Annotated in this window: 34 protein-coding genes and 2 pseudogenes; 19 read left to right on the top strand and 17 right to left on the bottom strand. The window is 50.2% G+C overall.

Annotated elements, in window-relative coordinates; genetic code table 11:
• Window positions 1-99 precede the first annotated feature (99 nt).
• The 5 genes and pseudogenes from HMPREF3052_RS03185 to tal form a co-directional block, all read right to left on the bottom strand.
• On the bottom strand, window positions 100-834 hold the full coding sequence (locus tag HMPREF3052_RS03185; protein ID WP_049348785.1) for a LytR/AlgR family response regulator transcription factor: 735 nt from the start codon (window positions 832-834) through the stop codon (window positions 100-102).
• Window positions 835-1073: 239 nt separating this feature from the next.
• Window positions 1074-1961, bottom strand: coding sequence for a tRNA glutamyl-Q(34) synthetase GluQRS (gene gluQRS, locus HMPREF3052_RS03180; RefSeq protein WP_070748473.1), 888 nt, complete (start codon window positions 1959-1961; stop codon window positions 1074-1076).
• A 16-nt stretch (window positions 1962-1977) separates the two neighbouring features.
• Window positions 1978-2184: pseudogene (locus HMPREF3052_RS03175) on the bottom strand (hypothetical protein); the annotation flags it as partial.
• A 64-nt stretch (window positions 2185-2248) separates the two neighbouring features.
• Window positions 2249-2608, bottom strand: a complete 360-nt coding sequence (locus tag HMPREF3052_RS03170) for an immunity 8 family protein (protein ID WP_002221979.1) — start codon at window positions 2606-2608, stop codon at window positions 2249-2251.
• 246 nt (window positions 2609-2854) lie between these two features.
• Window positions 2855-3910 carry a transaldolase gene (gene tal, locus HMPREF3052_RS03165; RefSeq protein WP_070748469.1) on the bottom strand — a complete coding sequence of 352 codons (1056 nt, stop codon included), beginning with the start codon at window positions 3908-3910 and terminating at the stop codon, window positions 2855-2857.
• A 134-nt stretch (window positions 3911-4044) separates the two neighbouring features.
• On the opposite strand from tal, the gene HMPREF3052_RS03160 reads away from it, so the two are divergent.
• The 7 genes from HMPREF3052_RS03160 (at window position 4045) to raiA (ending at window position 9418) form a co-directional block, all read left to right on the top strand.
• The gene (locus HMPREF3052_RS03160; protein ID WP_070748468.1) at window positions 4045-5019 is read left to right on the top strand and encodes a KpsF/GutQ family sugar-phosphate isomerase; all 975 of its coding nucleotides are present in this window, start codon (window positions 4045-4047) and stop codon (window positions 5017-5019) included.
• A 66-nt stretch (window positions 5020-5085) separates the two neighbouring features.
• On the top strand, window positions 5086-5622 hold the full coding sequence (locus tag HMPREF3052_RS03155; protein WP_003686818.1) for a KdsC family phosphatase: 537 nt from the start codon (window positions 5086-5088) through the stop codon (window positions 5620-5622).
• On the top strand, window positions 5619-6200 hold the full coding sequence (lptC, locus tag HMPREF3052_RS03150) for an LPS export ABC transporter periplasmic protein LptC (protein WP_070748467.1): 582 nt from the start codon (window positions 5619-5621) through the stop codon (window positions 6198-6200). The genes HMPREF3052_RS03155 and lptC overlap by 4 nt, the downstream gene beginning before the upstream one ends.
• Window positions 6181-6711 (top strand): lipopolysaccharide transport periplasmic protein LptA, encoded by a 531-nt coding sequence (gene lptA, locus HMPREF3052_RS03145; protein WP_070748465.1) that lies wholly within the window; start codon window positions 6181-6183, stop codon window positions 6709-6711. Before lptC ends, lptA begins: the two co-directional genes overlap by 20 nt.
• A gap of 70 nt (window positions 6712-6781) precedes the next feature.
• Window positions 6782-7516: an LPS export ABC transporter ATP-binding protein gene (gene lptB, locus HMPREF3052_RS03140; protein ID WP_070748463.1), complete on the top strand. Its 735-nt coding sequence runs from the start codon at window positions 6782-6784 to the stop codon at window positions 7514-7516.
• A gap of 182 nt (window positions 7517-7698) precedes the next feature.
• Window positions 7699-9054: an RNA polymerase factor sigma-54 gene (gene rpoN, locus HMPREF3052_RS03135; protein ID WP_070748461.1), complete on the top strand. Its 1356-nt coding sequence runs from the start codon at window positions 7699-7701 to the stop codon at window positions 9052-9054.
• Window positions 9055-9103: 49 nt separating this feature from the next.
• The gene (gene raiA, locus HMPREF3052_RS03130; RefSeq protein ID WP_070748459.1) at window positions 9104-9418 is read left to right on the top strand and encodes a ribosome hibernation-promoting factor, HPF/YfiA family; all 315 of its coding nucleotides are present in this window, start codon (window positions 9104-9106) and stop codon (window positions 9416-9418) included.
• Window positions 9419-9491: 73 nt separating this feature from the next.
• Here the strand turns inward: raiA and HMPREF3052_RS03125 are convergent, their stop codons facing one another.
• Together HMPREF3052_RS03125 and HMPREF3052_RS12025 are read right to left on the bottom strand one after the other, a co-directional pair.
• On the bottom strand, window positions 9492-10769 hold the full coding sequence (locus tag HMPREF3052_RS03125) for an AmpG family muropeptide MFS transporter (protein ID WP_283126946.1): 1278 nt from the start codon (window positions 10767-10769) through the stop codon (window positions 9492-9494).
• A gap of 257 nt (window positions 10770-11026) precedes the next feature.
• Entirely contained in the window at window positions 11027-11200 is a 174-nt protein-coding gene (locus HMPREF3052_RS12025) for a hypothetical protein (protein ID WP_224783520.1), read from the bottom strand.
• Window positions 11201-12111: 911 nt separating this feature from the next.
• On the opposite strand from HMPREF3052_RS12025, the gene ftnA (HMPREF3052_RS03110) reads away from it, so the two are divergent.
• Window positions 12112-12597 (top strand): non-heme ferritin, encoded by a 486-nt coding sequence (gene ftnA / locus HMPREF3052_RS03110; RefSeq protein WP_003686837.1) that lies wholly within the window; start codon window positions 12112-12114, stop codon window positions 12595-12597.
• Window positions 12598-12613: 16 nt separating this feature from the next.
• Entirely contained in the window at window positions 12614-13111 is a 498-nt protein-coding gene (gene ftnA / locus HMPREF3052_RS03105) for a non-heme ferritin (protein ID WP_003686798.1), read from the top strand.
• Between the two features lie 171 nt (window positions 13112-13282).
• Here ftnA (HMPREF3052_RS03105) and pgi read toward each other — a convergent pair whose 3' ends face one another.
• Window positions 13283-14923 carry a glucose-6-phosphate isomerase gene (gene pgi, locus HMPREF3052_RS03100; RefSeq protein WP_070748457.1) on the bottom strand — a complete coding sequence of 547 codons (1641 nt, stop codon included), beginning with the start codon at window positions 14921-14923 and terminating at the stop codon, window positions 13283-13285.
• 251 nt (window positions 14924-15174) lie between these two features.
• On the opposite strand from pgi, the gene HMPREF3052_RS03095 reads away from it, so the two are divergent.
• The 7 genes and pseudogenes from HMPREF3052_RS03095 (at window position 15175) to HMPREF3052_RS03065 (ending at window position 25115) form a co-directional block, all read left to right on the top strand.
• Window positions 15175-16218 carry a LacI family DNA-binding transcriptional regulator gene (locus HMPREF3052_RS03095; protein ID WP_070748455.1) on the top strand — a complete coding sequence of 348 codons (1044 nt, stop codon included), beginning with the start codon at window positions 15175-15177 and terminating at the stop codon, window positions 16216-16218.
• Window positions 16219-16415: 197 nt separating this feature from the next.
• Window positions 16416-17739 (top strand): annotated as a pseudogene (locus HMPREF3052_RS03090) (MFS transporter).
• A gap of 208 nt (window positions 17740-17947) precedes the next feature.
• Entirely contained in the window at window positions 17948-20251 is a 2304-nt protein-coding gene (gene parC / locus HMPREF3052_RS03085; RefSeq protein ID WP_070748453.1) for a DNA topoisomerase IV subunit A, read from the top strand.
• Between the two features lie 69 nt (window positions 20252-20320).
• Window positions 20321-21907, top strand: a complete 1587-nt coding sequence (locus HMPREF3052_RS03080; RefSeq protein ID WP_070748451.1) for a two-component system sensor histidine kinase NtrB — start codon at window positions 20321-20323, stop codon at window positions 21905-21907.
• Window positions 21900-23528, top strand: a complete 1629-nt coding sequence (locus HMPREF3052_RS03075) for a sigma-54-dependent transcriptional regulator (protein ID WP_070748449.1) — start codon at window positions 21900-21902, stop codon at window positions 23526-23528. Before HMPREF3052_RS03080 ends, HMPREF3052_RS03075 begins: the two co-directional genes overlap by 8 nt.
• Window positions 23529-23576: 48 nt before the next feature.
• Window positions 23577-24329, top strand: coding sequence for a class I SAM-dependent methyltransferase (locus HMPREF3052_RS03070; RefSeq protein ID WP_070748447.1), 753 nt, complete (start codon window positions 23577-23579; stop codon window positions 24327-24329).
• Window positions 24330-24431: 102 nt separating this feature from the next.
• Window positions 24432-25115, top strand: a complete 684-nt coding sequence (locus tag HMPREF3052_RS03065) for a 2,3-diphosphoglycerate-dependent phosphoglycerate mutase (RefSeq protein WP_003679823.1) — start codon at window positions 24432-24434, stop codon at window positions 25113-25115.
• Between the two features lie 135 nt (window positions 25116-25250).
• Here HMPREF3052_RS03065 and HMPREF3052_RS03060 read toward each other — a convergent pair whose 3' ends face one another.
• Window positions 25251-26042, bottom strand: a complete 792-nt coding sequence (locus HMPREF3052_RS03060) for a DsbC family protein (protein WP_036473591.1) — start codon at window positions 26040-26042, stop codon at window positions 25251-25253.
• Between the two features lie 135 nt (window positions 26043-26177).
• Between HMPREF3052_RS03060 and HMPREF3052_RS03055 the strand changes: the two genes are divergently transcribed.
• A complete protein-coding gene (locus HMPREF3052_RS03055) occupies window positions 26178-28346 on the top strand; it encodes a primosomal protein N' (RefSeq protein WP_070748445.1) in 2169 nt (722 codons plus the stop codon).
• Between the two features lie 80 nt (window positions 28347-28426).
• On the opposite strand, the gene HMPREF3052_RS03050 is transcribed toward HMPREF3052_RS03055, so the two are convergent.
• The 3 genes from HMPREF3052_RS03050 to HMPREF3052_RS03040 all read right to left on the bottom strand — a co-directional run bounded on the left by HMPREF3052_RS03050 (window position 28427) and on the right by HMPREF3052_RS03040 (window position 30592).
• The gene (locus HMPREF3052_RS03050; protein WP_049328840.1) at window positions 28427-29101 is read right to left on the bottom strand and encodes a hypothetical protein; all 675 of its coding nucleotides are present in this window, start codon (window positions 29099-29101) and stop codon (window positions 28427-28429) included.
• 333 nt (window positions 29102-29434) lie between these two features.
• A complete protein-coding gene (gene erpA / locus HMPREF3052_RS03045; protein ID WP_003680162.1) occupies window positions 29435-29773 on the bottom strand; it encodes an iron-sulfur cluster insertion protein ErpA in 339 nt (112 codons plus the stop codon).
• A 132-nt stretch (window positions 29774-29905) separates the two neighbouring features.
• Entirely contained in the window at window positions 29906-30592 is a 687-nt protein-coding gene (locus HMPREF3052_RS03040; RefSeq protein ID WP_070748443.1) for a S24 family peptidase, read from the bottom strand.
• A gap of 261 nt (window positions 30593-30853) precedes the next feature.
• On the opposite strand from HMPREF3052_RS03040, the gene HMPREF3052_RS03035 reads away from it, so the two are divergent.
• Window positions 30854-31129 carry a hypothetical protein gene (locus HMPREF3052_RS03035; RefSeq protein WP_070630573.1) on the top strand — a complete coding sequence of 92 codons (276 nt, stop codon included), beginning with the start codon at window positions 30854-30856 and terminating at the stop codon, window positions 31127-31129.
• 76 nt (window positions 31130-31205) lie between these two features.
• On the opposite strand, the gene argC is transcribed toward HMPREF3052_RS03035, so the two are convergent.
• The 4 genes from argC to HMPREF3052_RS03015 all read right to left on the bottom strand — a co-directional run bounded on the left by argC (window position 31206) and on the right by HMPREF3052_RS03015 (window position 39252).
• A complete protein-coding gene (gene argC / locus HMPREF3052_RS03030; RefSeq protein WP_070748440.1) occupies window positions 31206-32252 on the bottom strand; it encodes an N-acetyl-gamma-glutamyl-phosphate reductase in 1047 nt (348 codons plus the stop codon).
• A 431-nt stretch (window positions 32253-32683) separates the two neighbouring features.
• The gene (locus tag HMPREF3052_RS03025) at window positions 32684-34396 is read right to left on the bottom strand and encodes an ABC transporter ATP-binding protein/permease (RefSeq protein ID WP_070748438.1); all 1713 of its coding nucleotides are present in this window, start codon (window positions 34394-34396) and stop codon (window positions 32684-32686) included.
• Window positions 34397-34633: 237 nt separating this feature from the next.
• Window positions 34634-36853 carry a TonB-dependent siderophore receptor gene (locus HMPREF3052_RS03020; protein WP_070748436.1) on the bottom strand — a complete coding sequence of 740 codons (2220 nt, stop codon included), beginning with the start codon at window positions 36851-36853 and terminating at the stop codon, window positions 34634-34636.
• Between the two features lie 191 nt (window positions 36854-37044).
• Window positions 37045-39252, bottom strand: coding sequence for a TonB-dependent siderophore receptor (locus HMPREF3052_RS03015; RefSeq protein ID WP_070748434.1), 2208 nt, complete (start codon window positions 39250-39252; stop codon window positions 37045-37047).
• Between the two features lie 550 nt (window positions 39253-39802).
• Here HMPREF3052_RS03015 and serB point away from each other — a divergent pair.
• Window positions 39803-40633: a phosphoserine phosphatase SerB gene (serB, locus tag HMPREF3052_RS03010; protein ID WP_070748479.1), complete on the top strand. Its 831-nt coding sequence runs from the start codon at window positions 39803-39805 to the stop codon at window positions 40631-40633.
• A 71-nt stretch (window positions 40634-40704) separates the two neighbouring features.
• Here the strand turns inward: serB and lpxH are convergent, their stop codons facing one another.
• Window positions 40705-41415, bottom strand: coding sequence for a UDP-2,3-diacylglucosamine diphosphatase (gene lpxH, locus HMPREF3052_RS03005; RefSeq protein WP_210399502.1), 711 nt, complete (start codon window positions 41413-41415; stop codon window positions 40705-40707).
• Window positions 41416-41558: the final 143 nt, after the last annotated feature.

Raw genomic sequence — 41558 nt, 5'->3', positions numbered from 1 at the left:
TTAGGGGATTTTGGGGAATTTTGCAAAGGTGTCAGGCCGTCTGAAAATATCTTTTCAGACGGCCTTTGATTTAAAGAGAGCCAATCAAGGAGCGCATTGTTAGATGCTGTTTTTAATGATTTTCCTCAGGGTGGACAGTTGTCGGCGGCTGACGGGCAACGGGGTCGGAATATCGAGAATTTTTGCGCCCCATGTGGATGCGTATTCGTCGTTTTCGTCATCGTCCAATCGAATCAGGCTGTCGAGGGTGTGGCGGAAGACGAGGGCGTTGCGGTGGATGCGGATGACTTTGTCGCCCAGCAATTCTTCCCAGTAAACCAATGTTTTCGGTAATTCGAAGCTTTGACCATCGCCGGTAAACAGATAGACGGTTTTGTGTTCCGCCATCAGATAACGCGCCTGTTGCCAGGGGATTTCAACCATGCGCTCGCGGTTGTACACTTTGAAATGGGTGAAACTGTCTGCTTTTTCGCGGTTTTTCTCGATGATGCGGTCAAGCGCGGTTTGCAGGCGGGTCATTTTGATCGGTTTGAGCAGATAGTCTGCGGCAGCCAGCTCGAATGCGCGCAGGGCGTGTTCTTCGTAGGCTGTGGTGAATACAATTTCCGGCTGGCGTTTGGCGGTACGCTTGATGCGTTCGACAAACTCGAGACCGTCGATTTCCGGCATGCCGATGTCGGCAAAGACGATGTCGACTTCGTGGACACTCAGCCACTCCAATGCTGGCATGGCATGGTGAAAGACGTTAAGCAGTACGACATTGCATTCTTCCAATAATACACGCAAGCGTTCTGCTGCTAATACTTCGTCTTCTACAATAATGGCACTTGGCATAGCGGTATTTCTTTTTGTTGTATCGTGGGAGATCTGCCGCGCTTTGTCATCCTCAATAACGCGTCAGCCGTATGTTGTTACAACCTTGAAATTATCAGTTTGTGACAATTTTAGGAAATTTTTGAAATATACATGATTTTTCGCTTCTTGGGCATGGTTTGGAATGAATCGGAAGATTACTTACATAATTTTATGAAATATTGTAATACCTAGAGTAATTTTGTTGTAATCGTGCTAATTCATTTCGTGATAATGGACGATTTTGGGATTTTGCCCATTTGCCAGTGCGCTACCGCCCAATCGAGTAAATCTTGCGGACGGTTTACGGCGGGGGCATCGGGTAGGTTGAGGTAGGTTAGGACTTGGCGGAGAAGCTGTTCTTTTTGATTCAAATCCAAAGCCGGGGCAAGGGTTTGTTTCGACCACTTTTGCCCTTGGCTGTTGGTCAATAGCGGCAGGTGGGCGTAGGACGGCGTGGGAACGCCGAGGCATTGTTGCAGATAGATTTGGCGCGGCGTGGAAACGAGTAAGTCCTGACCGCGGACAATATGCGTTATGCCTTGATCGGCATCGTCGGCAACCACGGCAAGTTGATAGGCCCAATAGCCGTCGGCACGAAGCAGGACGAAATCGCCGATGTCGTGTGCCAGATTTTGTGCGTATTGTCCGATAATGCCGTCTGAAAAACCGATTATGCGATCGGGAACTTGAATACGCCATGCCGGCGTTTTGTTTTGCGTGTCGGGTCTTTGCTGAGGATTGCGGCAACGGCCGTTATACACAAATCCGTCTGCGCCCTGAGTTGCCGCCGCCTGCCAGTCTTTGCGGCTGCAATAGCAGGGATACACCAGCCTGGCTGCTTTGAGGCGGTCGAGTGTGTCTTGATACAGGTCGTAACGACGGCTTTGATAGGCGACTTCGCCGTCCCACTCAAAACCGAAAGCCTCAAGCGTGCGCAAAATGTCGGCAGCGGCGCCGGGCATTTCGCGAGGGGGGTCAAGGTCTTCAATGCGGACCAGCCATTTGCCCTGATGAGCGCGCGCGTCGGCATAGGAAGCGACGGCGGTCAGCAGCGAGCCGATGTGGAGCAGCCCGGTCGGGCTGGGGGCAAAACGTCCTGTGTACATATCTGGTACAGCCCCTTTATTTAAGACTATTAATCAAAGCCATTATCTCATCTTTATTCAGTTCCATCCCGAGCTCTTCAAGCAAGGTTAAATCATATAGGGCATTATATTGCTCTTCGGTAGCTGAATCATCCATAAGAGCAGGCGAGAAAAAATCAAAGGCTCTATCTGCAATTCTCTCATTACTTGCATTTCTACTAACCAGTTTCGTCAATTCTGTATATTTTGAAAAGTTTATGGAAAAATAAAACAGCGAAAAAGTTTTGGTTTCGCTGTTTTTGATTTAATTAGCACTGATAATCTTCAAATTCCCACGAAAAAAAACGAAGTAAATAAGTCAATGACTTTTCCCAAGTTTCTTTTGAACATTCTTTAAGAATTTTCTCAATTTCCGATTTAATAACAGAATGATTAAATTCATTCATAATCATCATACCCGCTCCCCATTTAACCCTTTGATTTTGGAAACAATTATGCAAAATCCATTTAGGAGAGCATATGCGAACAGAAAATATATCTGCAGCATCACTATCATCAGTTCCTATGTCTAAATCAATTCCCACACAAAAATTGTCTTTGATTTCGGGAACGAAATCTTCAAAGGCACAATCGTAAAGATTGATGGCTTTCAATTCTAGGTTAATCATTTTATATTCAATAGTATGGGGAGATACCGGATCCTTAAAAATCAGATCTGAATAAATTTCATTGGGTGAAATGATTTCGAGTGCTTTTGCCATGATTCTATTTCCTTTTGTGTTGGTGGGTAAAGTCGTGCATTAACTTCTTGTTGATTAATATTTTTAGGGCGAATCCTTGATATGCCGCACTGTGTCCGGTCAAAAGGGCGATGCCGTCTGAAAGCCTTTCAGACGGCATCGGGGATGAAAAGTTTAAACCAACGGTGCGAGCAGTTTTTCAAACGCTTCTTCAAACTGTTTCAAACCGTCTTCCTGCAAACGCGCCGCCAAGGTTTCGACATCTATGCCGAGCGCGGCAATTTCGGCGAGCCGCGCCCGTGCTTCGTCCGCGCCTTCGGTCAGCGTGGCTTTGGCCGTGCCGTGGTCGATAAAGGCTTTGAGCGTGGCGTCGGGGACGGTGTTGACGGTGTGCGCGCCGATCAGGCTGTCAACGTAGAGCGTGTCGGGATAGGCCGGGTTTTTCACGCCGGTAGATGCCCATAAAAGCTGCACGCGGTTTGCGCCTTTGGTTTCCAGCGCGGCAAATTCCGGGCTGCCGAAGTATTGCGCCCAGTCTTGGTAGGCGGCTTTGGCAAGGGCGATGGCGATTTTGCCTTTGAGGTGGTCGGGCAGTGTTGTGTCCAGCGCGCCGTCCACACGGGAGATGAAGAAGCTAGCGACGACGTGGATATGGGCAACGCTTTGTCCGGCTGCCAAGCGTTTGGCAATGCCGCGCGTGTAGGCTGCATAGGCTTTGAGGGTTTGGGTGCGGGAGAAGAGCAGGGTTAGGTTAACGCTGATGCCGTCTGAAACAAGGGTTTCAAGCGCTTCGATGCCTTCGTCGGTTGTCGGTACTTTAATCATGACATTTTTACGGCCGATGGCGGCGTGCAGGCGGCGCGCTTCTTCAACCGTGCCTTGTGCGTCTTTGGATAGTTCAGGCGAAACTTCGAGGCTGACGAAGCCTGTTTTGCCGCCGGTGGATTCGTGTTCGGCAAGGCACACGTCGCAAGCGGCTTGCACATCGGCAACCGCCATGGTTTCGTAGCGTTGTTTCGGGGTTAGGTCTTGTTGTTTGAGCGCGGCTACTTCATCGGCGTACAGCGCGTCTCCGGCAAAGGCTTTTTGGAAAATGGCAGGATTGGAAGTTACGCCACACACACCTTGTTTCAGCATTTCTGCCAACTCGCCGCTTTGTACCAGCGAACGGGAGAGATTGTCCAACCAGATTTGTTGTCCTAATGCTTTAACGTCCGATAAAATAGTCATCTCAGATTCCTTTTACATAATAGGTTTGTTTGTGAAGTGGCGGTAATGCTACGCCGATTCGATGAATTTGAACAGTTTACAGCCGATTAATTTGGGCAAAACAAACCTAAATTCAAGCACGAAAGGTGGCTTTGATGGCGGAAAACACACTTTATCTCGACTGGGCGCGTGATGTATTGGATACGGAAGCCGAAGGTTTGCATGAAATTGCGGCGGCTTTGGACCATGATTTTGTCCGTGCGGCGGAAGCGTTGTTGCACTGCAAGGGCAGGGTTGTCATTACCGGCATGGGCAAGTCCGGACACATCGGCCGCAAAATGGCGGCAACCATGGCTTCGACGGGCACGCCTGCGTTTTTCGTCCATCCTGCCGAAGCGGCACACGGCGATTTGGGCATGATTGTGGACCACGATGTCGTGGTTGCCATTTCCAATTCAGGCGAAAGCGATGAAATTGCGGCGATTATTCCGGCGTTGAAACGCAAAAACATCACGCTTATTTGTATCACTGCCCATCCGACTTCCACCATGGCTCGTCATGCCGATATCCATATTACCGCGGCGGTTTCCAAAGAAGCCTGTCCGCTCGGCCTTGCACCGACTTCCAGTACGACCGCCGTGATGGCGTTGGGTGATGCGCTGGCGGTGGTATTGCTGCAGGCGCGAGCGTTTACGCCCGACGATTTCGCATTGAGCCATCCGGCCGGTAGTTTGGGCAAACGCCTGCTGATGCGTGTGGCGGATATTATGCACAAAGACGAAGCCCTGCCTGCCGTTTTGTTGGGTACACCGTTGAAAGAAGCCATTGTCCGCATGAGTGAAAAAGGTTTGGGCATGTTGGCGGTAACCGATGCCGAAGGCCGTCTGAAAGGCGTGTTTACCGATGGCGACTTGCGCCGTCTGTTTCAAGAACGTGACAGCTTTGCCGGTTTGAAAGTGGACGACATCATGCATGCTTCGCCGAAAACCATCTCTGCCGACCGCCTTGCCACCGAAGCTTTGAAAGCCATGCAAAGCGGCCATGTGAACGGTTTGCTGGTGGTCGAAGAAAACGGCGTATTGATTGGTGCGCTGAATATGCACGATTTATTGATGGCACGGATTGTCTGAATCGATGGCAAAAACGTTTTCAGACGGCCTTATGCTAGAATAGGCCGTCTGAAATAAGGAAACCTTATGCAAAACCTCTCTTCCGACCTGCAACAACGCGCTTTAGGTATCAAACTGCTGATACTGGATGTGGACGGTGTTTTGACCGACGGCCGTATTTTTATCCGAGACAACGGCGAAGAAATCAAATCGTTCCATACTTTAGACGGACACGGATTGAAAATGCTTCAGGCCAGCGGTGTGCAAACTGCAATTATTACCGGCCGCGATGCGCCTTCCGTCGGTATCCGCGTGAAGCAGCTCGGTATCAACTATTACTTCAAAGGTATTCACGACAAACGTGCCGCCTACGCCCAATTACGCGAACAGGCCGGTGTGGAGGAGCATGAGTGCGCCTTTGTCGGCGACGATGTTGTCGATTTGCCCGTGATGGTGCGTTGCGGATTGGCAGTCGCCGTCCCTGAAGCGCATTGGTTTACTTTGCAATACGCCCATTATGTAACCCGACGTTCCGGCGGCGCAGGCGCGGTGCGTGAAGTGTGCGATTTGATTATGCAGGCGCAAGGTACGCTTGAACCTGCTTTGAAAGAGTATGTACGATGAAAATCAGATGGCGTTACGGAATCGCCTTTCCGCTGGTGTTGGCCGTTTCACTCGGCGCATTGGCGGCGTGGCTCGGCCGCATTAGCGAAGTGCAAGTCGAAGAAGTCGTCCTCAATCCGAATGAGCCGCAATATGCTATGAAAGGCATCAACGGCAAACGTTTTGACCAAGAAGGCCGTCTGAAAGAAAACCTGAGCGCGGTCGATGCCGTCCAATATCCCAATAGCGCGGATGTGCATTTGGGCAAACCGCATCTTTCGTTTTACCGCGACGGCAGCCTGCTGTACGAAGTCGGCAGCGACAAGGCCGCGTACAATATTCAAAATAAGAAAGTCGTTTTTGAACAGAATGTTGTCTTAAACAAAGCGGCAGATGCCAAGCGTTTGGCCGGCATCGTCAAAACTGAACGTTTAAATGTCGATACCGAGGCGCAATACGCCCATACCGACAGCCCCGTTACTTTCCAATACGGACAGTCCGGCGGTCAGGCAAACGGCATGACTTATGACCACAAAACCGGTTTGCTGAATTTCCCTTCCAAAGTGAAAGCCACAATTTATGATACAAAAAATTTGTAAAACCTTAGCCCTTGTTGCCGTTTTTGCCGCCAGCCCGGCCTTTGCCCTGCAAAGCGACAGCAAGCAGCCGATTCAAATCGAAGCTGACCAAGGCTCGCTTGACCAAAACAACCAAAGCACCACCTTTTCCGGCAACGTTATCATCAAACAAGGCACGCTCAATATCCGCGCCGGCAGCGTAACCGTTTCGCGCAACGACAAAAGCGAGCAGTTGATGAAAGCCACCGGCTCGCCCGTCAAATTCAGCCAAGAGTTGGACAGCGGCAAAGGCGTGGTCAACGGCCAAGCCAATACCGTCACGTATTCTTCCGCCGCCAGTCTGGTTACCCTGACCGGCAATGCCAAAGTACAGCGCGGCGGCGATGTGGCCGAAGGTGCGGTCATCACTTACAACACCAAAACCGAGGTTTACACCATCAACGGCAGCGCCAAATCCGGTGTGAAATCCGCCGCCAAATCCGGCCGCGTCAGCGTTGTCATCCAGCCGTCCAGCACGCAGAAAAACAAATAAGAAAACACACAAAAAGGCCGTCTGAAAAAGGTTCAGACGGCCTGAGGTCAATATCGAAAGTCAACAGAATATGAGCGCAAACAACAGCCGTCTTGTGGTTCAAAACCTGCAAAAAAGTTTCAAAAAACGCCAAGTCGTCAAAAGCTTCTCCCTTGAAATCGAAAGCGGCGAAGTCATCGGCCTGCTCGGCCCCAACGGCGCGGGTAAGACCACCAGCTTTTACATGATTGTCGGCCTGATTGCCGCCGATGCAGGCAGCGTGATGCTGGACGGACAAGAGTTGCGCCACCTGCCCATTCACGAGCGCGCCCGCCTCGGCGTCGGCTATCTGCCGCAGGAAGCCTCGATTTTCCGCAAAATGACCGTGGAACAAAATATCCGCGCCATTTTGGAAATCAGCATGAAGAACAAAAGCCACATCGATGCCGAACTTGAAAAACTGTTGGCCGATTTGAACATCGAGCGCCTGCGCAACAACCCTGCGCCGTCCTTGTCCGGTGGCGAACGCCGCCGTGTCGAAATCGCGCGCGTGTTGGCCATGCAGCCGCGTTTCATTTTGTTGGACGAACCTTTTGCCGGCGTTGACCCGATTGCTGTCATCGATATTCAGAAAATCATCGAGTTCCTCAAATCACGCGGTATCGGCGTATTGATTACTGACCACAACGTACGCGAAACCCTCAGCATCTGCGACCGTGCCTATATCATCAGCGACGGTACTGTATTGGCTTCAGGCAAGCCGGATGATTTGGTCAATAATGAACAAGTCCGTTCGGTTTACTTGGGTGAAAATTTCAAATATTGAATGCATATTTGACGGTAATTGTAAAACCGGTTTCACACGAGGCTCTCATTTCAATTGAGGGTAGCTATAAATATTGAAATAATTACTAAGAATACAAATATAATACCGATAACCTAGTTTTTCAGACGGCCCTCCGTACAAAGGCCGTCTGAAAAACTATCCATACACTTCGAAAAAACACTATGTCTTCACTCGTCCTTAAACTCAAACAGACTCAGCAGCTCAACCAGCGGCTGCAGCAGTCTTTGCGCATCTTGCAGATGTCGGGTCTTGAGCTTGAGCGCGAAGTGGGAGACTGGTTGTTAGACAATCCTCTGCTTGAGCGTCCGGAAACCGATGAGTTTGCCGATAGCGGGCTCAATCGTGCCGTCACCATGCCGCGCGCAGGTCAGCAGTTGAGCGGCGACGATGCCGAAGATATTTGGAGCAACATCGCCGAAGAAGAGGATTTCAAACACTATCTGCATGCCCAAGTGTGCGAGCATCCGCTCTCGCAAGTGGAAGCAGCCTATGTTCATGTCTTGATTGATTTTTTGGACGAACAAGGCTACCTTACCGACAGCCTCGAAGAAATCATCGACCACACGCCGTTAGAATGGATGCTGGACGAAGAAGCCCTGCAAAATGCGCTGGATGTATTGCAAACCTTTGATCCGCCCGGCGTGGCGGCGGCGGATTTGACCGAGTCGCTCATGTTGCAGCTGATGCGTTTGCCGGCTTCTCCTGCCCGACAAATGGCCGCGCATTTGGTGCAAAGTTCGCTTCAAGACTTAGGCAAAAACCGCAAACAAAACGTTCTGCGTTTCCGCAAACTCTATCCCGATACCGACAGCGAAACCATAGAAGCCGCGCTCGATATGATTGCCGAGCTCAATCCCTATCCGGCCTACGGTTTCGCCTCTGCCACGCCCACGCCTTATATTCAGCCTGACGTTTGGGTCAAAGAGGGCAAGGATGGCTGGGAAGTCATCAGCAACGAGGCGGCTTGGCCGAAGTTGCGGCTTAATCAGGAATATTGCGACCTGATGAAATCAGCGGAAGAGGGTGCACCGGAGTGGAAGGAAAAAATTAACGAAGCCAAGCAGCGTATTGATTCTTTGGAGCTGCGTAAAAGCACGGTCCTCCGCCTTGCTGAGTATATCGTCAAAAATCAGGAAGATTTTTTCATCTTCGGAGAAATCGGCCTGTCGCCCATGCTGATGAAAGATGCCGCTGCCGAATTGGGTTTGGCGGAAAGTACCATCTCGCGCGCCGCCAATCAGAAATATTTGTCTTGCCCGCGCGGCCTGTTTGCGTTACGCTATTTCTTCACACAGGCAGTGAATGCTGATGATGACGGCGAAGGGTTCAGCCAAGGCGCAATCAAAGCCGTATTGAGTCAGCTGATTGAAAGCGAAGACAGCAGCAAACCCTATTCGGACGAGACCCTCGTCAAATTATTAAAACAACGCGGCATTGAAATCGCCAGACGTACAGTCGCTAAATATAGAGAATCATTAGACATACCACCGGCACACAAACGAAAATTTACCGAGTAGATATATTCCGATCCGTTTTGACGGACTAATCAACCGAAGGAGCTGTATCATGAATCTGAAAATCACCGGTCTGAATTTTGATGTTACCAAAGCCATCAAAAACTATGTTTCTGACAAGTTGGCACGAATCAATCGCCACGCCGACAACATCATCTCTGTGACCATTACGCTCTCGGTGGAAAAAGTCAATCAAAAAGCCGAAGCCGATGCACATTTGGCAGGCAAAGATTTGCACGTTGAAGCGATTGAACAGGATATGTACGCCGCGATTGATGTTTTGATGGACAAGCTCGACCGCGCTGTTTTGAAACATAAAGAAAAAAGCGGCGATGTCCGCAGTACTGTCAAACCTGCTGCCGAATAAAGTTTTTGTATGATAAAGGCCGTCTGAACATTCAGACGGCCTTTTGTTTTACTAGAAGTTTTAGACTGGCAATCTAGTTACTCACTTTTTGACCATTCCATGGTGCCACTTTAAACAGCAGCAACATGCCCGGTATGCCCAAAGCAAAACACAGCCAGTAGAAATTAAAGTAACCCATCGCTTCAATCAGATAACCTGCCGAAGCATTGATAAATGTACGTGGAACGGCTGACAGGCTGGTAAAGAGGGCTAATTGTGTGGCCGTAAATGCAGGATTGGTTTCACGAGCCATATAGGCAACAAACGCCGCTGTACCCAGACCTACGCCCGCTGCTTCTGCACCAATCACAGCCGCAAGCATCATTTGCTCTGTTAGTGTGATGGTTTCGAATTTGCCAAAATTTGCCAACCAGGCAAAGCCTAGAATAGTAACCCATTGCGCCACGCCGAAAACCCATAATGCCCTGTTGATCCCGAGTTTCAACATCCAAATACCACCGGCAATGCCGGCAATCACAGCAGGCCACAGGCCGGCATTTTTGGCAATGAGGCCGATGTCGGTTTTGCTGAAGCCCATGTCCAGATAAAACGGCGTTGCCAGAGACGTTGCCATACTGTCGCCCAGTTTGTAGAGAAAGATAAACAGCAATACCAATATGGCCTGTTTGATTCCTTTGCGGGAGAAGAACTCACTGAAAGGGTCAGAGACTGTTTGGGTAAATGTACGCGACACAGATGGTGGAATGTCAGGCTCTTTAGCTAAAAATAAGGTCATTAGCAGACCGGGCAGCATAAATAGTGCAGTAATGATGAATACGTTGTGCCAAGGCATCAAGTCGGCCAAAATCAAGCTGAGCGAGCCGGGTACCAAAGCAGCAATACGGTAGGCATTGACGTGGATGGAGTTGCCCAAGCCTAATTCTTCATCTGACAAAATTTCGCGGCGAAATGCATCCAATACAATATCTTGGCTGGCAGAGAAAAAGGCGACCACCAACGATAAGCCCATAATTACATATAAATGCTGAGCAGGATTTAGGAAGGCGTAAATGAGCAAGGTCAGCAGTAAACCAATTTGCGTAACCAGCATCCAACCGCGTCGCCGTCCTAAAAAAGGTAATCTGACCAAATCAATGACGGGAGACCAGATAAATTTCCAAGTGAAAGGCAGCCCGATAAGTGCCATTAGGCCGATGGTTTTCAAATCGACATGTTCGCTGCGCAACCATGCCGGAATCAGGTTGATCAGAAAATAAAGCGGCAGCCCCGAAGTGAAGCCTGTAAAGATACAAATCAGCATACTGCGCGAGAAAATCTTGCGCCAAGTGCTGGTTTGGGGTGCGGTGGTCATAGTGGAATCAATAAAAAAGAAAAGGGATATTGTAGCAAAGATGGGGGATATGGCGAATGAGCTTCTGCTATCTTTATTGAATAAAGGCCGTCTGAAACTTTGACCAATTAAGTTTCAGACGGCCTTTTGTTGGAACAACTGGTTTGGCGGGCGACGGAGACTTCAGGACGGAAGAAGGGTTGCTTGGGTGTATTCATAAAATTGAAGTTAAGAAAGTTTCAGACGACCCCTAGAGATCGTTTGAACGATGAGAAATATCAGTGGTAATTTGTGCCGTCAGTGTAGCCGTTTCCTGATTTGTCCACAGCAAAAGCAGAAATCGGACCGACCGTTACTGTCCCTTTAGGCTGAGTTTCTTGGTAATACTCATATGCTGCAACACCCATACCAGTTGCAGCACCAACAGCAGCACCAATTGTGCCACCGACCATAATAGCTGGTCCGGCAGGAATACTGCCAAAAGCTATACCGACACCCAGACCAATACCTGCACCAATTGATCCTCCTATTTATGCACCATTTGCTCCTCCTTGAAGGATTCTCTCTCCTAAGCCTCCTCCATAAATTAGTTCCAGATCCTAAATGGATAGTTCAATCATGTTATTTTTCCTTTTCAAAAAAATTAGACATAGAATATTGAGTCAATACACCCAATATGGAAAAAATAATAAAAGCATGAATATAAATCATAAAATCAACATTATCTTCTTGGTAGCTTTCATAAATAAAAACGATCGGTATTGATATACAAATTAAAATATACAGGTACTTTGAAATTACCAGTAACTTATACACAAATTTTGATTTCATAGCCTAGTCTTTCATTTGAATAAAATCTACCCTAATCAACTTTCCAACTAACTTCCTAACTTCTTCATGCTTTCCCTGATTGAAGTTAACCAGTAGATTTTTCAACAATATGTATATTATGTTAAATAATAAATGGTAATTGTCACATTCAAATATTAAGGATAACCTACTTTGAAACTATATCGCTTTGATGCGTAATTCTATAAAAAACATTGAATTTTCATGTTTTCTATTTATCCAGTATTTTGGAGTTGATAAGTGAGAGCAAAAAACTTTGGAAATCTACGATTCTCCTTCCAACACCTCATCATTTCTCTAGAGAATTTAGGCAAAGGCGATATTGATAACTCATTTCATTAAATGGAACCAAATGAGAATGATTTATTTATAAAATCCTTTTAAATTAATGGGTTACAATAAAAATTGATAAAATAAAATTGACTATTCTCAATAAAATGAGTAAAATTCATCCGCAAATACAAATTTTGTATTGTGATACATCTATTAACCGTATTAAGAAAAGGAGTTAGTTATGCTAAGTAAGTCAATTACAGCAAAATTAAACGAACAAATTAATCTCGAGTTGTATTCATCAAATGTCTATTTGCAAATGAGTGCATGGTGCCATAAACATGGTTATGAAGGCGCTGCAGCATTTTTACTTCGTCATGCCGATGAAGAATTGGAACATATGCAAAAGTTGTTTACTTATGTGAGCGAAACCAGTGGAATGCCTTTGTTAGGTAAAATTGACGCCCCTAAACACGATTACGCTTCATTAAAAGAAGTTTTTGAAACAACACTTGAACACGAAAAACTAGTGACATCTAAAATTAATGAGTTAGTTGAGAGTACTTTTGCAGAAAAGGATTACTCTACTTTTAACTTCTTACAATGGTATGTAGCTGAACAGCATGAAGAAGAAAAATTATTTAACAGTATTGTTGATAAATTCAAACTTCTTGGTGAAAGTGGTACAGCGCTCTACTACATTGATCGTGAATTAAAAACTTTATAAGAATAGGAGAAATAAAATGTTATCAAATAGCGTGATTAAACTATTAAATGATCAAATGAATTTAGAGTTTTATTCTTCTAACTTATATTTACAAATGAGCGCCTGGTGCGAACAACAAGGTTTCGAAGGAGCTGCAAAATTTTTATCAGAGCATGCGGCTGAGGAAATGCAGCATATGCGTAAACTCTTCACTTATTTAAATGAGACCGGCGCATTGGCTATCATCACACAAATTGATGAACCACCTCATCAATTTTCATCATTGAAACAAGTACTTGAATTAACTTATGAACATGAAAAGTTAATTACCTCTAAAATCAATGAATTAGTTGGTAGAACTTTTGAAGAGAAAGACTACTCTGCCTTTAACTTCTTACAATGGTATGTGGCTGAACAACATGAAGAAGAAAAATTATTCAGTGGAATTTTGGATAAATTAAATCTTCTTGGTGAAGATGGTAAAGGTTTGTTCTTAGTTGATAAAGATTTAGGCGCATTAACAACAAACAACTAATCAAGTCTGATGAAAAAGGCTAAGTCATTATCGATTTAGCCTTTTTTTATATCAAAATCTAGCTACTTTTGTCTAAAAGTGCGGTGCTTTAACGGTTCATTCTTACCGCCGATTAGGTTTTGAAATGCCCGTAAGATAGGCAGATATGCTTGTCTTACGGGCATTTTATTTTCAGACGGCCTTCGATCTTGCGTTGCAGTTGCGGTAGAAGGCGATCAGACCGTTGGTGGAGCTGTCGTGTGCAGGCGTGCCGCGTTCGAGTTCGGGTTCGATGGTTTTGGCCAGCTCTTTACCGTATTCCACGCCCCATTGGTCGAAGGGGTTGATACGCCAAATCACGCCTTGAACGAAAGTACGATGTTCGTAAGCAGCCATCAGCATGCCGAGGTTGAAAGGCGTCAGGCTGTCGATGAGCAGGCTGTTGCTCGGACGGTTGCCGGGGAATTCTTTTTGCGGTGCAAGGCGGTCGCGTTCGTCTTGGGGTAGAGCGGCCAATTCGATTTGCACTTCGTCTAAGGTTTTGCCTTTCATCAGCGCTTCGGCTTGGGCGAAGGCATTGGCAACGGTAAAGCGGTGTTGGCGGTGGTTGCCGTAGACTGTGGTCATGGGGACGATGAAGTCGACGGGAATCAGACGCGTGCCTTGGTGCAGAAGCTGGAAGTAGGCATGTTGGCAGTTGACGCCTTCATCGCCGAAGACAATACCGCCGGTGGTGCAGGAAACGGGTTGGCCGTCTGAAGTACGCTGTTTGCCGAGGCTTTCCATATCGAGCTGGTTGAGCCATGGTGTGAAGAGGCGCATGTTGTGGCTGTATGGGACAACGGTTTGGCCGTCTGAATGTTGGAAGTTGTTGTACCAAACATTGATGAGCGCCATCAGGACGGGAATGTTGCGGCGGAATGGCATTTCGAAGAAGTGGGTATCCATCGCGTGTGCGCCGGCCAGCATTTTGCGGAACGCTTTTTCGCCGACGGCAACCATCAGCGGCAGGCCGATGGGCGACCAGACAGAATAGCGGCCGCCGACCCAGTCGGACATGGCGAAGACTTTGTCGGGGGAGATGCCGAAGTTTTGGGCGGCGGCCACATCGGCAGAAATGGCGCAGAAGTGGCGGTAGATGCCGGAATCGGGCAAACCTGCATCGCGATACCAAGTACGCGCCGCATAGGCATTGAGCAGGGTTTCCGGTGTACGGAACGATTTGCTGGCAATGCTGAATACAGTGGTTTCTGGGTTGAGGCCGAGAAGGGTTTGGGTCAGGTCGGCATCATCGGAGTTGCTGACAAAGTGGACGCGGATGTTTTGCCAATAAGGCTGCAGCGCCTGTGTGGCCATGCGCGGCCCTAAATCGGAGCCACCGATACCGATGTGAACCAAGTCGGTAATCGGTTTGCCGGTAATGCCTGTGTGGGTGCCGTCTAAAAGTTGGCGTGCGAACTCGAGTGCGCGGTTGAGTTCGTGATGAACATTGGGCACGATGTTTTCGCCGTCAACGTAAACAGGTTTGGCATTGGCAGGCAGGCGCAGGGCAGTGTGGAGGACGGCGCGGTGTTCGCTGGTGTTGATTTTTTCACCGCTGCTCATGGCCTGCATATATTGTGGCAAATCGGCTGCTTCGGCCAGTTTGCACAATAAATCAAGGGTGTTTTCATCTAGACGGTTTTTGCTGTAATCAAATAACAAACCGTGCAGAATTTCGTGCATATTGTTGAAACGTTCGGCATCTGCGGCGAAGCGTTCGCGCAGGGTAACGTGTTGAGTATCGGCATGATGGGCTTCCAAGGCCTGCCATGCGTCTGAGTATGCGGACATCTCGTTTCCTTAGTATGTAACGGTAAACAAGCAGGGTATCTATTTTCTGCTTTTTGTAGTTGTTTGTAGTTTAACAAATTTGGATAAATTTTGGGAGGTGGTAGGGGCGGTTTTGTTTAAGAAATGTATGCAAAATGCAATAGAAACGGTTGATTATCATAAAGTTTCTGTAAAAAAGGGGGTATGACACCGATGTCTGCTGTGTTATCCTGTGTAACATTATTGAAATCTTGTCGGGGCGGGTCCGTAAGATGACTACAATTTATGATGTCGCTGCTTATGCCGGGGTATCTCCCAAGACGGTCAGCCGAGTAATTAACGGCGATGCGCCGGTCAGTGAGAAAACCCGTTCCAAAGTAGAAACAGCGATTGCTGCTTTGGGCTATATCCCGTCTTCTGCGGCACGGATTATGCGGTCACACCGTTCCGGATTGGTCGGCCTGATTACCGGCGCCATTTCGCGGACAGGCGAAAATACGGGTGGACACGGCATACCGGATATGTTCTTGATTAAGGGCATTCAGCAGCAGATTCGCGCACAAGGCAAGATTCTGATGATTGCCGACATCGACAATAAGCCGGGCCAGCCCGGTCAGATGGAGCCGCTGATTCGTACCTTTATGGAGCATCGTGCCGAGGGGATTTTATATGTGGCAGGTTTCCATCAGGAAGTATTGCTGCCGGAAGTGCCCAACCGTTGTCCGATGGTGTTGGTCAACTGCTTTGATTCGGCGGGTACGCCGGCGGTTTTGCCGGATGATGAAGCAGGGCAGTATGGCTTGGTGCGCCGGATTATCCAAAGCGGACACAAACGGATTGCTTATGTGACTTTGCAGCCGGGTGTGGAAGCGACGAGATTGAGATTGGCCGGATACCGCCGTGCTTTGGCTGATTCGGATATCGTCTTCGATCCTGATTTGGTGCAAACTGGCTATCCTGACTTCAGCAACGACAGCGGGTCTTTGATTTCGGCTATTTTGAAGCTGCTGTCTTTGCCGCTTCCGCCGATGGTAATTTGCTGCGGTAACGATGAAATGGCGGTGCGCGTGTACGGGATTTTGAGGACACGCGGCGTGCAGGTTCCCGAGCAAGTTTCAGTTGCCGGCTATGATAACCACAGCGCGATTGCGGAGACGCTGTTTCCGCCGTTGACCAGTACAGAGTTGCCTTATTTGCGCATGGGTGCGATGGCGGCGGATTTGCTGTTTCGACACATTGAACACCCGACCGGCTCGGTTCAGCCAGTCAAGGTCGTTGGGGAAACCATCTGGCGTCAGTCTGTGATTAATAAATAGTTTCAGACGGCCTGAAAATAAACTTTAAACAATACAAACACACATCAAAATAAGAATCATGCAAACGGTCAAAATAAAGGCCGTCTGAAAACGGAGTTGCCTCAGTAAAAAGGGCAGCCCAAATATAATAAAAGCGTCATACCGCTGAAATTGGAGTTTGTTGTTTCCATAGTTTATTACCCAGGAGTAGCCTTCCTATGAAAATCTCCCCACAAGTGGCGATGACACTTCGCCAGATTATGCTGATGAACTTCGGTTTCTTCGGTATTCAATATAGCTTCGGGTTGCAGCAAACTGCGATTAATCCGATTTTCAGCTTTCTTAATCCAGACCCCAGTATATTGCCTTACCTTAATATGGCCGGCCCGGTTACTGGCTTAATCGTACAACCTATTATTGGTGCAATGAGCGACCGAACATGGGTACCGGGATTGGGGCGCCGCCGTCCGTATTTCTTAATTGGTGCGATCGGTTGCAGTTTATGCTTAGTTCTTGTATCCGCACGTTACCGCCTTGTGGATGGCTGTATTGCTGCTGTGGCTCTTGGACATCAGTAACAACACCGCAATGGAACCTTTCCGTGCATTTATTGCCGATACGGTTCCTGACAATCAGCAATCCACCGGTTTCTTGATGCAGTCTGTGTTTACCGGTTTGGGTATTACCCTGGCCAACGTTTCCCTCTACATCTCCCAGCAAATCGGCTGGTTGCAACAAACTTCCGAAGCGGGTATCCCGTATTGGGTATTCGGTTCCTTCTATATTGGTGCGGTTTGCTCTATCGGTTCGGTTTTGGTTACTGTTTTATCGACATCCGAACGCGAGCCTAGTCCTGCGGAAATGGCGGCTGTTAAGGCGTAACCAAGTGGTCCGGCTCATGCTGTTAAAGATATTATCGTTGCTGTATGCGAAATGCCGACTGCCCTGTGGCAACTGGCTTTGGTGTATCTCTTCCAATGGTACGCACTCTTTATCTACTGGCAATATATTTCCCACAGTATCGTCCAATCCGTTTGGGATTCGACTGTTGAAAATACCGAAGCGTATAGTCAAGCGGTTGCATGGACCGGTTTGGTAAACGGTTTCTACAACGTTGTAACCTTTATCTCCGCCTTCGGCCTGATGTGGATGGCGCGCAAATATGCCGCCAAATATGTTCACGCCTTTGCCGTAACCCTTGCCGCGCTGGCCTTGCTCACCATTCCGCACATCGGCAACAAATACCTGATGTTTGCCCCGATGATTGGTTTCGGTGTCGGTTGGGCAAGTATGATGGGCGTGCCGTTTATGATTATGGTCGGTTCTATTCCGAAAGAACGTTACGGCGTGTACATGGGTATTGTGAACATGATGATTGTGATTCCAATGCTGATTGAAACCGTATCTTTCGGCTGGGTGTACAAAACCTTCTTGGGTTCAAACCCTGCCAACGCGATGACGTTTGCCGGTGTTTTCCTCGCCATTGCCGCCGCGTTGACCTTAACCATTAAAACTGCGGCTAAACCGGCTACTACAGAATAACGAAGTTTTGATTTAAAACCAAAATGAAAAGGCCGTCTGAAACATGAAATGGTTTCAGACGGCCTTTTTTGTCGAAACGGATTCCATTTGCTGACCTGATTCGGTAAGCCTTATTGTCGCCGCACTACCGTTCATCACTCAAATTGGCTATGACTACCGATTTTGCTTTACAATATCCCTCTTTAATTTATTTCGTTTTACCATCCTGATGACAGAACACATTTCCGCTCCAAGCCCATCTCCTATCGGCGAAGACTACCTGCTGTTAGGTCAATACGCCGAACGTGCCTATCTCGAATACGCCATGAGCGTGGTTAAAGGCCGCGCATTGCCTGAAGTTTCAGACGGCCAAAAGCCTGTACAACGACGTATTCTGTTTGCCATGCGCGATATGGGTTTGACGGCGGGGGCGAAGCCGGTGAAGTCGGCTCGCGTGGTCGGCGAGATTTTGGGTAAATACCACCCGCACGGCGACAGTTCCGCCTATGAGGCGATGGTGCGCATGGCGCAGGATTTTACCTTGCGCTATCCCTTAATCGACGGCATCGGCAACTTCGGTTCGCGCGACGGCGACGGGGCGGCGGCGATGCGTTACACCGAAGCGCGGCTGACGCCGATTGCGGAATTGCTGTTGTCCGAAATCAATCAGGGGACGGTGGATTTTGTGCCGAACTACGACGGCGCGTTTGACGAGCCGCTGCATCTGCCCGCCCGCCTGCCTATGGTGTTGCTCAACGGCGCGTCGGGCATCGCGGTGGGCATGGCAACCGAAATTCCGTCGCACAATTTGAACGAAGTCACGCAGGCGGCGATTGCGCTGTTGAAGAAACCGACGCTGGAAACCGCCGAGCTGATGCAATACATCCCTGCTCCCGATTTTGCCGGCGGCGGTCAAATCATCACGCCGGCGGACGAATTGCGCCGGATTTACGAAACCGGCAAAGGCAGCGTGCGCGTGCGTGCGCGTTACGAAATCGAGAAACTGGCGCGCGGGCAATGGCGCGTGATTGTGACCGAGCTGCCGCCGAACGCCAATTCCGCCAAAATCCTTGCTGAAATCGAAGAACAAACCAACCCGAAACCGAAAGCGGGTAAAAAGCAGCTCAACCAAGACCAGCTTAATACCAAAAAGCTGATGCTGGATTTAATCGACCGCGTGCGCGACGAGTCCGACGGCGAACATCCCGTGCGCCTTGTGTTCGAACCGAAATCCAGCCGCATCGATACGGATACCTTCATCAACACGCTGATGGCGCAGACTTCGCTGGAAGGCAATGTGTCCATGAACTTGGTGATGATGGGGCTGGACAACCGCCCCGCGCAGAAAAACCTGAAAACGATTTTGCAGGAATGGCTGGATTTCCGCGTCGTTACCGTAACACGTCGTCTGAAATTCCGTTTGAACCAAGTGGAAAAACGGCTGCATATCCTTGAAGGCCGTCTGAAAGTCTTTCTGCACATCGACGAAGTGATTAAAGTCATCCGCGAATCAGACGACCCTAAAACCGATTTGATGGCGGCGTTCGGGCTGACCGAAATCCAAGCCGAAGACATTTTGGAAATCCGCCTGCGTCAGTTGGCACGTTTGGAAGGTTTCAAACTCGAAAAAGAATTGAACGAATTGCGCGAAGAACAAGGCCGTCTGAATATTCTTTTAGGCGACGAAAACGAAAAGCGCAAGCTGATTATCAAAGAGATGCAGGCGGACATGAAGCAGTTCGGCGACGCGCGCCGCACGCTGGTGGAAGAGGCCGGACGCGCCGTGTTGACGCAGACTACCGCCGACGAACCCATCACGCTGATTCTGTCGGAAAAAGGCTGGATACGCAGCCGTGCCGGGCACAACCTCGACTTGAGCCAGACCGCGTTCAAAGAAGGCGACCGCCTCAAACAAACCCTTGAAGGCCGCACCGTTTTACCCGTTGTCATTCTCGACTCATTGGGCAGAACTTACACCCTCGATGCCGCTGAAATCCCTGGTGGACGTGGCGACGGCGTGCCGGTTTCATCCTTAATCGAGCTACAAAACGGAGCAAAACCCGTCGCTATGCTCACCGGTCAGCCTGAGCAGCATTACCTGCTTTCAGGCAGCGGCGGCTACGGCTTCATCGCCAAACTGGGCGATATGGTCGGGCGTGTGAAAGCAGGCAAAGTGGTGATGACTGTGGACAGCGGCGAAACCGTTCTGCCGCCGATTACCGTCTATGCCTCTTCGCTCATCAATCCTGACTGCAAAATCGTACTGGCCAGCAGCGACCACCGTCTCTTGGCGTTTTCCATCGGCGAACTCAAAGTCATGCCCAAAGGGCGCGGTTTGCAGTTGATGTCGCTGACCGACGGCGCATCTTTGGAATACATTATGGTGACGACCTCTCCTGAGTTTACCGTTGTATCGGTCGGCCGACGCGGTGCAGAATATCAGGAAAAACTGCGTATTGCCGATATTGACGGCAAACGCGGTAAAAAAGGCAAGGTATTGGAAATCTCAGGCCATCTGAAAAGTTTGTCCTGAAACAAGAACAAATATATCTAAATAAATTAAATTTATACGACATTGCATGATAATAAAAAAGGTTCACTTATGAACAGAGCCAATCTTCAAGAACTGGGTAATCTGAGGGAGCGGATTCCCGGTGTAATCAACATTGCCCGAATAGCCATCGTCTTACCGCTTTTGGTTTTGCACGCGTTCAGCAGCTACACAGGCGGCAACCTGATTGGCGTTTCGTTGCCGGACGTTGCGTTTTATATCTGGGTAACGCTGTATTTCTTCCTGATTATGCTCTCCGTGTTCCGTCCGGGCTGGCAGTGGCAGTCTTTGGATTTGCCCAATGCCAGCGCCGTGGTCGACATCACCATGATGATGGTTTTGGTGTATATCTCCGGCGGTACGGCTTCCGGTTTCGGGATTTTGGTTTTGCCGTTTGTTGCTACGTCGTGTCTGCTCAGTTATGGCCATTATCCCATGCTGTATGCAGGTTATACGGCAATGTTGTTTATTTTGAACCTGTTTTTAGACGGCAGTATGCGTTTCGATTCGTTTAATTGGGACGCGAAATCAATGGCGAATTCTTTGATGCTGATCGGCGCAGGCTATCTGGTGGCAATGTTGACATCGTTTGCCGCCCGTTATTTGGAGCAGGCTACAGAGTCCGCCAGCCGCCATCAACTGGCATACCGCCGTATCAGCGGCTTGAACCATTTGGTTTTGAACCGCGTTCAGGAAGCGGTTGTGGTGATTGATGCGACCCAACGCGTGTGGCTGTTTAACAAGCAGGCAAAAATCTATTTCCCCAGTTTGATTATCGATCAGCAGGAAATCGTGTTTGGCGAACTGGTCGCACGCTGGCAGCGTCAACCCGACAAACCTTTTGAAACCGATATCCATATTTTCCAACACGCCATGCACGTCCGTGCCGTTCCGCTGATTCAGGAGCAAACCGAGCTGCTGATGTTGTACGTCCGCTCATTGCGTGAAGTGGCTGCGGAGGCCATGTCCACCAAGCTGACTTCGCTCGGACAGTTGACTGCCAACCTTGCCCACGAAATCCGCAACCCGATGTCCGCCATCCGTCATGCCAGCGATTTGTTGCAAGAGGGCAATGAGGCAGACGCGCTCAAGGCCAAGCTCTACAACATCATCGACAGCAATATCCAACGCATCGACAAGATGTTGGAAGACGTATCCCTGTTTAACAAACGAGACAACATCAGCCGCCAGCCGATTAATCTGATGAAATTCTGGTTGGAGTTCAAGCAGGAATTTACCTTGAACAATCCCGATGCCATCGGCTGTCTGCGCATGAATATGGACGGCAACAATCTGACCGTATTGGTCGATCCTATGCACTTGCAGCAAGTGATGTGGAACTTGTGCAACAATGCGTGGCGACACAGCCGTCAGGACGAAAACGCCATTACCGTCCTTATCCGCCCTAGCGGCAGGATGCATATTTCCATCGTAGTGGCGGACAACGGCAAAGGCGTGCCGCCTGATGTACGAAATCATTTGTTCGAGCCGTTTTACACTACCGAAAAACAAGGCACCGGTTTGGGGCTTTACGTCGCACGCGAGTTGGCACACGCCAATATGGGGCAGCTGCATTATCACCCTGAAATGAACGGGTTTGAATTGATTTTACCGAAGGAGCAGGCGCGGGATGAATAAATTGCAAGAGCCGGTTTTGGTTGTTGATGACGAGGCAGACATCCGCGACCTGATGGAAATGACCCTGATGAAAATGGGTCTGCGCGTCGATACTGCGGCTGGTGTTGAAGAAGCCAAAGACAAGCTGGGCAACAACGATTATTCGCTGGTGCTGACCGATATGCGTATGCCCGACGGCTCCGGCCTCGAGGTTGTCCAATACATCGACGAGTTGATGCTCGACACACCCGTCGCCGTGATTACGGCCTTCGGCAATGCCGACCAAGCCGTTGAAGCCTTGAAAGCAGGGGCGTTTGATTATCTGCAAAAACCGATTACGCTGTCGCAGTTGCGATCATTGGTTAAATCGGCAGTATCGGTTTCAGACAATACTGCCGAACCCACGCCGTCTGAAAAAGTCAAATCGCAGCCTGCGCCAGTTTCTGCCGCCCTGTATAAACCCGAACCTCAGCCGGCCAAGCCTGTTGTTACGCCTCCTAAGAGCGTACAGAGTGAATTTAACCGACCTTTGACTGTTCCGGAAGGACTCAATTCCTTAAAAGAGCGTTTTTTGGCCAGTAACATCAATCCTGCTCTGCAACAAGACGCACCTATATTGGAAGGCGAGGACGATATGCCTCGCCTGTTGGGCACCTCGCCGCAAATGGTCGAAGTGCGCCACCTGATTCGCAGATTGGCCCACAGCCTTGTTCCCGTTTATATCTCCGGCGAGTCCGGTACGGGTAAAGAGCAGGCGGCGCGCACGATTCACGAACTGTCCGACCGTGCCGACAAACCGTTTATTGCCGTCAACTGCGGTGCCATTCCTGAAAACCTGATGGAAAGCGAATTTTTCGGTTACAAAAAAGGCAGCTTTACCGGCGCGGATCAAGACCGTTTAGGTTTTTTCCAACACGCTGACGGCGGCACTTTGTTCCTTGACGAAGTTGCCGATCTGCCGCTTGCCATGCAGGTCAAACTCCTGCGCGCCATTCAAGAAAAAGCCGTGCGCCGTATCGGCGATGCGCGGGAAACCCCTGTGGATGTGCGCATTATTTGTGCAACCCATAAAAACCTCGAAGCCTTGGTTGAAAGCGGCGCATTCCGTCAGGACTTGTATTACCGCCTCAACGTAGTCACCCTGCACATGCCGCCTTTGCGCGAAATGCGCGAAGACTTAGGCGCGCTGATTTTGTATTTGCTGTACAAACACCGTCACGGCAATCAAACCTACAAACTCAGCCCGAAAGCCCAAGAAGCCCTGTTGCATTACAGCTATCCCGGCAACTTCCGCGAGTTGGAAAACATCCTCGAACGCGCCGTTGCGTTGACGGTCGGCCAAGTGATACAAGTGGACGACTTGCAGATTCAAAATGCCCCACAGGTTAAGGCTGAACGCAGCGGCTTCTCTTTTGACGATATTGCCGAACCTGACGCACGCGAAACTACACTCAATCACAGCCCCATTCCGCCGTTTGATCCGCGTACCATGCAGATACAGGATTACCTCGATCAAGTGGAACGTAGCATCATCGAGCAGGCTTTGCAGCAAACCCGTTACAACCGCACCCAAGCCGCCAAACTTTTGGGCATCAGCTTCCGTTCTATGCGCTACCGCATGGAACGCTTGGACATCAATTAAAACGTTCAGACGGCCTGAGTTTTCAAGGCCGTCTGAAACATAAGCCTTATGCACAAGATTTATTTTGACGAAACCGCATCTGCCGAACTTCGCAGCCTTGCCGCGCCTTTCGGGCTGACCGTTATCGACCGGCAGCCTGAAGAAGGCAGTTTCCTTATCGCTGACGAAAGCGGAATCAGCTTGTGCCGCGCCGGTGAAAAAGGCCGTGTCCGCGTTGATTTTGATGGCGGTGCCGCCCATTATCGGCGTACTAAAGGTGGAGGCGAGTTGATTGCCAAAGCCGTTAACCACACTACGCAACCGACTGTCTGGGACGCTACCGGCGGACTGGGCCGTGACAGTTTTGTGCTTGCCTCGTTGGGTTTGAATGTACACACTTTTGAACAAAATTCCGCCGTTGCCTGTCTACTTTCAGACGGCCTCAACAGGGCAGGGCAAAGTAAAGAGACACGGGAGATTGCCCAACGCATTACTTTGCACTTCGGCAATGCCGTTGATTTAATGCAGGAATTGGCAACGCAAAACGGCAGACCCGATATCGTGTATCTCGACCCGATGTATCCGGAGCGTCGCAAAACCGCCGCCGTGAAAAAAGAAATGGCTTACTTTCACGACTTGGTCGGCGCAGCTCAAGATGAAGCCGATTTGTTGGATGCAGCGTTAAATACCGCCAAAAAGCGCATTGTCGTCAAACGCCCGCGCTTGGGCGAATTTCTCGACGGGCGCAAACCTGCTTATCAATACACAGGCAAAAGCACGCGTTTTGACGTTTACCTTCCGACAAGGCCGTCTGAAGACTAAAAGCAAACTTGCAACATATCAAAAGAAACCGCCGGTGTTATCAGCGTGGCGGCAAAGTGTGATATAAATACCCTTTCCCAAACTTCATTGGAGCAAACTATCATGGAATTAGTATTCATCCGTCACGGACAAAGCGAATGGAACGCGAAAAACCTTTTCACCGGCTGGCGCGACGTCAAGCTGAGCGAGCAAGGTTTGGCAGAAGCCGCGGCAGCAGGTAAAAAGCTGAAAGAGAAGGGCTATGAGTTCGACATCGCTTTTACCTCCGTTCTGACCCGTGCCATCAAAACCTGTAACATCGTTTTGGAAGAATCCGACCAACTGTTTGTTCCACAAATCAAATCATGGCGCTTGAACGAGCGCCACTACGGCCAGCTGCAAGGTATGGATAAAAAACAAACCGCAGAAAAATACGGTGACGAGCAAGTCCACATCTGGCGCCGCAGCTACGACACCCTGCCTCCGCTGCTCGATCCTAAAGACCCTCACTCCGCCCACAACGACCGCCGCTATGCCAACCTGCCTAGCGATGTCGTACCTGATGGCGAAAACCTCAAAGTTACCCTCGAGCGCGTCCTGCCTTTCTGGGAAGACCAAATCGCTCCGGCCATCTTGAGCGGCAAACGTGTATTGGTTGCGGCACACGGTAACTCCCTGCGTGCTTTGGCCAAACACATCGAGGGCATTTCCGACGAAGACATCATGGGCTTGGAAATCCCAACCGGTCAGCCGCTGGTGTACAAATTGGATGAAAACCTGAAAGTGATTGAAAAATTCTACCTGTAAGGTAAAGGGAAAAAGGACGTGTTGGACACGTCCTTTTTTATATTTGTCTGTTTTGAGGCCGTCTGAAGGCAGTTGATGGCGGGCGACATGAAAAAAGGACGCGTAAAGCGTCCTTTATGGAGATTAAACCCTGTATTACTGGTTTTTCTCGATGATTTCTTTGAGGTGGGGCATAGGGCTGTAACCGCTTTGGCTGCGGCCGTTAGGGAAGACCACGGTTGGTGTGCCGTTGAAGCCGAATTGTTCGCCCAATGAAGTGGTTTCAGCAACAGGGTTTTCGCAGTTTGCTTTGCCGCTTGGGAGCTTGCCTTTGCGCATCCAGTCGATCCATGCCTGGGTCGGATTAGGTTGGCACCACAACAGCTCGGCTTTGCGCGCGGCATCAGGGTGCAGGCTTGGAATCGGCATCATGAAGGTATAAATCGTGATGTCGGTCATTTTTTCAAATTCATGCTCCAAGCGTTTGCAGTACGGGCAGTCCGGATCGGAGAAAACAGCGACTTTCAGTTTGCCGTTGCCGCGAACTTCTTTGATGGCTTTGTCCAAAGGCAGGGAAGCAAAGTCGATTTTGTTCAAATCGGCGGCGCGTTCTTCAGTCATGCTTTGGCGCGTGTTGACGTTGATGAGGTCGCCAACGAGCATATAGTCGCCTTTGGCATCGGTATAGATGATTTGTTTGCCGCTGACGACAACTTCGTAAATGCCTTTAATCGGTGTTTCATTGACGCTCAAAACTTTCAAATCTTGGGCGGCATAGACTTTTTCCAAACGCGCTTTCAAAGAAGCGGCAACGGATTTGTCGGCAGGCGCTTCCGCTTTGGCGGCCGGAGCAGGCGCCGCGTTGGCGTTGGATACGGCAGGTTGACCGCATGCCAACAAAGGAAGGACGGCAAATGGCGTTAAGATTTTGATTAACTTGGTTTTCATGCGAGAGACTTGCGTGTGTTGAAAGTAAGGCATTGTATCAAACCTCTGTCATGTCTGCATTGTACTCAGGCTCAAATTATCGTCTGAAAATAGCTTTCGGCTGTTAAAATACGAAAAAATAATTTGATTGTTTGTATGTTCTATCACCGCATCGCCGTAAACGTGCCGCTTTCAGACGGCCTTTTGACTTATTCCCATTCCGAGCCGCTGCCGCTGGGTGCGCGGGTGCTTGTGCCTTTCCGCAATAAAACCGTTGTCGGGATTGTGTGGGAAGCGGATATTGCGCCCGATATGGATACGGCGCGGATTTTGAGCGTTCAGACGGCCTTTATGGAAGAAAAGCCGTTGCCTCAAAGCTGGCGTGATTTGTTGGCATTTACGTCGCGTTATTACCACTATCCGACCGGGCAGGCGGTGTTTGCCGCGCTGCCGCAGGGTTTGAAGGAAACGCGCGCGGTGGAAATGCCGCAGCCGCCGTTGTTTTACGCGCTGAACGAAGCGGGCAGGGCGCAAACGCCGCCGCCGGCGCGGTTCAACAAAAAAGCGGCTTTGTGGGACGCGCTGCTGTCGGGCGGGATGACGATGGCGGCGTTGAAGCAGGTGAACGCGCAGGCGGCGAAATTAATCGAAGATTGGGCGGAACAGGGTTGGATTGAAACGACGGAAGCGGCGAAGCCTATCTTAAGGTCGTCTGAATTTCAGCTCAACGCCGACCAGCAACAGGCTTCCGATGAAATTCAGACGGCCTTCGGCAGCTTCCAACCGTTTCTGCTGTACGGCATCACCGGCAGCGGCAAGACCGAGGTGTATTTTGATGCGATGGCGAAAGTGTTGGCGCAGGGGCGGCAGGTGTTGTTTCTGTTGCCCGAAATCAACCTCACGCCGCAGCTTTTGAAGCGGGTGGAAAACCGTTTTGCCGACGTGCCGACCGCCGTGTTGCACAGCCAGATGGCGGCAGGCAGGCGCACGCAGGATTATCTGCGCGCGATGTTGGGACAGGCGAAGCTGGTGATCGGCACGCGGCTGGCGGTGTTCACGCCGATGGATGATGTCGGGCTGATTGTGGTCGATGAGGAGCACGACGGTTCGTTCAAACAGGACAACGAATTGCGCTACCACGCCCGCGATTTGGCGGTGTGGCGGGCGAAGCAGAGCGGCTGTCCCGTCGTGTTGGGCAGCGCCACGCCCAGCTTGGAGAGCTGGCACAAGGCGCAAAGCGGCGCGTACCGCCTGCTGCAACTGACCGAACGCGCCCATACCGCCGCACAACTGCCGCAAGTGGACATCCTCAACGTAGGCCGTCTGAAACTCGACAACGGCTTCTCGCCGCAAGCCTTGCAGCTTTTAAAACAGAACTTTGAAGCGGGCGGCATGTCGCTGGTGTACCTCAACCGGCGCGGCTTCGCGCCCGCGCTGTTTTGCGGTGACTGCGGCCATACCTTCGGCTGCCCGAACTGCTCCTCCAAAATGGTGCTGCACCAACGCGCCCGCCAACTGCGCTGCCACCACTGCGACCACCGCGAACCCATTCCGTTCAAATGCCCCGACTGCGGCAACCAAGACCTGACCGCCGTCGGCCACGGCACGCAGCGCGTCGAAGAAACCCTGCGCGCCTTCCTGCCCAAGGCCGCCGTCGTCCGCGTCGACAGGGACAGCACGGCGCACAAAAACGACTGGGCGGATTTGTACCGCCGCATCGCCGACAACGAAATCGATATTTTGGTCGGCACGCAGATGCTCGCCAAAGGCCATGATTTCGCGCGGCTCAACCTCGTTATCGTGTTGAACGCCGACGGCAGCCTGTACAGCGCGGACTTTCGCGCGCCAGAAAGGCTGTTCGCCGAGCTGATGCAAGTATCCGGCAGGGCGGGACGCGCCGACAAACCCGGCAAGGTGTTGATACAGACCCAACTGCCCGAACATCCCGTCTTCGCCGCCGTCAAAGCGCAGGACTACGCCATGTTTGCCGAAAACGAATTGAACGAGCGGCAAATGTTCGCCATGCCGCCCTTCGGTTTCCAGACCGCCGTCCGAGCCGACGCGCCGCGTGTTGCCGATGCGATGGAATTTCTCAACGCCGCCAAAGAAACTCTCGCCCCGCTTTTGCCCGAAAGCGTCTCCCAGTTCGGTGCCGCCCCCATGCTGATGGTGCGCCTCGCCGAACGCGAACGCGCGCAAATCTTCCTCGAATCCTCGTCCCGACAGGATTTGCACCGCGCCGTGAGTTTGTGGGTGCAGGTGTTGCAGCAAAACCGCGACGGCAAAATCAGATGGTCGGTGGATGTTGATGTGCAAGAGGCTTGATTGAAATGGTTCAATCAATAAGGAAATAAAAGGCCGTCTGAAAATCTGTTTTTCAGACGGCCTTAAGTTTTGAAATCAGTTTAGAAGAATTTTGCAGCGATATAGCCGAGTGCAAGCAGGCTCAAAACGGCGAATACGATAGCCATTGTAAGCAGAAACCGTGTTTTCTTCCTCGCTGCAAGTGCGGCCAGCTCAGGATTTTGGCCTAACTCTTTGCGTAATTGGGATTCCAATTCGGCACGGATTTTTTTGCGCAGTTTTTTCTCTTCCTGCTCACGTTCATATTTGAGCTTGTGGGCAATTTCGGTTTGTTTTTTATGCTCGAAAGAGATTCTTTCCTGCCATTCAATGCGCTTGCGCTGGATGGCAAGCTCATTTTTTTCTGTCAAATCAAAGTGGCAGGTTTTACATTCCTGTGAATCTAGTTCGTCAATAATCGTCATGCAGACGGGGCATTGGATAGGGTCGGGAGTGTTGACTGCCAATACGGCTTCTTCTTCAACCGCTTCCAATTCCATAGCCTGACGGACGATCACGTCCAAACCCAAATAGCCGAAGTAATGCTGCGCATTTTCTCGCTCGTCTTGGGTGCATTTCTCGGCCACAATGGCTTGCGGACGTTCGGCCAAGGCTTGAATCAGGCTCTCAACTTCGTTTTCAGGCAGGTTGTCATACAGGCAGGCATGGATGCGCTCCCTATCCGTGTTCGGCGGATAGGAAACGTATACGTCGAAAAATTTTTCTTGTTTGCTCATTGATATCCCATGAGTATTTTGACTGCGTCAACCAAATGGGTTTGGCCTAAGTTTTTGTTATTGTGTTTGAGCTGTCTTGGCTTATGATACGAGCCAGAACAGAGGCTGCAGTCTCAGGCAGACCAAGTACGGTTTGCCTTTGTGTCGTTAATCGGCTGGACAATAATTTTTTATTTATATGGAAATATGCATGTCCAATGTTATGTCTATTGCAGAGTAAATATTCACGCCCGATATTATTATAAGGTAAATCTAAAATTGTTTAAAATAAATTCACACAAAAGGCCGTCTGAAGATACAGATGGCCTGTTTTTTGTGGCAAAAACGGACTGTTTATACGGAGAAGGATGAACCGCAACCGCAAGTTGTCTCTGCATTCGGATTGCGGATGACGAATTGAGAACCTTGCAGGCTTTCAGTGTAGTCGATTTCCGCACCAACCAGATATTGGTAGCTCATCGGGTCAACCAAGAACGTCAGGCCGTTTTTCTGGATTTCAAAATCGTCGTCGTTTTTGATTTCATCAAAGGTAAAACCATATTGGAAGCCGGAGCAACCGCCACCGTTGACGAATACGCGCAATTTTAAATCAGGATTGTTCTCTTCGGCAATCAAGTCGGCAACTTTGGTGCAGCAGCTGTCAGTAAAGATAATAGGGCTTTCGTCTGACATGATGTGATTCCTTTTATATGAATATTTTTACTATTGTCGCGCAAACCGTTAGTCAAGGCAAGTTTGTGCAGACAGGGTCTGCCAGCTTACATGGAGGGCATGGCAGAAATTTCAAGCATCAGTATGTCAGATTTAGATACTTCTGCCAAACCATTCGACACGGCCGATGATGGCAACGTCGTCGGTTGGGTTTTTCAAGTCGATTTCAAAAGTAGGGTAGGCTTCGTTGGCAGAAATGACGTTGACGATGCCGCCGGGTATCAGTTGCAGGCGTTTGACCAAAAGGTTTTCGTTGAGGCGCAAAACATAGAGGCCGTCGCGCGGCGTGGTTTGGCCGTGGTTGATGAGGATGGTGTCGCCATCATTCAGCACGCCTTCCATCGAGTCGCCTTTGACTGAGATAACGGAAAGTTTTTTGATGTCGCGCGTTACATAATTTTCAATCCAATAGCGTCGGAACGCCATGGCGAACATGGGTTGCTCATCGCCGACGAGCTGACCGTGTCCGGCCGCGGCTTGGATGTCGTAACGCGGTACGAAGACAAATTCGTCTATATCGACAGGGTTGCCCAGTGTGTCGGTTGCCGTGGCTTTTGGGGCTTCGGAATCGGGGAAGGGAGAACCTTCGCCTGTCAAAAGCCAGTCTATGCTGCAGCCTTTAAGTTGTTTGATTTTTTTTAGCGTTTCCGATTTCGGCAGGCCGCCTTCGTTCCAGATACGGCTGAATCCGGCGATGGTCATATCGATGTCGGCGGCAATTTTGGCTTGGCGGGCTTCATCTTTCCATAAGAAAGCCAGGCGGTCTTTAAAGGTATCCATGTTTATGCCTTTATGGAGGTATGTTTTTTATATGGTTTGGACGATTTAAGTGTATTTTACCTTAGTTTTTATAAAATTGTAAGAAAAAAATTACTTCATCTAAGAAAAAGTATTGCACATTCTATTTTTTCTTAGTATCATTCGTTTTGTCTTAGATAAATCGATATTTTCAATTTTCTGTTCGATTTTTCTTAGTTTAATTTTATTTGGTTTAGCTTTTCTGATTTAAACCTGCTATATGATTATGATGAGAGGTGTGAAATGACTCGTTCGCGTAAAAATACTTTTTGGGTGCTGCTGGCGTTGGTACTGGGTTTTTTTGCTCTTCCTTTCGGATCTTCGGAGGCGCATGAGGCAGAAGGTAATCTGACGGCTTCGGAATGCGAACGCTTGGGCAGCTTGAGTCTGGATCAGATGGACGGCAGGCTGCTGGCTTTTGCCAAAGAATGCGATATGGTGGAGGCTACCCACGATTGGGAGCAACAGTACGGCAACTTGAATGAAGAAGAAATGCTTGCCGGCGTGGTGTATGAGTAATGTTTGTGAATGAATCGATAAAGGCCGTCTGAACGATCAAAGTTTCAGACGGCCTTGTGTTTTCAATAATGATGGCTTAAGGCATCAATGGTGCATTAGTCAGGCCGGTGGTTTCGGGTAGGCCGAACATGATGTTCATATTCTGTACGGCTTGACCGGCTGCGCCTTTAACCAAGTTGTCGATGACGGAAAGAATAATCCACACATCGTCTTGATCGGGCGCTTTTTGAACGCTGATACGGCAGAGGTTGGCGCCGCGCACGCTGCGGGTTTCAGGGGTCGAACCTGAAGGCAAAATATCGACAAAAGGACTGTCGCGGTAGTATTCGCGCAGCAAGGCTTCAGGATCAGTATGTTCTTGCAGGTGCAGATACAGGGTGGCGTGCATGCCGCGTATCATCGGAACAAGGTGTGGCACGAAAATCAGGCCGTCTGAAACATGGTCTTGCAGTCCGGACAGGGTTTGTCGGATTTCAGGCAAATGGCGGTGGCCGCCGACGCCGTAGGCTTTGAAGTTGTCGCCAGCTTCGCACAATAGGGCGTGGGTGCTGGCTTTTCGGCCTGCACCGGAAACACCGGATTTACAGTCGGCAATTAAAGGCGCGTTGGCCTTCAGACGGCCAACCTGAAGCAGCGGCAATAAGGGCAGGGAAACGCAGGTAGGGTAGCAGCCCGGATTGGCCACCAGCATGGCTTTGGCGATGTCATCTTTGTAAAGTTCGCACAAACCGTACACTGCTTGGGAAACGAGTTGCGGCGCGGCATGGGTCATTTTGTACCATTTTTCCCATGTGGGGATGTCGCGGATGCGGAAGTCGGCAGATAGGTCAATCACGCGTATGCCTTTTTCCACAAGGGCCGGTGCTTCTTTCATGGCTACGCCGTTGGGTGTAGCGAAGAACACGAGGTCGCAGCGGTCAAGGCCGGCATCCTCGGGCGTTTGGAATGTAAGGTCGTAAATGCCGCGCAGGCTGGGGAAGTAGTCGGCAACCGCAAGACCGGCTTCGCTTCGGCTGGTGACGGCAGTAACTTCTGCGTTAGGATGATTGCTGAGCAGGCGTAACAATTCAACGCCTGTGTAACCGGTTGCACCGACGATACCAATTTTAATTTTTGTGGTCATGGTGTGGCTCCTTTGTGGGGTAACAATGCATTTGATTATATAGTAATTAATTGCCGTCGGTCAGCGGTGCTTGTTCCAAGCTTTGCAATAGAGGGTTAAACAGGCCGTCTGAAATATGGGATTAACGATATTGGAGAGAGGATTTCAGACGGCCTGGAAGTTTGGGAAAACGTTTGACTATGGCTTTGAGATTAGTGTTTTTTATTTATAGTCAATCTCTTATAAAGATTATAGGCCTCATGTTTTTAAAACCTTGTATATTCCGTCTTTATTCTATTCATACAAATATAAAATAAAAACGCAAAAAAATGCCCCCGGGTTGGAGAACCGGAGGCAAGTATCCAAGGAGTAGCTCTCATCAATAAGAACTAGTTACTTGGTACTATATCTCTTGTTGGGATTGAAAGCAAGTGCTTTGCACATTTTAACATTTAAATAATTTTTTCATTCAAATTCAGAAAGCTATCAAACAGTGCTTGAATCTTGGGTTGGTGGCTGATGCCGATGACCAAAGTATCGGGCAAATGTTGCTTGAGGGTCTGCATCAACATCAGGGCGGATTCATCATCGAGCTGGTTGGTGGCTTCATCTAGGAACAGGATTTGCGGTTTGTGCAGCAGTGCGCGAGCGAGGCTGAGGCGTTGCTGCTCTCCGCCGGAAAGGATGCCGTGCCATTCGTGTGAAGTGTCCAAATCGTTCATCAATGTGCGCAACCGACCCGTGGGGCTGCTTAAGCCTACTTGTTCCAAAATGGTTTGAATCAAATGGTCGTCTTGGCAGGCCGTATAGGGATAGCTGACAGTTTGACGCAATGTGTCCGCAGGTAGGTAAGGGCGTTGCGGGAAGAACAGGCGGCTACCTTCGAGGGCGAAGTTGCCTTGGTAATACGGCCACAAGCCTGCGAGGGCGCGCAGCAGGGTGGATTTGCCGATGCCGCTTCTGCCTTCGAGTAATACCCATTCGGGGGCGTGGGCTTCGAGGTTGATGTCGGTAAGCAGGGGGCTGCCGGTTTGGGTGTGGACGGTGAGGTTTTGCAGAGCGAGGGTGCCGCTGTGGTGGCGGTTGTTTAAAGTCGGGGCGGGTTCGTAGGCTGGGCTTCTGCCTTCCTGTTCGACTTGTTCCAAGGCCGTTTGAAAACCGGAAAGCCGTTCGATGACTGCCGCCCATTCAATCAGGCGGCGGTATGCGTCAGTAAACCAGCCGAAGCTGTCTTGAACGCGGGCAAACGATGTGCGGGTCTGCATCATGTCGCCGAAGGTCATGGTTTTGGCGAGGTACATGGGCAGGGTGGCGAGGATGGGGATGAAGATACTGATGCGGACATAGGTCACCCAGAAGGTTTCTTGGCGGAATTCGCAGTTAGTCAGCCGTCGCCAGTTGTCGCGGATGCGGAGGTAGCGTTGTTTCAGACGGCCTGTTTCGGCATCGCAGCCGTTGTAGAAGGCGATTTGTTCGGCATGATCGCGTACGCGTAAAAGGGCTGCGCGGTAGTCGGCTTCGCGATGCTGGCGGTCGATATTGAGGTTTTTCAGTTTGCGGCCGACAAGATGGGCAATGATGGTGCTGAAGATGGAATAAATCAGTGCAACCCAAACAAGATAGCCGTAAACGGTAATGCTGTATCCGCCGATGTTGAAAGTCTGTACGCCGGAGAGCGTCCACAATACGGCGACGAACGCGCTAAATTTGGCAATATTATTGATGAAGGAGAGGAACAGTCCGATGCTTTTGTCGGCGAGGAGGTAGATGTCTTCGGCGATGCGCTGGTCGGGGTTGTCGGGTTCGCCGATCAGGCGCAGGCGGTAGTGTTTGTGGCCTTCGAGCCAGTTTTGCTGGAATTGTTCGGTCAGGTGGGTGCGCCAGCGGAAGATGAGGCGTTTTTGCAGCCAGTTGCCGCAGACGATGCAGCCGATAACCATCGCCATATAGCCGAGGTATTCGACAATGAGCGAATGCATGGATGCGCCGTCAAACGCGGCCAGCGCGTCGTAGAAGCGTTTGTCCCACGCGGCAATCCAAACGCTGATGGTAATAGAGAATAGGGTAAACCCTATCAAAACGGCGAGCATCAGCCATTGGAGGCGACCGTGTGTCCCCGACCAAAAAGGGCGGGCAAGGTAAAAGAATTTTTTGAGGATGTTCATGGATGGTGTGTTGGTACAAATAACGGGAGGTCGTCTGAAAATCTGCATCGGCGGGATAACGGTATCAGACACGCTATCCGACGCTTTTGTTTCCTGATGGGTTTTAGACGACTGTTTGCAGATGTTCAAATGAAAATACCGATGCCGTCATGTCGGTATGAACGGGTATGACGGCAGGGGTAAGAGGTCGTCTGAAAGCCGGATTGTGTTTTCAGACGACCTCGCTTCATACAACGGCTACATCTTCCACTTGAAGTTCAAGGTTACATTGCGCGGCTGTCCGTAGAAATGTCCTTGGTAGGTAGCGCGGTGGGCATAGCTTTCGTAATAGCGTTTGTCGGTCAGGTTGTCGACTTTCAGGCTGAGCTTGGTGTGTTTGGAGGGTTCGTATTGTACGGTTGCATGCCAAACGGCGTAACCGCCCAAATATTGTTTCTCTCCGTTCACTATAATCGGGCTGGATTTGCTTTGGACGTTCACACCTCCGCCCACCGTCCATTTGTGCGCCGCACCGGGCAGGCGGTACATGGTATTGAGGCGGAAGATATGTTGGGGCGTGTGCTGGCTGAAATCGACCCCGCGACCGTTGCGCTCTGCGGTTTTGGCGGCAGCAGTGGAGGTATAACGCCTTTTGTTGAAGGTATAGCCCGCAAAAATCTGCCAGTCGTCGGTGATGTTGCCGGCAATTTCGGCATCAATACCGCGGCTTTCCATGCGTACAGGCGTGTAGATGGCGCGGTCGCCGCGTACCCAAGGACGGATATTGCCCGTTGCGGGGTCTTTACCCAACCATGTATCTGTGGGTTGGTTGTGTTTTTCGGTTTGAAACAAGGCGAGGGTGGTGTTCAGCCTGTTGTTGTTCCACGCGCCTTTCCAGCCGATTTCGTAGCTGTTGCCCATTACAGGCGGCAAGAGCTTGTCATTGATGTCGTAATAATCGCCCGAGTATTTGAAAATGCTGGTGTAACTTGCATATAGGTTTTGTTGCGGGGTGATGTCGTAGGTAATGCCTGCGTAGGGGATGAAACGGCCTTTTTTATAGTGGCTGTCGGGGGTTTTCATCCATGACAGATGTTGTGACTGCCGCCAGCGGCTGTAACTCGTGCCGAGCAGGATGTGCCATTTGTCGGCAATGTTCAGGCGGGTGGCTATGGTCGCCGTGTGGGTGTCGGGAACGGTTTTACGAATTTCGAGATTGCGGGTCGTGTTCCAATCAGGTTTGGCAATTTCATCACCCGTCCAAGAAAAAACAGGATAGTTGCCATCTTTCAAGGGTGTGCCTCGCCACATATTATCGAATTTTTCTTTGGTGTATTCATAGCCCGCGTAAAACTCATGTTCGCGGCCGAACCAATCAAATTTTCCTTCTAAATCGCTTTGCACAGTCCATTGACTGTTGTTGCGGTCGCTTCTGCCAGTATAACCGTCACTCAATGTGCCTGCGGGCGAAATATTTTGCCGCTGCGGGACGTAACCATATTCGGTAACGGATTTGTTGCGGCGGTAATCAACGGAAGTGGTCAGATTCCAACGATCGCCGAAATAGTGCTTCCATTCGGCGAACATATTGGCTTTTTTGTAATCAGCACGATTCCAGTTCGCACCCAAATAGCTGTCGCGCGGCAATCGTAGGTCGCTGCCGTCGGGATTGGCGGGCAGTCCGAACAGGGAAGGTACATCTTTTTCACGGTGGTACATCGCACTCAACGTCAGCATATCGTTTTCCCCGACTTGCTTGTCGATAACGCCGTAAATAATCCCTTTATTGCCGTCGCTGTTTTTACGCCAGCTTTTGTTTTTTTCAAGTACGGCAACCGCGCGCCCGCGCAAGCCATTGTCGCGGCTGAGGAATCCCGATACATCGGCGGAAGAGCGCAGCGTGCCGAAGCGGTCGGCAGTTGCATCAAATTCAAGCAGCGGCGCAGCGGTCGGGCGTTTTCGGATGGCATTGATGCTGCCGCCCGGCTCGCTTTGCGCTTTACGCAGACCTGTTGCTCCGCGCACGACTTCGATGCGGTCGTAAAGTGCGGTATCGGTCAGTTGTTTGGCATCGTGCGGATTATTGCCGCACATGGTACAGACAGTCGAATTGACACCGTCTTCGCTGATCTGCGCGATGTCGAAGCCTCTGGATTGAAAGCGAGTTTGGAAACCCTGTTTGTAAATATTCAGTCCTGTGGTGGTTTTCAACGCTTCTTCCAGCGTGGTCGCGCCCGAATCGTCCATTTGTTTGCGCGTAATGACGCTGACGGATTGCGGCGTGTCTTTTGGGGAGATCGGCAGGCCGGTGGCGGTGGACATGACCGGCACGGTATAACTGTCGCGCGAAGCAGTACGGCTTTGTCCGGTTACGTTAACGGTGGGCAGGTCAACATGTTCCGCCTGTTCGGTGGTTTGGGCAGAAAGTTGCAGCGGGACGGCGGCAAGCAGGTAGGCATAACGAATCGGATGGTTCATTACAGCTCCTTTAGGTGGGGGTTAAGAGGTTTTTATGGGAAAAAGGGTCGTCTGAAAACTCAAACGGCAGTTTTCAGACGATCCCTTACGTTTACAACAACGGCAATTGCTTCCTGTCTGTCAGGGCAGGTTGGGTAGATTGCCGAATATGATTTAGTTATTGTTTTTTTAATTTTGCTACCACAGACGGACTACATCTTCCATTTCAGGCTGAACACGGCATTGCGTGGTTCGCCGTAGAAGTTGCCGCTGTTGGCGGCACGGCTGTATTGGTTTTCGTAGTAGCGTTTGTCGGTCAGGTTGTTGACTGCCAGCCCCAGTTGCAGGTTTTTGCTCGGGCGGTATTGGACGTTGGTGTTCCAAATGGTGTAGCCGCCTTGCTTGATGGAACCGTAGGAATTGGCGGTTTTGCTGCTGCTCTTTACCCCCAACCCGACCGTCCATTTGCCGTCATCAATCGGCAGGATATAGCTGGTGTAGAGGCGGAACATATGTTTCGGCGTATGGCTGCTGAAGTTGTAGCCTTTTCGGCGAGATTCAACATTGCCGGTAACGCTGTTGCGGTTGGTGCTGCGGTTGAAGGTGTAGCCTGCGTAAACTTGCCAACGGTCGGTCAGGCTGCCAGAGATTTCGGCGTCCAAGCCGCGGCTGCTTTGGTTGAGCGGTTCCCAGTAGGCGTGCGGTTTGGCATTGACGCGTTGGTTGTTGTTGTCTTTGTCGGTGCGGTAGAGGGCGACGGAAGTATTCAGACGGCCTTCGTTCCATTCGCCTTTCCAGCCGAGTTCGTAGTTACGTCCCATAATCGGAGGCAGCAGGTTGTCGTTGTAGTCGCGGTTCATCGTTTGTTTGAAGATGGACGTATAGGCGGCATAAACGCTTTGTTTAGGCGTGATGTCGTAAGTGATGCCGGCATAAGGAACGAAGCGGTTGCGTTTGAGCGAGTCTGATGAACCTGCTATCCCGTCTTTGAGGTCGCGATCCCAATAGAAGTAGCGTTTCCAGCTGGTATAGCGTCCGCCTGCGATGATGTGCAGTTTGTCGGTAGGATTGATGCGCGCGCCCAAACCAAAGGCATGGGTAGTATAACGGCCGTCACCGCCACGGGCTTTGGCTGTGGCAGAATCCCAATCGGGTTTGGCTTTCTCGCTGCCGTTAAAGGCATCTGCGTCATAGGTACTGCTGTCATCAAACCAGCGGTTGCTGGAGTTCACGTTCTCTTTGGAATAGCTGTGCATGAAGAAGAGATCGTGATTTTGGCCGAAAGCAAAGATGCGGCCGGTCAGGTTGTTTTGGAAAGTGAACTGGCGGTTGCCTGCATCGTAACGGTCGAAGCTGTATGTGGTCCCCAGGCCGTCTGTACCGATGCCGTTACCTGTGCCGCCCAGCGTGTAATATTCTTTTGAACTGGTGTTTTTACGCCAGTCCAACTTGCTGCTCAGTTTCCAGTTGTCGTTGAAATAATGTTCAAACTCGGTAAAAAGATTGTATTTTTTCAGGCGGGCTTCGTTCCAATCCGCACCCAGATAGCGGCTGCGTTTCCACTCTTTGCCGTCTGCTCGCATAGGCAGGCCGTCCGGATTGGGTGTTTCGGTTTGGTTGAGATGGCTTGCGCCCCAGGTAAGTTTGCTGTTGTCGCCGATGTCTTTGTCCATCACGCCATACAGAAGGACGTCGCGGCCGCCGGATTGGTCTTTGAAGGTTTTGTTGCTGCCAACCGAGCCGACAAAGCGTCCGCGCAGGCCGTGCTCTTGGCTTAAGGTGCCGGATGCATCAAAGACGCTGTTTACTTTGCCCCATGAGTTTGCCATCAAATCGGCGGAAAGCTGGCGTTTTGCAGTCGGCTTTTTGCGGACGGCGTTTACCGTGCCGCCGGGTTCGTTGTTTGCCTGTGTCAAACCTGCCGCACCGCGCACCACTTCAATGTGGTCGTACATTGCCATATCGGTTGCACTGGTCGGGTCGCCGGCCGGGCCGCCTAAGCCGAATCCGCCGGGAGAGCCGAGTTGCGTGGCAATGCCGTCTTCTTCAAACTGTTCGATAAAATAGCCGCGCGACATGAAATGCGTGCGTCCGCCGCTTTTGAAAACATTGATGCCCGTAGCGTTTTGCAACGCACCTTCTAAGTCGGTAATGCCCTGGTCTTCAATTTGTTTTTTAGTAATGACGCTGACAGATTGGGGAATTTCCCGCGGAGAGAGCACCAGCCCTGTGGTTGAGCGCAGGGCGGATACTGTGTAGCTGTTTTGACTTTCAGTGCGCAGGCTTTTGTTTTTACCCACTATGGTAACTTGTTCCACTTCAGCCTGTTGTACCTCTTCGGCAGCTTGTGCGGCTTGGGGCAATGCGGCAAGGCAGAGAGCAAGTGTGCTCAGTTTGAATAGTTTCTTAGAATGATGCATTTGATGAGGTCCTTGATAAAGAAAGGTCTGTTTGTTTTTAAATATTGGTGGCAATATCTGTTTAAATTGAGTCGTTATTTTTTATAAGCCGTTTTGTTTTAAAAATTAAATATAAATCCCCGAATCATTTTATTTGATTCAATTTTGATATTGTCAAACCATCGGATCAAAAAAAGGTTGCCGCCGGAAAGGGAGCCGTTGGCAACGAATGGAGGTGGTAATGCAATGAAAGCTAGATACAAAGGGTAGTACCAAACTAACCATAAAGAACTATATCGAAACTGTAAGAAAAAGCAACAACAAGTTATCTGTTGCTTGCAAAGTTTTTTAAACAGCTTGTCCTAAATCAAATTTTTGAGTCATGACTTGTTTAGTTGATGCAGGGATTGGTATTGGTAGCTCTAGTTGAATTGTTTACAGGCCGTCTGAAAATTGCCGGGGTTGTTCGGCTATAATGCTGTTTTGGTTTTTTAAGGCCTTTGCAAAATACGGTTTTGTTGTTTTAAGCTGAATGTGGTTTGTAAAGGTTTTGGGGTATGAGGAGAATGAGATGAAGAAAGTTTTGGTGTTGCAGCATGGGGATTTGGGCGCGTGCGACTGGTCGGCGTTTGGCGGTTTGGTGTCTGCGCCATCAGGGAAGTCGGTGTTGCGTGTGCCGGTTGATGATGATTTTGAATTGACGGACGAGATGCGTGCGGCGTTGATTGCGCAGCAGATAGATGGTGCGGTGTTGCCGGATGTGGCTTTTGCTGATTTGGGACTGATTGTCAGCGATATGGATTCGACGCTGATTACGATTGAGTGTGTGGATGAGATTGCGGCCGGTGTTGGGCTGAAGGATGAGGTGGCAGCGATTACGGAGCAGTCGATGCGTGGCGAGCTGGACTTTGAGCAGTCTTTGCGTAAGCGTGTGGCTTTGCTGGCCGGTTTGGACGAGCGCGTGTTGGAAGAGGTGTACGAGAATGTGTTGCAGCTTTCGCCGGGTGCGGAATTTTTGTTGGCAGAGTGCAAACGGAATGATGTGAAGTTTATGCTGGTGTCGGGCGGGTTTACGTTCTTTACGGAACGCCTGCAACGGCGTTTGGGCTTGGATTTCCATTTTGCGAATGTGTTGGAAGTGGAAAACGGCAAGCTGACAGGCCGTCTGAAAGGGCGGATTATCGATGCGCAGGCTAAGACGGATTTGTTGCGTGAATACCGTGAGCGTCTGGGTTTGGCTTCGTGGCAGGTGGTGGCGATGGGTGATGGTGCGAACGATATTCCGATGATACGGGAGGCGGGGTTCGGCATTGCTTATCGGGCAAAACCGAAAACCGAAGCGAATGCGGATGCGTGTGTGCGCTTTGGTGGTTTGGAGCGGATACGCGGTTGGTTTGCGTAAATCGTTTGAGGGTGTTTGTCAGTCAGGCCGTCTGAACAATCGGGAAACCGGTTTTCAGACGGTCTGATGTTTTATAAGGCGATAAAACGGTAGCCCTCGGCATCGACTTCGAGAATGGAGGCGTAATTATCGCGCCAGTCGCCGAGTACAATGCGGGTGTAATCGGCGTTGCGATGAATGTTTTCGCGGTGGGTATGACCGTGGATGAGCAGGGGCGTGTGGAAGCGTTGGACGGTTTCGTGGGTAAAGGCTGGATTGACGTCCATGATGTCGGCGGTTTTGTGTTGTTTGTCCTGTTTGCTCTGCTTGCGGATTTTGGTGGCGATGTTCAGTCGGAGTGTGAGCGGCAGGAGTAGGAACAGGCGTTGCAGCCATTTTTGATGGACGGTACGGCGGAATTTTTGATAAGAATGGTCGTCGGTGCAGAGGGTGTCGCCGTGACAGAGTAGGGTGGGTGTGCCGAACAGGTCGATAACGGCGTACTCGGGCAGTAAAGTCATGCCGGTATCGCGGGCGAAGGTTTTGCCGATGAGGAAGTCGCGGTTGCCATGGATGAAATAGCAGGCGACGCCACGCTTGGTTAGGCTGAGGATGGTTTGTTTGATGGTTTGAACCAAAGGGCTGTTTTCGTCATCGCCGATCCAAAAATCGAAAAGGTCGCCAAGAATGTATACGGCTTGGGCGTGAACGGCTTTTTCTTGGATAAATTTTTGGAAGAGTGCGGTCAGCTGAGGATGGGATTCGCTCAGGTGCAAATCGGCGATGAAGTAAATCGGCATGATGATGTGGGACGTGTGGGAAGGGTTTTATTATAACTTGGGTTGTCGCTTTTGGATTTGGGCTTGGTGTTTTTCGTTTGTAATGCGGTGATTTTATTGTTTTGATTTGGTGTGATAAAGGCCGTCTGAAACATCTTTTCAGACGG

Source organism: Neisseria sp. HMSC056A03, from assembly GCF_001815685.1.
GTDB classification, from domain to species: Bacteria; Pseudomonadota; Gammaproteobacteria; order Burkholderiales; family Neisseriaceae; genus Neisseria; species Neisseria subflava.
Note: the sequence above shows the minus strand (reverse complement) of the source record. Positions and strands in the feature narration are given on the sequence as shown.

Coding starts and splice junctions, on each gene's coding strand:
- HMPREF3052_RS03025 (WP_070748438.1), bottom strand. CDS start 34,396: ATGAACATCCTCAAAAAATTCTTTTACCTTGCCCGCCCTTTTTGGTCG.
- gluQRS (WP_070748473.1), bottom strand. CDS start 1,961: ATGTACACAGGACGTTTTGCCCCCAGCCCGACCGGGCTGCTCCACATC.
- HMPREF3052_RS03015 (WP_070748434.1), bottom strand. CDS start 39,252: ATGCATCATTCTAAGAAACTATTCAAACTGAGCACACTTGCTCTCTGC.
- HMPREF3052_RS03065 (WP_003679823.1), top strand. CDS start 24,432: ATGGAATTAGTATTCATCCGTCACGGACAAAGCGAATGGAACGCGAAA.
- HMPREF3052_RS03035 (WP_070630573.1), top strand. CDS start 30,854: ATGACTCGTTCGCGTAAAAATACTTTTTGGGTGCTGCTGGCGTTGGTA.
- lptA (WP_070748465.1), top strand. CDS start 6,181: ATGATACAAAAAATTTGTAAAACCTTAGCCCTTGTTGCCGTTTTTGCC.
- HMPREF3052_RS03155 (WP_003686818.1), top strand. CDS start 5,086: ATGCAAAACCTCTCTTCCGACCTGCAACAACGCGCTTTAGGTATCAAA.
- HMPREF3052_RS03055 (WP_070748445.1), top strand. CDS start 26,178: ATGTTCTATCACCGCATCGCCGTAAACGTGCCGCTTTCAGACGGCCTT.
- tal (WP_070748469.1), bottom strand. CDS start 3,910: ATGACTATTTTATCGGACGTTAAAGCATTAGGACAACAAATCTGGTTG.
- argC (WP_070748440.1), bottom strand. CDS start 32,252: ATGACCACAAAAATTAAAATTGGTATCGTCGGTGCAACCGGTTACACA.
- HMPREF3052_RS03160 (WP_070748468.1), top strand. CDS start 4,045: ATGGCGGAAAACACACTTTATCTCGACTGGGCGCGTGATGTATTGGAT.
- rpoN (WP_070748461.1), top strand. CDS start 7,699: ATGTCTTCACTCGTCCTTAAACTCAAACAGACTCAGCAGCTCAACCAG.
- lptB (WP_070748463.1), top strand. CDS start 6,782: ATGAGCGCAAACAACAGCCGTCTTGTGGTTCAAAACCTGCAAAAAAGT.
- HMPREF3052_RS03125 (WP_283126946.1), bottom strand. CDS start 10,769: ATGACCACCGCACCCCAAACCAGCACTTGGCGCAAGATTTTCTCGCGC.
- HMPREF3052_RS03095 (WP_070748455.1), top strand. CDS start 15,175: ATGACTACAATTTATGATGTCGCTGCTTATGCCGGGGTATCTCCCAAG.
- HMPREF3052_RS03080 (WP_070748451.1), top strand. CDS start 20,321: ATGAACAGAGCCAATCTTCAAGAACTGGGTAATCTGAGGGAGCGGATT.
- lptC (WP_070748467.1), top strand. CDS start 5,619: ATGAAAATCAGATGGCGTTACGGAATCGCCTTTCCGCTGGTGTTGGCC.
- HMPREF3052_RS03075 (WP_070748449.1), top strand. CDS start 21,900: ATGAATAAATTGCAAGAGCCGGTTTTGGTTGTTGATGACGAGGCAGAC.
- parC (WP_070748453.1), top strand. CDS start 17,948: ATGACAGAACACATTTCCGCTCCAAGCCCATCTCCTATCGGCGAAGAC.
- serB (WP_070748479.1), top strand. CDS start 39,803: ATGAAGAAAGTTTTGGTGTTGCAGCATGGGGATTTGGGCGCGTGCGAC.
- HMPREF3052_RS03170 (WP_002221979.1), bottom strand. CDS start 2,608: ATGATTAACCTAGAATTGAAAGCCATCAATCTTTACGATTGTGCCTTT.
- HMPREF3052_RS03040 (WP_070748443.1), bottom strand. CDS start 30,592: ATGGATACCTTTAAAGACCGCCTGGCTTTCTTATGGAAAGATGAAGCC.
- ftnA (WP_003686798.1), top strand. CDS start 12,614: ATGTTATCAAATAGCGTGATTAAACTATTAAATGATCAAATGAATTTA.
- HMPREF3052_RS03070 (WP_070748447.1), top strand. CDS start 23,577: ATGCACAAGATTTATTTTGACGAAACCGCATCTGCCGAACTTCGCAGC.
- ftnA (WP_003686837.1), top strand. CDS start 12,112: ATGCTAAGTAAGTCAATTACAGCAAAATTAAACGAACAAATTAATCTC.
- HMPREF3052_RS03050 (WP_049328840.1), bottom strand. CDS start 29,101: ATGAGCAAACAAGAAAAATTTTTCGACGTATACGTTTCCTATCCGCCG.
- HMPREF3052_RS03185 (WP_049348785.1), bottom strand. CDS start 834: ATGCCAAGTGCCATTATTGTAGAAGACGAAGTATTAGCAGCAGAACGC.
- HMPREF3052_RS03060 (WP_036473591.1), bottom strand. CDS start 26,042: ATGAAAACCAAGTTAATCAAAATCTTAACGCCATTTGCCGTCCTTCCT.
- raiA (WP_070748459.1), top strand. CDS start 9,104: ATGAATCTGAAAATCACCGGTCTGAATTTTGATGTTACCAAAGCCATC.
- erpA (WP_003680162.1), bottom strand. CDS start 29,773: ATGTCAGACGAAAGCCCTATTATCTTTACTGACAGCTGCTGCACCAAA.
- pgi (WP_070748457.1), bottom strand. CDS start 14,923: ATGTCCGCATACTCAGACGCATGGCAGGCCTTGGAAGCCCATCATGCC.
- HMPREF3052_RS03020 (WP_070748436.1), bottom strand. CDS start 36,853: ATGAACCATCCGATTCGTTATGCCTACCTGCTTGCCGCCGTCCCGCTG.
- HMPREF3052_RS12025 (WP_224783520.1), bottom strand. CDS start 11,200: ATGGTCGGTGGCACAATTGGTGCTGCTGTTGGTGCTGCAACTGGTATG.